The organism is Streptomyces sp. MUM 2J, assembly GCF_022414535.1.
Taxonomy (GTDB): Bacteria; Actinomycetota; Actinomycetes; order Streptomycetales; family Streptomycetaceae; genus Streptomyces.
On record NZ_JADWYM010000018.1, the window covers coordinates 57,672 to 115,342 of the forward strand.

Here is a 57,671-nt window from a genome sequence, read left to right on the forward strand (position 1 = left end):
TGGCAGCAAGGCCTTCCAGACCTGGGGCACCGCAGTACGCACCCACTCCGAGGCCAACGTGAACGCACCCGTCGTGGACTACTTCCCGCAGCCCACCAGCGTCAACGTGGTCTGCCAGGCCCACGCCCAGTCGGTCACCGCCGACGGCTACACCAACGACGCCTGGTCCCGGCTCACGGACGGTTCGTGGATGACCAACATCTACATCAAGGGCCCGGCGTGGCTGCCCGGAGTACCCACCTGCTGAGCCGGTCCGCCCATCTCCACCGGGTCTGGGGTACCGCACATGCCGGGGCTGATGCCTTCTCCGATGCCGATGCCGATGCCGGGGGAGGCGGCAGGCACAGCCTCCCCCGGCCGACGGGGCTTGCGGTCAGGATGCGGAGAGTTCCGCACGGAGCGTGCGTGCGGCGGTGACCAGGTTCTCCAGTGAAGCCCGGGTCTCGGGCCAGCCGCGGGTCTTCAGACCGCAGTCGGGGTTGACCCACAGCCGTTCCGGCGGGATCGCCTCAAGTCCCCTGCGCAGCAGGGTCGCCGCCTCGTCTGCGCCCGGGACGCGCGGGGAGTGGATGTCGTACACGCCAGGACCCGCCTCGCGCGGATAGCCGTGCGAGGCCAGTTCACGGGCGACCTGCATGTGCGACCGGGCCGCCTCCAGGCTGATGACGTCGGCGTCGAGGTCATCGATGGCCTGGACGATATCCCCGAACTCGGCGTAGCACATGTGGGTGTGGATCTGGGTGTCCGGACGGACCCCGCTGGTGCTGAGCCGGAAGGACTCGGTGGCCCAGGCGAGGTATGCGGCGTGGTCGGCCTCACGCAGCGGCAACGTCTCGCGCAACGCCGGTTCGTCGACCTGGATGACCGGGGCGCCGGCTGCCTCGAGGTCGTTCACTTCGTCGCGCAGGGCGAGGGCGACCTGCCGGGCGGTGTCGGCGAGGGGCTGGTCGTCGCGGACGAAGGACCAGGCGAGCATGGTGACCGGGCCGGTGAGCATGCCCTTGACGGGGCGTGAGGTGAGGGACTGGGCGTACGTCGCCCAGCGCACGGTCATCGGCTCGGGGCGGGAGATGTCACCGGCCAGGACCGGAGGGCGGACGTAACGGGTGCCGTAGGACTGCACCCAGCCGTGCCGGGTGGCGAGGTAGCCGGTGAGCTGCTCGGCGAAGTACTGGACCATGTCGTTGCGCTCGGCCTCGCCATGGACCAGGACGTCCAGGCCCGCCTTCTCCTGGAAGGAGATCACCTCGCCGATCTCCGCCTTGACGCGCTCCTCGTAGCCGGATGTGTCGATCCGGCCGTCGCGCAGGTCGGCGCGGGCGGTGCGCAGTTCGGCGGTCTGCGGGAACGATCCGATGGTCGTCGTCGGCAGCAGCGGCAGTGCGAGGCGGGCGCGCTGGGCGCCGGCGCGTTCGCTGTAGGGCTGCGAGCGGCGGGCGTCGGTATCGGTGATCGCTCGGGTTCGTGCCCGGACGGCGGGGTCGTGGGTGATCGGGGAACCGGCCCGGCCGGCCAGGTGGGCGCGGTTGGCCGCCAGTTCGGCCGCGATGGTATCGGTGCCTCGGGCGAGGCCCTTGGCGAGCGTGGCGATCTCTGCGGTCTTCTGCTTCGCGAAGGCCATCCAGCGCAGGATCTGCGGCTCGATGTCACGTTCGACGGCGGTGTCGAGCGGGACGTGCAGGAGGGAGCAGGAGGCGGCCACGTCCACCCGGTCCGCCAGGCCCAGCAGCGTGCCGAGCGTGGAGAGCGACTTCTCCAGGTCGTTCACCCAGATGTTGCGGCCGTTCACGACGCCGGCGATCAGCCGCTTCCCGGGCAGTCCGCCGACTGCTGCGAGGTCGTCGAGGTCGGCGGCGCCGGCCCCGGTGAAGTCCAGGCCCAGCCCCTCCACCGGGGCCTGGGCGAGGACGGGCAGGGCCTCGCCGAGCCGGTCGAAGTAGGTGGCCACCAGGAGCTTGGGCCGGTCGGTGAGAGCACCGAGGTCCCGGTAGGCGCGGGTGGCGGCGTTCAGGTCGGCCCGAGTGCGGTCCTGCACCAGCGCGGGCTCGTCGAGCTGCACCCACTGGGCGCCGGCCGCGCGCAGGTCGGCGAGGACCTCGGCGTACACCGGGAGCAGCCGGTCGAGCAGAGTGAGCGGCTCGAAGCCGGCGGGCACGCCGGGAGCGGGCTTGGCCAGCAGGAGGTAGGTGACCGGACCGACCACGACGGGCCGGGCCGTGAGGCCCAGGGCCAGGGCTTCTTCCAGTTCGGCGACCTGCTTGGTCGTATCGGCGGTGAACACCGTGTCCGGGCCGAGTTCGGGGACCAGGTAGTGGTAGTTGGTGTCGAACCACTTGGTCATCTCCAACGGCGCGACGTCCTGGGTGCCGCGGGCCATGGCGAAGTAGCCGTCGAGGGTGTCGGCGTCGACGGCGGTCCTGTGCCGCTCGGGGATCGCGCCGACCATGACGGTGGTGTCCAAGACGTGGTCGTAGTACGAGAAGTCACCGGTCGGAACCTCGTGGATACCGGCCTCGGTGAGCTGCCGCCAGTTCGTTCGGCGCAGCTCGGCGCCGGTGTCCTGGAGCGCGTTCGCGGTGACGCGGCCCTTCCAGTAGCCCTCGACGGCCCTCTTCAGTTCACGGCTCTGACCCTGGCGGGGGTAGCCGTACACGGTGGCCCGTGCCGCCTCTGCGGCGGACTTCGCTGTCACGGAGATCTCCTTCGCGAGATGATTCCCTGAGATTCCGGCGACGGGACGAGAGCGCGAAGGGATGACGGACCGGACGGAAACGGCTCGCCGGCCGTCCGCTCGATATGCACGCCGACCCGCCCACGAGGTCACCGGGATATCCGCGTACGAGTCGTCCGTACGCGGGCAACGGGCAGGTCTTCGGACTCACGGGCACGTCTCTGTCGTACGAGACACCTACGGGCCGTCGCTTCCCAGACCCTGTACGTCGGGCCCAGTGCGTATGACGGCGGTCGTTCCCGCTCACCGCTGCGGGGCAGTCCCGGATTCCCACCGGGTTCCCTCTTGCGACGCATCCCGCCTGGCGGACGGGGCGAACCAGCTGCACCAGTCAGCGTAGAGGGCCGGCCAGGAGTGCGGAGGGTTGCGTCCATCATTCGAATGGTGAGTCCGCACACGGGGTGCGCAGGTGTGAGACGGGCCGAGGTTGGGAAACGCCGCACGCACGTCTCCCGCCCCCGCACCCTGCTCGGACGTTCGCTCACCGCCGTCCGACCGTGTACACGGTCGGACGGCCACTCCCAGGGCCATCCCTCGTCCGGGCCGCCTCACCTGCGCCCCGGCGCCCCTTGGACCGTGACCGTCCCCGCGTCGGCCCCGCGCCCGGGCGAGCGCACGGGGCAGCCACACACCACCCAGGTTGTCAGTGAGCGGAGTGGCCCGCGCCGCCCGCCACCGTGATGTCGGTTCCGCTGATGTACGACGCCAGCGGTGAGACCAGCAGGGCGACGGCGGGGGCGACTTCCTCCGGGCGGCCCATCCGCCCGAGCGGCACCCCGCGACGCCGGACACAGCCGACGGCCCACTGCTGGTAGGACTCGATGCTGCCGGATGCGGCATGGACGGCCCGCTGCCGCTCGGTGTCGATGATCCCCAGGCTGACGGTGTTGACCAGGATCTCGTCGGCCGCCAGCTCGGTCGCCATGGAGCGGGCCAGATTGGCGAGCGCGGCGCGAGCGGCACTGGCCGTGACGAGGGTCGGCTCCGGCTCGCGCGCGATCAGCGCGCCGATCAGGACGACGCGGCCCGCATCGGAGCGCCGAAGCCATGGCAGAGCTGCCCGTACGGGGAGCACGGCGCCCAGTACCTTGCCCTCCAGCTCGGCCAACCAGTCTTTCGGCGTGGCGTCGGTGAAGGTACTGGGCAGACCCTCCCCGGCGTTGGCCACCACGGCGTCGATCCGGCCGAACCGCTTGGCTGCTGCACGAATGAAACCGTCCATCGCGGCCTCGTCGCGTACGTCGCCCGCATGCAGGTACAGCCGGTCCTGCCGATGTGGCCAAGCCCGTGCCAGCCGTTCGTCGTTGCGGGCGCAGGTCGCCACCTGGGCGCCTTCGGCCAGCAGCCGTTCGACCGTGGCCCGCCCCACCCCCGAGCTGCCGCCGGTCACCACGATCGCGCGCCCCTCCAGCTGAAGATCCACAGGACCGGAGGCTAGCCACACAGCAGATCCGGCACCAGACGCCGGCGCGTCATTCGGGGGCAGCCGAACAGACTGCCCCGATCGGCACCATCACCTGGGAATCCGCCCGGAACCGTGTCACTCGGCCATGCATCACCGCTGGTCACAGCCTTGGGCGCGGACAAGACCACGTGGGAGGGGACGGCGGCCGGCAGAGCGGATTCGGCGGCCCGCTCCCGAATCCGCACCACACCTGCGAGGCCGAATACGACCATGCTCCGGCCGCCCCGGCGCGCCCTCCGCTCGTCCCACGCGCCACTGCGCCGCGGGGAGCCGGTCGATCCCACCCGCACCGGCCGCCGTGGGGGCCCCGTCACGGGGAGCTCGCCCGTGGGTTCGTGGCCGTACCGGCGGTGCTTGCGGCTGCGGCTGTCCAGGGACCGGCGGGACCGGGCAGGACGGACGTGTCCATCGCTGCGTGCCCCGGCGAGGACTTCCCCGCCGGGGCACTGTGCCGGGATACCGCCATGTACCCGGTGCGTCGGGCGCTATGACGCTACGGGGCAGTCGGGCCGCGCGCTGGCCGCCGGGGGGAACGTCCGCGCGGCCAGCGCGGCGGCGCCCCTGGCCGCACCGGCGTGGGTCAGTTGCGGACCGGTGATCGGGACGTCGGCCAGGAGGGGGAGGGCGGACGCGCGGGCGGCCCGGCGCAGTGGTTGCCACCAGTGGTCACCGCACATGGCCACGCCGCCTCCGACGACGACCAGGGAGGGGTCGAGCACGCTGACCAGGCCGCCGATCGATTCGCCCAAAGCGCCTCCGGCAGTGGCGAGGACCGCCTGAGCACGCCGGTCACCTTCGGCTGCCAGGTCCGAGATCCTCCGGACGTCCGCTTCCTCCCGCCCTGCCCGGGCCCACTCGCGGGCGATGGCGGTACCACTGGCGATGGCGTCCAGGTGCCCTTCGGCCCCGCAGGAACACGGCAGCCCGGCGGCGGCGGCCGAAGGCGCGTGGCCCAGTTCGCCGCCCGACCCGTGCTCACCGCGCAGCAGACGCCCCTCGGCGATGACGGCACCCCCGACGCCGGTGCCCACGGTGACGAACAGCAGGCTGCGGCGGCCCTGCCCGGCGCCGAGGGCGATTTCGGCGTACGCCTGCATGTTGACGTCGTTGTCCACCACGGTCGGCAGCCCCAGATGTTGCTCGACTGCCGCGCGCAGGGGTGTTCCGGTCCACCCGGGAAGGGCGCCGGAGGCTTGTGCGACCACGCCGTCGTGGTGGGAGACCACTCCGTGCGTGCCCACGCCTACCGCGGTGACAGGCCCTCCTCTGGCGGCGTGCCGTAGCTCTGTGAGCATGTTGGTGAGCGCGCGCAGGACTGCGTGGCTGCCTTCCCGTGCGGGAGTGGGGACCCTGCGATGGCCGAGGACGGTACCGTCCCCGGTGACCAGCACTCCCTCGGTCTTCGTGCCGCCGACGTCAGCGCCCAGGTAGAGGGGCGGCGTCATCGGCGTGCCTGCGCTGCGCCCGCGGTACGGGCCGGGACGAGACGAGGTGTCAGGTCCGGGGTTGCCATGCCCACGTCGAATGGGTGAAGGGGCCGGGTCAGCTGTCGGTGGCCGAGGCGGGGCAGGTCCTGGTCGACGCCGCCCGGGGTCAGCGCGATGATCCAGTCGCCGGCCAGTTCCCGCAGTTCCGGTTCCAGGTAGCCGATCTTCACGACGACGACATCGGCGGCGGAGGGGTCGATCCCCAGCCGGGTGAAGTCCTCGACGTGGTGGAAGGGCTGCCGCCTGCTGGTGAGGACGATCCGCACTCCGCCGGTCGTGAGCACCGCTGTCGCGCCGCCGGGGGTGTCTTCCCCGGAGAGGAACTCGACCCGGCCGGTGAGCGGCAGCGGCCGTCCGTGCAGCGGGTCGAGCCGACCGCCGATGGACAGCCTCAGGGTGGACCCCACACCCGCGAGGGAGCACTGTGCCACTGCCTCGGGGTCGGTGATCGAGGCGTAGACAGTGCTCAGCCCACGGGAGGCCAGGTCCGCATCGGATAGCAGCTCACCGAGCAGATCCGTGACGTCACCGGCGCCGCCCGCAGTGGGGTTGTCACCTGAGTCGCTGATGACGAACGGGCGCCGGGCAGAGGCCGCGGCAGCGGCCACCGCCTCCCGCGCGGTGCCTGTCGGCCCCACGAAGGCGAATCGGTCCCGGGCCGCCCAGTAACGCTCGGCCAGGCGGCTGGCCTGTGTCAGCGCCGCCTGCTCGTCCGTGCCGAGGACCACCGCGGCAGCGGCGCTGCGTGGCTCGTCGGCCCAGGCGTATCCGACCCACAGCGCGGCGTCGAGGATGCCCGGCGCCGCCTCCACCTCGGCCAGTGACGCGTACAGGCCACGGGCCGGCTCCACTTGCGTACTGGTCTTCTCACCGGGCAGCAGCACCGGAATGCGTACCCAGGCCTTGGCCGGCCTCTGGCCGCTGTTCAGGCACCGGACCAGCAGGCGGGCGGCGCGCTCCCTGGTTTCCCACTCGTCCTCGTGCGGGGCGAGCCGGTGGGCGGTGATCAGGTCGACCTGCGTCACCAGCGCTTCGGTGATGCTGCCGTGGAGATCGGTGGGGCAGGAGATCAGGCAGGCCTGGGGCACGGTCCGGGCCACCTGGGCGGCCAGGGCTGCCTCGATGTCCTGCTCACCGTGTACATGCATGGCCCCGTGCAGGTCGAGCAGGAGTCCGTCCAGCGGTCCGGCGGCGGTCAGCCGTTCCAGCAGTTCGTCGCGCAGCCGCTCGTACGCGGCGGGGGCGACTGGTCCACCGGGTACCGCGCGTGCGTGCACCAGCGGTACCCATTCGACGTTTTCCGCCCAGGGGGCCGTGCCCGGAGCGGTGAAGGCGAACAGCGCGAGGAGTTCGTCGCCGCGGAGCACGGTGAAGTCCTCGTAGCGAGTGGTGTGCGGGGTGAAGGTGCTGCACTCGATGTGGAGCCCGGCGACGCCGATGCGCAGCCTGCGCGGGGCGGGCCCGGACGGAGCCGGGAGCCGGGACGCGGACGGGGACTGTGGGGTGTCCGGTGTGGGCGTGGTCATCGTGACGGCAGCTCCTCGGCACCGAGGGAGGACAGGAGCCGCTCCAGCACCATCAGGCCGCCGCCGATGACGCCCGCGTCCGAACCCGTCACCGCAGTGTCGATCTCCAGGGAGCCGGTGGCCAGCGGCAGACACTGTTCGTAGATGGCGCCGCGGACGGCGGCGAGCAGCGGCTGGGTGCCGCCGAGTGCGCCGCCGAGCACTACCACTCCGGGGTTGAAGAAGTTGACCACTGTGGCCAGTACGTCCCCGAGGCTCCGCCCTGCGTCCCGGACCAGGGTGGTCGCGGCGACGTCACCTTTCTCCACCAGTCGAACAATGTCGGCGGGACGGTCGACGTTCACGCCCTTGGCGGCCAGATCGTGGGCGATGGCCGCTCCGCTGGCCACGGTCTCCAGGCAGCCGGTGTTCCCGCAGGCGCACGAGGTGGTGCCCGCGGACGGGACGCGGACGTGGCTGATGTCGCCGGCGGCTCCCATGGCCCCGTGGTGCAGCCGTCCCGCGGAGATGACGCCGCAGCCGATTCCCGAGCCCACCTTGACCAGGAGCAGGTGATCGGCGTCCGCGCGGGCGGTGAGGTGCTCGCCCACTGCCATGAGGTTGGCGTCGTTCTCCACTATCACCGGGAGCGACAGCCGTCGGCTGAGTTCCCCACGGATCGAGGCGCCGTGCCACCCGGGCATGCGGGAGGGCAGGACGACCTGCCCGCGCCGGTGGTCCACCGGCCCGGGCAGGCCGACTCCGAGACCACGTGCGGGGATTCCTGCCATGGCGGGCGAGGCCATCAGCTCCTCGCAGCGTTCGACAAGCCAGTCGAGGGTGCGGTCGGGGCCTTCGGCCAGGTCCCAGGCGTGTTCGTCGACGGTCTGGACGGCACCGGCGACATCGACGACGGCGATCCGCGCGTGCTGCGCGCCGAAGTCCGCGGCCAGCAGCGCACCCCCGTCCTTGCGGATCTCCAGCAGTCGGGGCCGGCGGCCGCCCTGGGACCGACCGCTGCCCGACTCGATCAGGTAGCCGTCGTGAAGGAGGTGCTCCACTCGCGCCGAGACGGTCGAGGGAGCCAGGTTGACGAGCCGCACCAGATCGGAACGGGATGCGGCTGCACCTGTGGCCACCAGCCGCAGCAGGTGCGATGGGGATCCCCAGTCCGGGACGTGTCCTACGCGAAAGTCCATGGCAAATAGATAACACAGGATTTTTTTGGAGCACAGTACTTGACTTGGTTCGACTACTGGACTTTTAGTTCTGGCACCTGGGTACGGACCGCGATGGCCGGCAACGGGCGGACCTCACAACTCGACAGCAGGAGGAGCCGATGCACGACGGAACGAAGGGCGGCGCGGGGCCGGGTGGCCCCATGGTGCGCATCAGAGGACTCCGCAAGTCGTTCGGGAGCCATCTCGTGCTCGACGACGTGGACCTGGACGTGGGTGCAGGCGAGGTGGTTGTCATTGCCGGCCCGTCCGGTTCGGGCAAGTCCACGCTCTGCCGCTGCATCAACCGGCTGGAGGTGCCCGATGCCGGAGAGATCACGGTGGGCGGGCATCCGGTGCCCCACGAAGGCCGTGAACTGGCGCGGATGCGCGCCGAGGTCGGAATGGTCTTCCAGCAGTTCAACCTCTTCGCCCACCGGACCGTCCTGGAGAACGTCGTCCTGGGACCGGTCAGGGTTCTGGGCCACCGGCCGGAGCGTGCCCGGGTCCGCGCCACCCATCTCCTGGAGCGCGTCGGGGTGGGCGCTCAGGCCGCCAAGTACCCCGCCCAGCTCTCCGGCGGGCAGCAACAGCGGGTCGCCATAGCCCGCTCACTGGCCATGAACCCCAAGGTCATGCTCTTCGACGAGCCCACCTCCGCCCTGGACCCAGAAATGATCAATGAGGTCCTGGACGTCATGAAGTCCCTCGCCCACGACGGCATGACCATGGTCGTGGTCACCCATGAGATGGGCTTCGCCCGCTCCGCCGCCGACCGCGTGGTCTTCATGGACGCCGGGCGCCTTGTCGAACAGGCACCCCCCGCACAGTTCTTCTCCGCGCCGCGCAGCCGACGCGCCCAGGACTTCCTTTCCAAGATCCTCAGCCACAGCTGACACACAAGGACCCACCATGAGAACTCGCACCAGCCGCCGCACGTTCCTGCTGCTGGCCGCCGCCGCTGCCACCGCCCTGACCGGCTGCGGCAGCGGCACCACACCGGCTGGGCCCGGAGGCCCGCAGAACAGGCCCTCCGCCACCACCGCCGACCTCGCCGGCGCCCCCACTGCGGCGCCCGATGCCATACCCAGCGGCTCCACCATGGCCAACATCCGCAAGCGCGGCTATCTCATCGTCGGCGGCTCCTCCGACGCCCCCCTGCTGTCCCAGAAGAACCCGGTCACCGGCAAGTACGAAGGGTTCGACGCCGACATGGGCCGTCTGCTGGCCACCTACATCCTGGGCAAGCCCAACGTGCGCATCGTCAGCAGCGCAACCCAGACCCGAGAGGCCCTGCTGAAGAACCACACGGTGGACGTGGTGTTCCAGACCTACAGCATCACCACCGAACGCGCCCGCCAGGTCACCTTCGTCGGCCCCTACCTCTCCAGCGGATTCCAGATCGCCACCCGCAAGGGCACCAGCGGCATCGCCACCCTCGCCGACCTCAACGGCGAGACCGTCATCGCCGGAGCCAACACCCCCGCCATCCCGGCCATCGAAAAGGCCGCCCCCAAAGCCAAGATCCTCACCTTCGACAGCGACCCCGCCTGCATACAAGCACTCAAGCAGGGGCGCGCCCTCGCGTACGTGCAGGACAACATCACCCTGGCGGGGAGTCTCGGCACCATTCCCGACCTCAAGATCGTCGGCAAGCCGTTCGACGAGGGCTACATGGGCATCGGTGTCCCCAAGGACCAGCAGGACATGGCCGCCTTCGTCGACACCTGGCTGAGGAAGGTCATCGCCGACGGCTACTGGACCAAGGCATGGAACGCCGCCTTCGGCCCGACCCTCGGCGACCGCACACCGCCCACCGTCGGTTCCGTCCCGGACGTCTACTCGCCGAAGGACTGACGAACCCGGTGTCCGTACTCACCCACCACCTTTCCCAACTGGCCGACGGGCTGCTGTCCACCTGCCTGCTGATGGTGCTCTCCTTCACCGGATCCCTGGCCGTCGGAGTAGTGGTGGCGGCGGCCCGCGTCGCCCCTGTCCGCTCGCTCCGCGCCACCGCTACGGCCTACGTCGAGCTGTTCCAGAACATCCCGCTCCTGGTGTGGCTGCTGCTCTTCGTCTTCGCGCTCCCCGAAGTCGGCGTCTCTTTCCCCCTGTTCAGCACCGCAGTAGTCGTCCTGGCCCTGTACGAGGCGGCCTACATGGCCGAGGCGATCCGCAGCGGCATCAACAGCGTGGGCAAGGGGCAGGCCGAGGCCGCCCGGTCCCTGGGACTGACCACCACCCAGGCACTGCGGTACGTCGTGCTGCCCCAGGCCCTGCGGTCCGTGGTCCAGCCCGTCGGCAACGTGCTGATCGCCCTCACCATGAACACCTCGCTCGCCGCAGCCGTCGGCGTCGTCGAACTCACCCACGCCGCCAACGAGGTCAACCTCGCAGAGGCCCAGCCCATCCCTGTCTTCGTCGGCGCGGGGCTGGCTTACATGGCGGTCACCCTGACTCTCGGGCTGACTGTGGGCCTGGTCGAACGGAAGGCGGCGATCGTCCGGTGAACCCGCAGGAACCGACCCTCCTGTTCGATGCCCCAGGACCCCGCGCCCGCCGTCGAGAGCGCGTCCTGAGCGTCGTCGTGGGCCTGCTGCTGGCGGCCCTTCTCGCCGTGGCCGTCCACCGTTTCGCCGAACGCGGTCAGCTGGACGCCGCCAAATGGCAGCCCTTCACCGCCTGGGCCACCTGGCGCTTCCTGCTCAACGGCGCCTGGTACAGCCTGCTGGCCGCCACCGGGGCGGCCGCCATCGCCGGTCCCCTCGGGCTGGCCCTGGCCGTCGGCAGGATGTCGGACCACAGGGCTGTCCGGTGGGCCGCGGGCAGCTACGTGGAGATCATGCGGACCGTGCCGGTCCTGCTCCTGATCTACGTCACGCTGTTCGCCCTGCCCCAGTACGGCGTCAACCTGTCGTTGTACTGGAAGCTGGTGGCACCCCTCGCCCTGTCCACGGCGGCCTCCACCGCCGAGATCTTCCGCGCCGGCCTGCTGTCCTTGGACCGCGGACAACGTGAGGCGGGCCTGTCCATCGGGCTGACCCCCGGCCGCACGATGCTCCTGATCCTTCTGCCCCAGGCGCTCCGGCGGGTCGTGCCTTCCCTGGTCAGCCAGAGCGTCGGGCTGATCAAGGACACCTCACTGGGCTACATCGTCAGCTACTACGAACTTCTGTTCAGCGGGCAGGTCTACGCCACCTACAGCCATCTGCTCATCCAGACCTTCCTGACCGTCGCCGCCATCTATCTGGTGGTGAACGGGTCCCTGTCCAAACTGGGACGCGTGCTCCAACAGCGCGACCGCACGACCCGCCCCCGCCCCCGCCGCCGCACCCCGTCCCCCCTCGCGGCACACACCCACACCCACACGCTGGCCGAAGCGGTCGCCCCCCGCGCCCTGCCAGGAGACAACCAATGAACACCGATATCCAGTTCGAAGTCTGCGTCGACTCCGCCGACGGAGCCCGCGCCGCCCAGGACGCCGGAGCCCACCGCGTCGAACTGTGCTGCGCCCTGTTCGAAGGAGGCCTCACCCCCAGCGCCGGACTCGTGCAGACGACCCTCCGGGCAGCCCCACGCCTGGAGGTCAACGTCCTGATTCGGCCCCGCGCCGGAGACTTCGTCTACAACGAACTCGAAGCAAGCACGATGCTCAGCGACATCGGGCAAGCGGCCGCCGCAGGCGTCCACGGCATCGTCATCGGCGCCCTCACCCCCGACGGCGACGTCGACGTCAGGCTGTGCCGCGCGATGATGGACGCAGCCCCGGAGCAAACGGTCACCTTTCACCGCGCCTTCGACATGGTCCACGCCCCCTTCCAAGCCCTTGAAACCCTGATCAGCCTGGGCATCGACCGCGTACTCACCTCCGGGCAGGAATCCTCCGCCCTGGAGGGCGCCCCCTTGCTGGCCCAACTCGTAGCGTCGGCCGCCAACCGCATCCAGGTCATGCCCGGCGCGGGTGTGACACCCACCAACGCCCAGCGCATCCTGCAACTCACCGGTGCAAGGAACCTCCACTTCAGCGCCCGCACCACCGAGGACAGCCCCGTACGACACCGCAATCCCCGTCCCGCGATGGGCGGGTACCTACGCCACGACGAATTCGTCCGCCACATCACCAGCGAATCGGGGATCCGGGGTGTCATCTCCGCGACCACGACGTCCTGACCACCGGACCGGCGGGCGCTGCCACGTTGGCTGACCGGGGAGGCGATCCGGAATGTCGCCGCATGGGGGCATGACGACTCGGTCGCGGTCACCGTGGGGTGGACACCGTCGACCCGTACGTACACGTAGTCGGATCCGGACAGGTCCCGGTCCTGGAAGGCGGCGTGGTCATCGCTCCACTGGTTGGTCAGCCGGGTCACCGTGGCAGGCGAGAGCCCAGCGGCCCAGCCGAGGTGCACGCGGCGAACATGGCATTCGGCAAGAGGACCGGCACCACATCGATCGGCGGCGTGAAGGGCGGGGCAACGTGCGCGCAGTGAAGCCCCCGCAGCCCTTCAGGCGTTTGCCGGAGCGTAGAGCTGCTGGGCTGTCATACGAAGGGCTGTCACGAAGTTACGCGCACGCTGGGTCGGTAGGGTGCTCCGCAGCATCTGCACGCCTATGGACAGGTGAGGGATGTCGTCGGTAATGGCCACCAAGGCGATCCGGCTTCCGCCCAGTGTATCCATCGACGGGGGCCTGTGATGGGTCAGCATGAATCCGAGGCCAGCCCCCGCCAGAGCACGCGTGGCCTCCATTCCAGTTGTACGAACAACTCTGGGCATGGGGACCTCTGCCTTTATGAAGGCACTCTCGACATACTTCTGAATTCCGGTGGAGGAAGGTACGTCGGCCATCAGGACCGGATATTTCGACAGATCGGCCAACGATGCTGTTCTCGAATCAGCCAGCGGATGACTCTGTGCGACGAGCGCGTACAGCGCAGGTGTGACCAGTTCCGTGAACCTGGTCTCATCCGACGAAGTGATGCTGTAGGTGACTGCTAATTCGCAGGTGCCGTCCAGTAACAGGTCTATGGGTAAGTGGACGTCATGGACGGCTACCATCAGGCCGGGTTGGCAATTGGCGACTCGGGAGATGGCCCGCGGCATCAGGAATGAGGTGATCGAATAATAGGATGCGATATCCAGGCGCCCTCCGGACTCGTCCTGGAGCCTGCTGCTGTACTGATTCAGGGCGTTGGCCTGCCTCAGGATCGTCCGCGCGTCGTCGATGAGCAACTTCCCGGCCGGGGTCAGACTGACTCCCTTGGCGTGGTGGCGTACGAGCAATTGGTTCGCCAGCTGCCTTTCCAGTCGCTGGATTGCGGCGGACACCGCAGACTGGGACGCATGCAGGCGGGCGGCGGCTTCGGAGATGTTTCCGGTCTCGGCGATGGTGACGAAGTAGAGAAGCTGAGTGAGGCTGAATTCCGGCCGATGCCCCATTCGAGTGGCCCTTTCTTTCCCGAGCAGAGTTTGAACCACTGCTTTCCGTGACGGGAAATGCAGCAGTCGGATATCTGTGAGCATTCAAATGTCAGCCCTGTCCAGTTGTCCACCAGTGGTATGTCGTCACGGGTGGATTTGGCCGGAACCTTCCCTTGCGGGGTGGAGCGGTGGCGTGACGACCTCGCTCTCATTTTGCGAGTAAATTTTCGTTTTTCATGGTATGGGAGTATATTGATCAGAAACTCATGGGGTTCTCGTTGAGGATGTGGCGGATGTGCGGGCCGCCGAAGGAGCCGCGGTCGATGTGTGGCTGACGCTGGCGTCTGCGGAAGAAGCGGAGGGGTTCGGCGGCGGGTTTCGGCTTGATCTCGGGCTCGGAGCTGCCTGGGCAGGCTGTGTTCGCGGTCGGTGTTGACCAGTTCGTCGGGGTCGAGCCCGGGTGAGTGCGGCGGCAGGAAGTGCAGCTCGACGTCGTCGGGATGGTCGGCCGGCCAGTGGCGGACCTTCTTGGAGCGGTGGGCAAGCGCCCGTGAGGCATTGCCCGCCCCGGGCTCGGTCAGCCGCACCCGGTACAGCTTCACGACGAGGTCACCCGCCAGCCGCCGCGTCCACAACTGGCCGGAAAGCCCCACGTCACAGGGTCGGTGATGGGGGATTGCCTGCCGCACCGCGGCCTGCTTTGCCTCCCCGAGCACCTGGTGCACCCTCCGACCGGCTTGCCGCGAGGTCGCATCACCAGCGCGTCCCGCCCGCCGGCCCGTCACTTCGCCCACCAGCCGTCGACCGCCTTCAGCGACGCCCCTGAAGACTGCGGCTACGTCCTCATGGTCCCGTCCCCCGCCACCAACGCGGCCACCGTCCTCAACCCAAGGCCCTCCTGCGCGACGGCGACAGATGCCGCGCGTCCCCCACCAGATCGCTCCACCCCCTCCCAACGACCCAGAGCCCAAACCGTTTCGGATCAGTAGACAGCCGCGATCTTCTGGGCAATGGCCCTCCAAAAGGGATGGCTGTTCGCTCTTGATTACTGGCCGTTCAGCGGGGCTTTGGACGCATGAGATCCTCTGGTCGCGCGCGGAAGCCGGGTTCGGCGGGGTGACCGGTTTTCTCGCTCGGACGGCCGCCGCCCGGCACTACGGCCCCACTTCCTGGGCAGTCGATCGCATAGGTTCGGAAGCGGTCGGTGACCGAGCGTGGTCCGCACCCGGCCGGAGTGGGAGACCCGCCCCTTCATGGCAGCAACTTGATGCGGATGGCCTGTGGGATGATCGTCGGCCTCGCCGTTTCACATGCACGGTGCCCGCATGTTGAGCGGGAACGCGAACGTGCCTTCTTAACCTGGACGATGAGGTTTGGCAAGGTCTCCACAGCCCGAGCACGAAGGCGAAGCCGCCTGGCCCCAGGCCAAAGACGCCGACCCCGGGACAACCTCGGCCCGGCGTACGGACCGACACGTCTGCCCCATCACGTGGAACGCGTTGCCACCATGGCGGCCGAAATCTCTGCGATGACCTCCGTTGCGTGCGCGTCCAGGTAGAAGTGCCCGCCCGGCCAGATGCGCAACTCGAAGGTGCCGTCGGTGTGCTTGCTCCAGGCGGTGACTTCATCGGCCGACACCATCGGGTCCGCGTCGCCGATCAGCGCCGTCACCGGGCAGGTGAGTTTCGGCCCCGGCGCGTAGACGTAGGTCTCCGCGGCCTTGTAGTCACTGCGGATCGCGGGGAGCACCCTCGCGGTCATGTCGGGGTCGTCGAAGACGTCGGGCGCGGTCCCGGACAGCGACCGGATCTGCTTGATGAGTTCCTGGTCACCGCGCTCGTACACATGCTCGTTGCGATTGAGGTCGGGGGCCCGCCGAGACGACACGAACAGATGCGCAAGCTCGATGTCGTCCGCTTCCATGCGCCGCGCGACCTCGAAGGCCACGGTCGCGCCGAGACTGTGGCCGAACAGAGACAGCGGTTGGTCTGTCAGTGGCCGGATCACCTGGGTGATTTCGTCGGCCAGCTCGGCGACCGTCTCCCGGCGCCTTTCCGACAGCCGTTCATGTCGGCCCGGATACTGTATGGCGAGCACTTCGACGCCAGGCGAGAGCATTTTCGACATCGGCATGTAGAAGCTTGCCGCACCACCGGCGTGCGGCAGGCAGACGAGCCGGGGGGACGCGGGGACCGCCGAGTGGAAGCGGCGGATCCACAGGTCGGGGTGGACAGTCTGCATGGGGTCGGTTCTCCTTGTCGGGTGAATCGGACAGGTGATACACGCCAGTGACGTTTCGCGTCCCGCAACACGGCGCACGGTTGCGGTGTGCGGCACCGGCCGCAGACCGGTCAGTGGATCGGCAGCGAAGCCGAGGACGCCCGGCACTTGCTGCGGGGCATCCGTCCCCACTCGCTGATCGCGATGAGCGAGCGAGGCCCGGTCAGCACCGCCGAGACGGCCGCGCACAGCAACGCGAGGGCCGGATACCGCAGTCCTCGCGCATCGCGGGGATCGGCGACCAGGCTCGGGAAACGCCGCAGCTCGGCGACATCGCCTGAGCCGAGGGGATCAGTCGGGGAGCCCGGTTGCCCCAGTGCGGAAGGGATGGGCGATGGTGTTCGGGCAGGCACGGTCCCGCTCGGTTCTCACGGGTCTCGACCACCACGTGATCACCAGCACTGTGCCTGCTCAGCGCTCCGGGCGCTGTGCCGCACAACGGACATGACGCCATGTCACTCAAGAGACCGGCGAACCGGACCAACCCCCATCACGCAATGCCCCTGGGACGGAGCCGGCATCCGATTCGCGCTTACCCGTCACCGGCCATCCTTGGGGGAGGCACCGGACGGTGGTCACGTGGCGCTGGTGGAAAACGTCGATGACCGGCCCCGCCTTTCCGTAGGTGTTCAGATGCCGGCAGACGTCGCGCCGGGTCAGAGAACCACGCGCTTTGTGGCCGCACTCCGTCAGACCGCGCCTGGGGTCCACCCCCAGACAGCCGACGACCCCGTGCCGCCTCCGGTCCGAAGCCTGCGGACCGGGGCCGGGGCGTGTGCGGACGGCGATCGGCGCGCTGTCCCGGAACCCCGTCGGCTGCCGACCGAGAAGGAGGGTGGCCACCGTGGTGCCACAGGCCCCACTGCTACGGCACAGCCTGGAAGGGACCGGCCAGTGACGCGAGCAGCTCCGCGCGCCGTGCCCGGTATGCGGCCGCACTCGCCAGCTTGACCTCGTCGTAGCCCCGCACGGTCTCCGGCAGGGACACGAGTTCCAGCAGCGCGGGATCCTCCGCCGAGGCGGACCGCAGCGCCGTGCGCACCGATTCCCGGTACTCCTCGATGAGCTGGCGCTCCAACCTGCGCACCCGCGTAAGACCGAACGGGTCCAGCCGCGTGCCCCGCAGCCTCCGCATGGACCGCAGAACCCGCAACACGACCCGGAACCACGGTCCGAAGCCGATCTTGCGCCGGATGCCCAGCGCCGTCAGCACGGGCGGCTGCAAGCGGTAGTGGAATCGGGCCCCGGGGCCGAACTGGGCCTCGATGTCGGCCCTGAGCCGGTCGTCGAGCGACAGCCGCGCGACCTCGTACTCGTCCTTGTAGGCCATGAGCTTGTGCATACTGCGCGCGGCAGCCACCGTGAGCGGCCCTCCACGGCCCTCGAACCGGCTGACCATCCCGACGAACTCGGCGAACTCCCGGGCATAGCCGATGTCCTGGTAGTCCGCGAGGTCGGTGACCAGAACATCCAGCAGCCCGGCCAGCTCCGAGCCCTCTTCCGCCTTGGCGAGCGCACGCACTTTGGCCGCGGCTCCGCCCGGCCGCGGCGGTGGCTCCGCCGCCGGACGTGTCGCCCTCTCCAGCGCCTCGGGATCGGAGACGGACTGCCGGCCGCGGCGGAACGCCTGGATGTTGTCGTCCGGGGCGACACCGTTGAGGCGGATGGCCTGCTCGATGCTGCTCGCCTCGACGGGGACCGCCCCGGCCTGGTAGGCGACCCCGAGCTGGAGGACGTTGGCGAACTGGTCGTCGCCGAAGACCGCCCGCGCGAGAGCGCGCGCGTCGAGGAAGCGCGCCTCGGCGACGGCCCTTTCGAGTGATGAGCACAGGGCCTGTGCATCCGGGAACCGTGCGGACACATCCCCGATCATCTGGCCCGTGGGCACCTCGGAGGTCGATACGACGGCCACGGTCCGCCCGGTGCCGACGGTGCCCAGATGGGCCGGGTCGGCCGCGACGAGCAGGTCGGTGGCCAGGTACAGATCGCACTCCCCGCCCGCGAGTCTGGCGGGCCGGCTCTCCGGCTCGGCGGTGACCCGCACGTCGGAGACCACCGCACCGCCCTTCTGGGCGAGTCCGGTCTGGTCGAGGGCACGTACGTGCCGGCCCTCGATCACGGCCGCGGTGGCGAGGATCTGCGCGACCGTCACCACACCGGTGCCGCCGATACCGGTGATGCGGGTGGCGAAGTCGGACGGCACGACGCGGGTGGGCTCCGGCAGATCCGCTTCAGCCAGTGGCGGGACCTCGGGCCGGGGCCGGCCGCCCGGCACCACGGTCAGGAACGACGGGCACCGTCCGGCCAGGCAGGCGTAGTCGACGTTGCACGAGGACTGGTGGATCCGCGTCTTGCGGCCGAAGGCGGTGTCCACCGGTTGGACGGAGAGGCAGTTGGACCGGGTGCCGCAGTCGCCGCACCCCTCGCACACCCGCTCGTTGATGAACACCTTGGCGGCGGGAGTGGCCTGGGTGCCTCGGCGGCGCTTGCGGCGCCGGGCCGCCGCGCACTCCTGGTCGTGGATGAGCACCGTGACCCCGGGGACCGACGCGAGTTCGGTCTGGCTGCGCAGCAGTTCGTCGCGGTGGCGCACCTTCACCCCCCTGGGCATCCCGGTGCGTCTGAGCCGGCGCGGGTCGTCCGTCGTGACGATCACCTTAGCCACCCCCTCGGTGAGCAGCAGGGCCGCCACCTTCTCCACGGGAAGCGCCCCGACGGCGTCCTGGCCCCCGGTCATCGCCACCGAAGAGTTGTAGAGGATCTTGTAGGTGATGTTCACGCCCGCTGCCACCGCCGCCCGCACGGCCAGGCTGGCGGAGTGGTGGAAGGTGCCGTCGCCGACGTTCTGGACGAAGTGGTCGGCGTCCACGAAGGGCGCCATGCCGATCCACTGGGCCCCCTCGCCACCCATCTGCGTGACGCCGATGATGTCACCGACCCGCTCGGGATCCATGAAGAAGGTCATGGTGGAGCACCCGGTGCCGCCCGCCGCCAGTGTCGCGGAGGGCGCCTTCGTCGACGAGTTGTGGGGACAGCCGGAGCAGAAGTACGGGGTGCGGGTGATCAGCGGCAGGTCGATGCGCTCCCGGCGCGGGCGGGCACGCCAGGCCTCCACGGGTTCGCACGGGCCGTGCGCCGACAGCCTGCGGGCGAGTCCGGCCGCGATGCTCTCCGGCGTCAGCTCGCCCAGCGCGGTGAAGAGGGTACGGCCGGCGGGGTCGGTCTTGCCGTGCACCGCCGGTGCCGAGCCGTCGCCGTACAGGATCTGCTTGAGTGCGGACTCCAGGAAGGCCCGCTTCTCCTCGACCACCACGATCTCGCGCAGTCCGGAAGCGAACCTCCTGACGATCTCCGGCTCCAGAGGATGGATGACGCCGAGCCTCAACAGGCGTACGCCGTGGCGCTCCAGTGCCTCCTGATCCATGCCCAGCCGGCGCAGGGCCTCCAGAACGTCCAGATACGACTTGCCCGCGGCGACGATGCCGATCCGGTCCCCGGCGTGTTCGTCGACGCTGTTGAGCCGGGCCGCCCGGATGTACTGCACGGCCAGGGGCAGGCGCACGTCGTACAGGCTCTGCTCCAGCCGGGCGAGGTCGGTGCCGAGCAGCCGGGACGTGGGCTCGTGCCGGTACGCGCCGTTCAGTGCCGGAGGTGTCCACTCTCCGGCGACGACGGCCGTGCCGGCCGCGTCGGCGACGTTGGTGACCACCTTCATGGCGGTCCACAGTCCGCTGGCCCGCGACAACTCCACCGCGTGCAGACCGTGATGGAGCACGTCCTGGGAATCGGCGGGGGAGAAGACGGGCATGGCGAGATCGGCCAGGGCGCCCTCCGACGCGCTCGGGACGGTGGAGGACTTGGCGCCGGGGTCGTCACCGACGAGGGCGACGGCGCCTCCGCCGGGATGGGTGCCCGCGAAGTTCGCGTGGCGGAGCGCGTCGCCCGCGCGGTCGAGCCCGGGCGCCTTGCCGTACCAGATGCCGACGACCCCGCCCGGGCGCCGGGCGCCGGCGGAGGCGACGAGCTGGCTGCCGAAGACGGCGGTCGCCCCGAGTTCCTCGTTCACCGCCGGCCGGTGGACCACGTTGTGCTGCGTCAGAAGCCGTGCTCGGCGGCCGAGTTCCAGGTCGAAGCCGGCCAGTGGCGACCCTTCGTACCCGGACACGAGGACCGCCGTGTCCCGGCTGCTGCGGCGGTCGTGCCTGACACGGTCGAGCAGCACGCGCACCAGGGCCTGCACACCCGTGAGGTAGACGGTACCGTCCTGGCAGAGATACCGATGGTCCAGCGTAAACGCGCCCGCCTGATCATGCGTGGACAATGACACTCCTTCGGTTTGCTGCTTCCCGGAAAAGCGGGCGGAATTGCTCCGCCAGGCGGAGGGAAACCAGCGTCGCGAAAAGAACCATGTGACACAGATGCCGGCCAATGCCTGGTCTGATCTATTCCGAACGATCCTGCCCCGGCCCTCCGTGTCGCTCAACCGCACAGTTCCGATGCTGTGGATCGAATAGTCTTATGGAGCAGTTCAGTTGGGAACGATTGGCCGAGTGCTACAGTGCGAGCACCGCTTCGGTACGTGCCGGGGTCTCCGGTTCACGGGAATGCTGCAAGTGAGAGGCGATCAATCGGTGCGCATGTCTATGGTTCGGAATGTTTCCGAGGGGATTACCGCCGAGTGGGAGCGGGCTCGACCCGCTTGTGGACGAGGCCGCTGATGGACACCCCCGGGCAACTCACCACTCGGCTCTTCATCATCGACGACAACGTCCTCTTCCGGGAGGGAATGGCGGAGATCTGCGACCGGGAACCCGACCTGTGCGTGGTCGGGCGGGCAGCGAGCGGGCTCGACGCGGTCGCCCAGGTCCACCGGAGCCGTCCCGACGTGGTGCTGCTGGGCAGCGGGACACCGGGGGACGGAATGGAAGAGCTCGTGGCGCGGCTCACCGCCGGACCGGGCGAATCGCGTCTGGTCATCCTGGCGCTGCACGAGACGGTCCGCACGGCACGCAGATACCTCTCCATGGGGGCTTGGGGATACATCTCGAAGAACTCGACACGGGAGGAGTTGCTCGCGGTCGTGCGCACCGTCGGCCGCAGTACGGACCGCGCGGTCCTGTCCATGCCGAGGGGTGTGCTGGAGCAGTTGGCCAGACCTGTCGCGAGCCCCCTTTCCGGCCGGGAACTCGAAGTGATCGAACTGGTTGCCGCCGGCCTGAGCAACGCGCAGATCGCCGGCCGCCTCCACATCTCGGAGGGCACGGTCAAGCGACACCTGTCGAACGCGTATCTGAAACTCGACGTCCGGTCCAGGATGGCTGCCATCAACAAGGCCGCCGCCATGGGGCTGCTCCTGGGCAGGGTGGCCTGACCCGCGCGCCGGGGTCACGGCTGCGGCGCAGCACCGCCACCCCCGTGTGCCGGCGGGACCGTGCCCTCCGGCACCAGGGCGACGGCCCGCCCCGGGGCGCCGGTGCCACCCTCCACCTTGAGGGGCAGGAAGCAGAACCACGCCCCGCGGGGTGGGAGCCGGTCGAGCGCCGCAAGACACTCGATGAACACCATGGCCTCGCGCAGGCCGGTGACATGGACCGGGACGGGGTCGTGCGCGGCACCGATGGACGGGGCGTCGATCCCGACGCAGCGCACACCGCGGCCCAGCAGGAGCCGCACCGCCTCCGGCGAGGGCGCGGGCCAGGCCGCCCTCCGCCGGGCCAGGACGTCGCGGAGATAGCCGTCGCCTTCCCCGCCCCGCCGGTAGTGCGCGTCCCAGCCGGTGCGGAGCAGGACGACATCCCCCGCCGTCAGCCTCCCGTGGCGCGTCTCCCAAGCGGTGATCGTGTCGGGCCCGACGAGCGGGCTCACCCCCTTCTCGCCCCGGCCGTCCGGTACGTTCAGGTGCTCCACGTCGATGACCGCGGCGCCGCCCATGAGTGTGCCGAGTTCGACCTTCTCCGCGGAGATGGCGCCCGCCGGTCCGGCGCCGGGCAGACCGGACCCGGGCGGGGGCACGAAGTGCAGGGGAGCGTCGAAGTGGGTGCCGGTGTGCTCGTCGATGGCCATCCAGCGCGTCGCGTACGGCCCGCCGCGGCTGCGTACCGGAGCCGCAGCGTCGATGCGGTCGACGAACCAGTTCCACGTCTTGTGCTGGAACGGCTGATGGCCCTCCCAGTAGCAGGGCAGGTCCTCGGCCACGGTCACCGACAGGTCGACCACGGCATGGCCCGCCGGCATGAACGGGGCGACCGGTGTGGCAGGCACGGACCGGGGGTCCTCGTCGGGCATGTGTCTCACCGAATCCTCTGCATGGCCGTGGTGGCGCCGTCGGCGATCTCCAGAAGAACCGCGCCGAACACCATCGGTCCGTCGAACACGTCGGGCATGTCCCCGGCGAACGGGTTCCCTGCGGTGCGCAGGCCGTTCACCAGGTTGGCCGGTGTGAACCCCTGTACGCCGTCGTCCGGCCCTGTCATCCCCACCTCGGTGACGAACGCGGTGCGGCGTGGCAGCAGCCGCAGCCGCTCGGTCGCCTCGTGGGTGTGCGTGCCCATCACCGCGGTCGCCTCGCCGTCGACCGCGTGTGCGAAGATCTGCTTCTCCAGCACGTGATCGCCGTGGTAGTCGACGATCGTGGTGCCGCGGCGGTCGGCCATGGCCCAGGCCCGGTAGGCGGGGAAGACCTTCCCGGCGGTTGCCTTGACCGAATGCATCGCACAGTCGTCGGCCAGGTTGACCACCGTCACCGTCTCGTCTCCGACAGGCACATGGACGATCCCCCTTCCCGGCACGCCGTCGTCCACGTTGGCGGGCCGGACCACGCGGGGAAGTGCGAGGAGGTCCACGGACTCCTCGCTGTCCCATGAGTGGTTTCCACCCGTGATGACATCCACCCCGCTCGCCAGGAGGAGCTCGACCTGCGCGGCTCCCATTCCCAGGCCGTTGGCGGCGCAGTTCTCGGCATTGGCCACGACGAAATCCACGTTGTGCTCCGTGCGAAGTCCTGGCAGGCGGTCGGCGACGTATCTCGATGCCGCGTCTCCGACGATGTCACCGATGAACAGCAGAATCATGGTTGAGGTCCTTCGCTCCTGACGCGTCCGTCGTCCTTCCCGCCGGATGCTTCGAGCCTGCGCATACCGGCGGGAGACGGTCATCGGGTTTCTGAAAGGAGCTCTGAGCCTCGCCGAACCGAGCGGAAGAGGCATCTGCCGAAGGTTGTATTTTCCCTACGACCTTGGTGGGTCGGAACGTGGAGGTCGCCGCCCTAGCATGGACGGCAGATCGATGGGCCGCGGTCGGCACCGCTACGCCCGGAATCGGCATCCGCTGCGCTCGGAAACGGCAGCTGCGGGGCCGTCGAGTCGATGAAGGGGGTGGAAATGGAATGCACGCACACTCGCGGACGTCTGCTGGGGAAGTCCAGTGTCATCACGGGTGCGGCGCACGGAATCGGTCGTGCGACGGCCGAGTGGTTCGCCCGTGAGGGCGCCCGTCTCGTGATCGGTGACGTGGACGCGGAAGCACTGGAGAAACTCCGTGCCGAACTGGCGGGCGCCGGGGCCGAGGTGACGTCACTCACCGGGGACGTCTCCGCTCCCGGCGATGTGCAGAGGCTGATCCGTACGGCGGTCGAGCGATACGGCCGGCTGGACGTGGCGGTCGCCAACGCCGGGGTGATCCCGCTGCTGGAGATCACCGAGGCGACCGTGGAGGACTGGGACCACGTCATGGACGTCGATGGCAAGGGCATGTTCCTGACCTGCAAGTACGCGGTCCAGGCGATGGCGGGGACCGGTGGTTCCATCGTGTGCCTGTCCTCCATCTCCGGCGTCGCCGGCCAGCGGGGGCAGAGCACTTACGGGCCCGCCAAGTTCGTGGCGTCGGGACTCGCCAAGCACCTCGCGGTCGAATGCGCTCACCAGGGCGTCCGGGTCAACGCGGTGGCCCCGGGGACGATTCGGACCGACCGCGTGCGGCGGCTGGAATCCGAACCGGGCGGACCCGAATACCTGCGCGACATCGAGAAGTTGCACCCACTCGCCCGGCTCGGTGATCCGGCCGAAGTGGCCGCCGCCATCGGTTTTCTCGCCTCGGACGAAGCGTCGTTCATCACGGGTGCCGTGCTGCCCGTCGACGGCGGCTATCTCGCACAATGACCGAGAGGAAGGGCTGACGGATGGCCACGCGTATGCACTCCCCGGGGGAACTGCTCGACCTGGTCGGGAAAGCGATGGGAACGACCGGTTGGCAGGTGGTGGACCAGCGGCAGGTGAACGCCTTCGCAGCCGCCACCGGGGATCACCAGTGGATTCACGTCGACCCGGAGCGGGCAAAGGCCGGGCCGTTCGGGACCCCTGTCGCTCACGGCTTTCTCACGGTCTCGCTGATCCCGGCGTTTCTCCGTGAGACGGTCGTCGTCGAGGAGTCCACCACGATGGTGAACTACGGCCTCAACAAGGTGCGTTTTCCGGCCCCCGTACCGGTCGGCAGCGCTCTCCGCGGCCGAGTCGACCTGATCGGAGCCAGAGCGCGGCCCTCGGGTGTCGAGGCCACCTTCAAGATCACTGCCGAGCTGCGCGGGTCGGACCGTCCTGCCTGCGTGGCCGAGGCGGTCATCGTCTACGGATGACCGCAGGGCGGCCGGCCGCGGGCCGCGACGGCCGCGCCGGCCCGCCCTTGAACACTCCCTGCCCCGTCACGCGTGCGGTCCCGTGCGTCCGCACGAGGGGTATTCCCACCGAGGTCGGTCCCCGACCGGCGAAGCGGAGGTCAGTCCATGCAGCAGCGTCTCATCGCTTTCCTTTCCGACATCGGCTCCCACGACGAGGCACACGCCCTGTGCAAGGGGGTGATGTACAGCATCGCCCCGACGGCGAACATCGTCGACATCACCCACGCCGTCACCCCGTTCGACGTCCGTGAGGGCGCGCTCTTCCTCGCCGACGTGCCCGACTCGTTCCCGGAGTCCACCGTCATCTGCGCCTATGTCTACCCCGAGACCGGGACGGACACCTCGACCGTCGTGGTCCGCAACCAGAAGGGCCAGTACCTCGTCGGCCCCAACAACGGACTGCTCAGCTTCGCACTGGAGGCGTCTCCGGCGGTGGAGGCCTACGAGGTCACGTCGTCCGACGTGATGAACACGCCGGTCACCCCCACCTGGTACGGCAAGGACATCGTCGCCGCGTGCGCGGCGCATCTCGCGGCGGACACGAACATCGGTGCCGTCGGCCCGCAGATCGAGCTCGACCGGATCGTGCGCCTCCCCTACACCAGGCCGACCAGCGAAGAGGGCGTCATCCGCGGCGAGATCGTGCGCATCGACCGGAACTTCGGCAACGTCTGGACGAACGTGCCCAGCGAGCTGCTGACCGGCCGTCCGCAGCAGGGCCAGCGCATCAAGATCGAACTCGGGGGCGCCGGCGGCACCATCCTCGAACTCCCCTTCTGCAGCACGTTCGGCGAGGTGGAGAAGACCGAGCCGCTGCTGTACCTCAGCAGCCGGGGCAAGCTGGCCCTGGGGCTCAACCAGGGCAACTTCCTTGAGAAGTGGCCGGTCGCTCCGGGAGACAGCGTGACGGTCCACCTGCCCTGACACCGGGACCCGCGCGGTGCGCCGCGAGGGGGCGGAGCACGGCACCCGCCGCGCCCGCCCCGCCCGGGACCACTCACCCCGGTGGTCCCGGGCGTCCGGGGTGTCGTGCGGCACCGTCCGCACGCCGCCGGCAGCGGCACCCGCCCACCACCCGGCAAGTCCGGATCGCAGCGGCTGCGTGCCGCCCGCCCTCCGGTCGCCGGTGCCCGGGCCGAACGCGGCCACGGCGATGTCCGGCGGTCGGGAGCCGTCAGGCCAGGGCGTTCAGCTCGTCGAGCGCGGCGCGTTCATCGATGGTCAGCAGACGGCGGTCGCGCATCAGGACCCTGCCGTCCACCACCGTATCCCGGACGTCCGCCGCCGAGGCCGCGTAGCCGAGCACCGACCAGGGGTCGTGGCGTGGCACCAGATGAGGCCGGTCGAGGTCGAGTACGACCAGATCGGCGCGCTTGCCCTGTTCCAGCGATCCCAGTTCGTGGGCCAGACCGAGCGCTCGGGCCGACTCGACGGTCGCCATCCGCACGGCCTGCCGGGCGGGAACGCGGGTCGGATCGCCGCCCGACTTGTGCACGAGCGACGCCATCCGTACCGCGGCCAGCAGGTCCAGGGTGTTGGAGCTGACGGCTCCGTCGGTGCCCAGCCCGACGGTGACCCCCCGGCGCAGCAGCTCGGGCACCGGTGCGATCCCGCAGCCCAGCTTCAGATTGGACACCGGACAGTGCACCACGGCCGTCCCCGCACGGGCCAGCGCCGCCACCTCGCCGTCGGTGAGATCGACCGCATGGGCGAGGAGCACGTCCGGTCCCAGCAGGCCCAGGGACGCGAGCAGTTCGACCGGTCGCCTGCCGTGTGCGGCGACGACGGAGGCCGTCTCGGCCGCGTTCTCGGCGGCGTGCAGGTGCAGCAGCGCGCCGTGCCGGCGCGCCAGCCCGGCGATGTCCGTGAGCTGATCGGGGGAGAGGGTGTAGGCGCTGTGGGCGAAGACCACGGGCCGTGTGCCCGGCCGGACCGGGCGGCGGGCGGTCAGGCAGGCGCGCGCCCAGTCGGCCCGGCCCCGGTAGTCCCGGCGGTCGGGCGGGTCGGGCACGTCCATGAACGTCGGTCCGGTGAGCAGGCGCCAGCCGGTCGGCTCCAGGGCTTCCTCGGCGGCCTCGTGGTACCAGAACATGTCCAGCGCGGTGGTGACTCCGGCGCGGATGCTCTCCGCCGCCGCTACCCGGACGGCCGCCGCGACGGCGCGTGGGGACAGCAGCTCGGCCTCCGCCGGGATCACCCGGGCCAGGAACTCCTGGAGGGTCACGTCGTCGGCGCGGCCGCGCAGCAGGTTCATCGCCAGGTGTGTGTGGGCGTTGATCAGCCCCGGCAGCACCAGGCAGCAGCCGGCGTCGATCTCCTCGTCGGCTCGGAACCGGGCACGCAGCTCGGCGGCCGTCCCCACGGCCGCTATCACGCCGTCCCGTACGGCCACCGCGCCGTTCTCGACCACGGTGCCCGCCGCGTCGACGGTGAGGACATCGCCGCCGTGGACGAGCAGGTCGACGCAGCCCTCGCGTTCCGCGGTCACCGCCCGTCCTCCTTCGCCAGCAGGCACAGCGCGTCCAACGACACCCGGACCCCCCGGGCCACTCCGTCGGTGACCACCTTCCGGTGCGGGTCGTAGCCGCCGGTCGCCTCGACGTCAACGAGATCATCGGCGTTGGCGCCGTCCACGACGAGAGCGCCGCCGGCCACCAGACCGCGAGCGGAGGCCAGCACCATGAGGGCGGACAGCTCCATCTCGATGGCCGCGACCCCGGCGCGTACGTAGGTGTCACCCGGCAGGTCCAGCCAGCCCGGCTGGAACGCGGCCCGTGTCCAGACCACACCGCGGTGGTACGGCACTCCCGCCTGCTCCGCCGCCTCCTGCAGGGCGAGCACGGTCTCCGGCGCGGCGAACGCCGGGTACTCCGGGGGCAGCAGCTGGTGTGACACACCGTCGTCGCGTACCGCGGCCTGGGCGATCACCAGACTGCCGTCCTCGATGCCGGCCTGCATGGCACCCGCCGTGCCCAGCCGCAGGATCGTGCGCACCCCCGCGTCGGCCAGCTCCTGGAACAGCAGGACGGCCCCGGGCGCACCGACGCCGTGGGACGCCACGACGACCGGCAGGCCCTGCCATGTGCCCGTGAACGTGAGGTACTCCCGGTGCTGCGCCACCTGCACCCGGTCCTCCAGCAGCGCGGCGGCGTCAACGGCGCGTTCCGGAGCGCCGACCACCACGGCATGCGCGGGCAGGCCGGTGCGGGGGATACGGCTGATCGGCAGCAGATCGGACGTCATAGACAGGCTCCGGAATAGGTCGGCTGGTGTCTCCGCCCGTCAGAAGGGAGTCATTGCAAAGGAATTACCTGACTTCTGAGCACCTTGGGGGCACGGGGCGCGGTACGGAGTGAAGTGGCGCCCGCACCGTATCACCGCATAATGGTCGGCGGACCCTGCGCGACTACCCGGTTATTCGATACACACCATCGGAAACCTGTGATTGAACGTCGCCGAGGACATGGGCAGGATCGACCCGGAAAGACATCGCACGCCTGGGATTGTCGAAAGGCCGAACACATCGCGTCCCACCCGTGTCTGTCCCTTGAATGGCGCTGAGGTTTCGTGAGGGGCGCCGGCGGTTCGGCGGGAAGGGAAACGGTGATCACGCATATTGCTCTTTTCAGGCTCAAGGACGGAATCGGGCGTACCTCGCCGTCCGTGGTCGAGGCCGAGAAGTTCGCCCGGGACGTCGGTCGTCACGTCCCCGAACTCCTCGCCTGGCGCGTCGGCTGGAACACGGTTGACCGCGACATCGCCTATGACTTCGCCGTCATCGGCGTACTGCCGGACCTCAGCGCGCTGGAGAAGTACCAGACCAACGCGTTCCACCAGCAGTCGGTGCAGAAGTGGCGGGAGATCTCCGACTGGGTGGTCGTCGACCTGGCCGACGACTGACCCCTCCCGCCGTTCCTCGCGAAATACGCCCCCCTTGGAGGCTCGTGTGTTCACGCACTACGATCCGGAAGCCGCGGCCCTGACGGTCCGGCTGCGCGACCAGTTCGAGGCGTTCCTCACCGGACGGTGGGACGCCGCGGAACTGGCGGCGCACCAAACCGGAAGGCTGCGCGAGGTGGTCGCGTATGCGCGCGCCAACTCACCCTTCTACCGCCGGCATCTGGCGGCACTCGGCGACGAGGAAGCTGCCGGGCTGCGGATCGAGGACCTGTCGCGTCTTCCGTTCACCACCAAGGACCACCTGCGCAAAGCCCAGTTCGACATGCTGTCGCGGCCGGTCTGGGAGGCCTGGACCTTCTACGAGACCACCGGCACGACAGGTGTCGCCACCCCGTGCCCGCGCACCAACGCCGACACCATCCACAACAACACCGCTCTCACCGCGTACTACCGCGACGTCCTCGCGCCGTACGGCGACCGGCAGGTCATCGGGATCTCCGGGCCGAGCGAACTGCACTCCACCGGAGACACCTTCGGGGACGTGTGCCGCAACCTCGGCCACACGGTGGCCAAGATGTGGCCGCACTCCCCGGTGATCGGCTTCGACCGGGCTCTGGAGGTCATGCGCCTCCTCCCGGTCACGGGCCTGTTCTGCACCCCCGGGATGGCGATGCGCCTCGCGCAGAAGGCCACGGAGGCGGGCCTGCGCCCCCGGGAGGACTTCTCCCTCGACGTCCTGATGCTGACGGGCGAGTTGATGTCACCGAGCCTGCTGGAGAACATCGGCACGCTCTGGGGCGCCGAGGTGCACAACGCCCTGTACGCCTCTCAGGAGGCATCGGTGCTCGCGGCGGCCGTGTCGGACGGGTCCCTGCGGACCGCGCCTCTGATCAACCACTACGAGGTGATCGATCCGGACACGCTCGAACCGGTGGCGCCCGACCGGGCGGGCGTGCGGTACGGCGAACTCGTCGTCACGAACCTCTACGCGGGAGCGAAGCCGCTTGTCCGGTACCGCACCGGCGACCTCGTGAGGATGACCGAACCCGGACCCGGCGCCGCCGTGCCCGCTCCGGCGGTTCAGGCAGTGGGGCGCACACGCGACCGGCTCTCCCTCAACGGCCGTCTCGTCAACGGATACGACCTGGAGGACCTGCTGCTGCGTTCCTTCCGGGGCTACCTCGACTACCAGATCAGCGTGGACCGCGATGACGCCGGACAGGACCGGCTCTCCCTGACCCTGCAGACCGACCCTGCTGCTGTGCACGCGGGCCTGGAACGCGCCGTGGGGGCATGTCTGGACACGCTGGACACCCCACTGACCGTCCAGACCGGCACCCCGGGTGCCATCACCAGCACCGGGGCGATGGTGAGCTGGAAGGCGGCGCGCGTCGTGGACGTGCGGACCGGGCGGTCGCAGGAGAACGGGGCGGCCGAGCGCATCGCGGCGACGAGGAAGTGATGAGCACTCAGAGTGAGGCTGCCGTGCCGGCCTTCGGGGCCGGTACCTGGGCCTATGACCGCGGGCGGCTGGTGCCGGCGGCCGACCCGGTACTGCCGCTGGCCACCCAGTGCCTGCACTACGGGACGGGTACGTTCGAGGGGATCCGGGCGTACCGCTCGGACGACGGGCTCCACCTGTTCCGGGCCCGCGAGCACTACGAGCGCATGCTCCGTGCGTGTCGCGCACTGCGGATCACCGTGACGGAGACGGTGGACGACCTCATCGGCATCACGGTCGATCTGGTGCGGCGCAACGGCCACGACACGGACACCTACGTACGCCCGCTGGCCTACAAGCTCTCCCTGCTGCCGGGAACGGCACCCGGAGTGTCCCTGGCCGGCGTGTCCGACGCCCTGTCCATCGTCACGTACACGTTCCCCACGCAGCGACACGGCAGCGGGGTGCGCTGCTCGATCAGCTCCTGGCGCCGTCCGCGGCGGGACGCGCTGCCGGTCCAGGCCAAGATCGTCGGTGGCTACGTGACCAGCGCCCTGGCCGCCGACGAGGCCCGTGCCGCAGGGCTCGACGATGCGATCCTCCTCGACGCCGCCGGCAACGTCGCCGAAGCCAGCACCTCGAACGTGTTCGCCGTGCTCGGCGGACGCATCGTCACTCCGCCCGTCACGGGCGACCTTCTGCCCGGCATCACCAGGGACACCGTGATCACGCTGTGCCGGGAGTCCGGCCTGGAGGTCGTGGAGCGCATCCTCAGCCCCGCGGAACTGCTCAGCGCCGACGAGGTCTTCCTCTCCTCGACCGGCACGGGCGTGGTCCCCGTCCTCGCGGTGTCCGGCAGGGCGATCGGATCCGGCACCGTCGGCCCGGTGACCAACCGGGCCGTCGAGAGCTACGAGGCCGTCACCCACTGCGCCGGCAGTGGGCACGGGGACTGGCTGACCCGCGTCGACCCCGGCTGACACCCCGCGCCCCGTGCACCGGGACGGCCGGGCGGGCGGTTCTGCGGCCGCTCCTTGATGAAGCTGGACGGTGCGGCGGACGCGCGGACGGCCGCGCACGGCCCCACCAGGTCCGCCCGGCCAGCCGGGCAGACCGATCCGCGAACAACCTCGACCTTAGGGAACCACGATGACGCTGCCCAGCTTCATCACACTGCTGCGTCCCGATCCGGGTGAGACGACGGCCGTGGGCACGCTCGGCCCGCCCGGGACGAGCAGCGAGGTGGCCGCCACGCTGCTCGCACACCGGCTGGCCACCCCCGGGGACGCAGCAGCCCCCGTCCATCTGTTCGACACCTATGAAGAGGCGGGCGCCGCGCTGCACGCCCGCCGGGTGACGCATGTCGTCGTCGCCAACGCGTACAAGGCCGTGCACCACTTCTACATGGACGCGGCCCTCGACCTGTCCGACGTGTTCGTGATGGACACGCCGCTGTACGGCATCGCGGTGCGGTGCGACGCCGGTCCGGTACCCGTGTCACCGACCATCGCCAGCCACCCCTCACCCGTGCCGATCATCGACCAGCTCCTGCCCCGTCGGCACACCTCGTACAAGGTGATCCACAGCGACTCGACCAGCGCCGCCGCCCGGGCCGCCGTCGAGGGAACCGCCGATCTCGCGCTGACCACGGTGCCCGCCGCACAGGCGCACGGACTGAAGTTCATCTCGCGCACCAGGCCGATCCGCATGGTGTGGTCGGTTTTCACCAGACAGCGGCGGCCCGGCCGGGGCGGCCGGGCCGCATGAGAGAGGAGACCCCATGCTGCTACTGAACGGAGACCAGGTGCGGCAGGCCTTTCCCGTGGCCGAGGCGTACCGCGTGATGGCCGAGGTGATGCGCCGCTACAGCGCGGGCGACGTCGTCCAGCCGGTACGCACGGTGCTCGGATCCGGCCGGGACGCTTCGCTGTTCGGTGTGATGCCGTGCCACGTCACCGGCGAGGACCACGCGGGCTACGGGCTGAAGGCCGTACTGCACGCACCGGGCAACGCCTCCCGCGGACTGCCCACGCACGTGGGCGTGGTGATGGTGTTCGACCCCGGGACCGGGCAGCCGCTGGCCCTGATGGAGGGAGCGGCGGTGACCGCGCTCCGTACGGCCGCCGCGTCCGCCGTGGCCACCGACGCCCTCGCCCGGCCCGACGCGGGCGACCTGGCCCTGATCGGGGCAGGAACCCAGGCGCGCAGCCACCTCCTCGCACTCGACGGGATCAGGCCGCTGCGCCGGGTCCGGGTGTGGAACCGCAGCGCCGCGCGTGCCGAGGAGTTCCTGAAGTGGGCCCGCTCCCGGGTCGACGTCGACATCGAGCCGGCGAGCACGCCCGCCCACGCGCTGCACGGCGCCGACCTGGTCTGCACCACCGTGGACACGACGGATCCGCTGGTGCGCGCGGCGGACCTCGCCGACGGCGTGCACGTCAACGCGGTCGGCTCCTCCGTGCCGGGCAAGCGCGAACTGACCGCCTCGGCGGTGGCGTCGTGTTCCGTCTTCGTGGACAGCAGAGAAGGCGCACTGCGCGAGTCGTCGGAGATCTCCGCTCCGGTCGAGGAGGGGCTGGTACCGGCCGGCCGCCCCCTGCCCGAGATCGGTGAGGTGCTGCTCGGCAAGCACCCCGGTCGCACCGGCCCGGCCGAGCGCACGCTGTACAAGTCGCTGGGCATGGCCGCACAGGACGTCGCGTCCGGCTTCGCCGTCCTCAACGCAGCCAGACGACTCGGCATCGGCACCGAGACCGACTTCACGTGCTGACCGCACCCGCGTTCTCTCCTGCCGGCACTTCCGGTAGACCGACCAGAAGCAGAGGTCATCACCATGACGGCACTACTGATCGGCAACGTCGGAATCATCGGCGACGCCGAGAACATGGCCGAGTACCGAAGGAGGGTGAGCCGGACGCTGGAACTGTACGGCGGCGGATTCGTCATCCGCGGCGGTGAGTTCACCGTGCTGGAGGGCGACTGGCATCCCACCCACCTGTCGGTGATGGGCTTTCCGACGGCGGAGCACGCCCGCCGCTGGTACCACTCGCCCGAGTACCGCGAGATCGTTCCGCTGCGCGACGGCACCCGGATGGACCTGATCCTGGTGGCGGGTGAGGGCGAGTGACACGGCCGCTTCGGCGCCTCCGCCCGTTCAGGCAGGTCGACGTCTTCGCCGACACGCCCTACCTGGGCAATCCCGTCGCAGTCGTCCTCGACGGCGAGGGCCTGACCGACGAGGACATGGCCCGGCTCGCGGTGTGGACCAATCTCTCCGAGACGACCTTCGTCGTACCCCCCTCGTCCGACGAGGCCGACTACGCGCTGCGCATCTTCACCCCGGGGGGAGAGATACCGTTCGCGGGCCACCCCACTCTCGGCTCCGCCCACGCGTGGCTCGAAGCCGGCGGCATCCCGAAGTCACCGGGAACCCTCATCCAGGAGTGCGGCATGGGACTGGTCGCGGTGCGGCGCTCCGGCACCGACCTCAGCTTCCGTGCCCCCGGACTGCGCCGCGACGGTCCTCTGGACAGCGCACACCTCGATCTCGTCGCCCGCGGCCTGGGCATCGCCCGCCGGCGCATCGTCGCCCACCGATGGGTGGACAACGGTCCGGGCTGGGCGGCCGTGCAACTCGCCTCGGCCGAGGAGGTGCTGGCGCTGGAGCCGGACGAGCGGGGCATGCGCGACCTCATGCTGGGTGTCGTGGGTGCCTACCCGGACGGCGCGCCGCTGCGGTTCGAGGTCCGTGCCTTTGCCGCACCCGCAGGCGTGCGGGAGGATCCGGTCACCGGAAGCCTGAACGCCGGGGTCGCCCAGTGGCTGATCGGCAACGGCACCGCCCCGCGGGCCTACCGGGTCGGCCAGGGCGCTCGCGTGGGCCGGCAGGGCGTGCTGGCCGTTCGGGCGCACGACGACGAGGTGTGGCTCGGCGGCAGGAGCGTCACGTGCGTCCGCGGTGAGATTCAGCTGTGACACCCGCCCGCAGGCTCCGGTCCGCAAGGAGCCGAGCACCACTCGCCAGGGTGGAGAACGGCTGACCGGGCACAGCGCTCCTCGGCCCGGCGGGTGGGGGAGGGGCCTCCTGCCGGCACCGAAGGCGGCGGCACGGACGGCGCGGCGGGAAGGCCGGCACCCTCCGAGGGAGGTCCTCGCCGACGTGCCGGTCGCCGGCGATCCCGGTGGGGGGCCGTTCCCGAGCGGCCCCCCACCGATGCGGGGCACGATGTGCCGCCGGAGCCGGAAGGGCGGGCCCGCCCGGCTCCGCCACCGCCCCGCGGCTCAGGGAGTTCCGGACACGCCCGACTCCGGTGCCGCCGTCGTCACCGCGCCCAGTGAGGCCGAGGACACCGTGGAGCGGTACTTCGCCATGACGCCGGTCGCGTACGGGGGGTCCGGGACAGTCCAGTCCTTCAGGCGTCCGGAGATTTCGTCCGGGGTCAGACCCACCGAGAGTTCGCGCCGGTCCAGGTCGATGGTGATGAGGTCCCCGGAGCGTACCGCGGCGAGCGGACCGCCCTCGGCCGCCTCCGGCGCCACGTGCCCGGCCATCAGCCCCCGGGTGGCTCCGGAGAACCGGCCGTCGGTGACCAGCGCTACCGACGGCCCGAGCCCGCGGCCCACCAGCGCCGCGGTGACGCCCAGCATCTCCGGCATCCCGGGCCCGCCACGCGGACCCTCGTAGCGCACGACCACCACGTCTCCGGGACCGACCCGGCCGGCCTGCACCCCGGCCATGGCCGTCTCCTCGGACTCGAAGACCACCGCGGGCCCGGTCAGCCGCCGCAGCACCGCGCCCGACGACTTCACCACGCTGCCCTCCGGCGCCAGGTTCCCCTTGAGCACGGTCAGCCCGCCGGTGACGGCCAGCGGCCGCTCGGCGCCCGTGACGACGCGCTGGCCGGGTTCCTCACGGGCAGAGACCGCCTCCTGGGCGAGGGTCCGTCCGGTGACGGTCCGCTCCGCGCCCGCCAGCAGATCCGCGTCGAGCAGCCGGCGTGCCAGCAGGCGGGTCCCGCCGGCGCGGTCGAGGTCCACCGCGGTGAACCGGCCGCTGGGCCGCAGATCGGCGATGACCGGCGTATCGGTGCTGATCTTGTCGAAGTCATCGAGGCACAGCGGAATGCCGGCCTCGTGGGCGATCGCCAGCAGGTGCAGGACGAGGTTGGTGGAGCCGCCCGTGGCCACGCCGGCCACGATGGCGTTGCGGAAGGATCCGGCCGTCAGGATGCGGTCGGGTGTCAGGCCGTGCTCCAGCATGCGCATCACCAGTTCGCCGGCCCGGCGGCCGGCCTCCCTCTTGCGCGGATCGGTGGCGGGAGGGTCCATCGAGCCGAAGGGGGACAGGCCCAGGAACTCCATCGCCATGGCCATCGTGTTGGCCGTGTAGTGGCCGGCACACGCCCCGATGCCGGGACACGCGTTGCGTTCCAGCTCCTCCAGTTCCTCGTCCGTGCCGCTCGCGGCGGCGCTGCCGACCGCTTCGAACACGTCCTGCAGGGTCACCTCCCGACCCCGGTGCCGTCCGGGCAGCACGGTCCCTGAGTAGAGGATCGCGCTCGGGATGCCCAGCCGCACATGGGCCAGTGCCGCGGCGGGAATCGTCTTGTCGCAGCCGGCCAGCGTGACCAGGCCGTCCAGTGCGTGTCCCCGGCAGACCAGTTCGATCGAGTCGGCGATCACCTCGCGGCTGACCAGCGAGGTCCGCATCCCCTCGGTTCCCATGGTGATGACATCGGAGATCGCGATGGTGTTGATCTCCACCGGTGTGCCGCCCGCGGCCCGCACACCGTGCATCACCTCCTGGGCGAGGCTGCGGTGGTTGAGGTTGCACGGCATGGTGCCGATCCAGCTGTGGGCCACGCCGATCATCGGCTTGCTCAGATCCTCGGTGGTCAGACCCATGGCGCGCAGGGCCGCCCGGGCCGGGGCGCGGTCACGCCCGACGAACAGACCATTGGGCTTGATCGACATACGCTTCCTCCAGGAATACGCCGCCCGGAGCGTGTGCCCCGCTCGAAAGAGGGGGCGGAGACGAGCCGGCCGGGGCCGCCACGCGGCCGGCCCGGCCGGCGATACGCTCCCGGGGCTCCGCGCGGCCGATGTCATCGGCGGCGTTCCGCACCGGACGGCGGCCATCGGTGGTGAGCGCGGCGGGATTCCGCGTTCAGTGCTCTGCGGGACCGGGGGTGAAGCCCCGCAGCGGGTTGAGCCGGTCCTCTCCGATGCGCTCGCGCAGCTCGGGGTCGGTCACCCCGAGGCCGGTGTGCGGTGCCGAGCACAGCACGGCGATCTTCCCGATCTGCTGATTGGTCTGCACCAGGCGGCATCCCTCGGCGGCTTCGGCCAGGGGATAGACGGCCGACATGGTCGGCACGATGTGCCCCAGCTCGAACAGCTTGTTCGCGTCCCACTGCTCCTGCAGGTTGGCTATGTGGCTGCCGACGATCCTCTTCAGACGCATCCACAGGTAGCGGTTGTCGAAGGTGTGCTGGTAGCCGGCGCTCGATCCGCAGGTCACGACGGTTCCACCGCGGCGCGCCACGAACACCGAGATGCCGAACGTGGAGCGGCCGATGTGCTCGAAGACGATGTCGGGTTCGCGGCCGACGCGTTCCTTGATGAGTTTGCCGAGCCGCACCCCCGCCTGGATCACCTGACGGGGATCGTCGGCCATGTCGTCGGTGATGCCCAGCTCGTGTCGGTTGATCACCACTTCGCAGCCGAGCGCGCGTACTGCCTCGGCCTTGCGTTCGGACCCGACGACGGCCACCGGGATGCCGCCGCCGTTCCGTACGAACTGGACCGCGTAGCCGCCCAGCCCGCCTGCCGCACCCCAGACCAGGACGACGTCGCCCTGCTTCATCCGGGCTCCGTGGTCACCGACGAGCATGCGGTAGGCCGTTCCCGCACACAGGGGGTTGCTCGCGGCCTCCTCCCAGGTCAGATGCGCCGGTTTGGGAATCAACTGGGTGGCCCGCACGACGGTGTACTCGGCCAGCGCACCGAAGTTGGTCTCGAATCCCCACGCCTTCTGGTCGGAGCCGAGCATTCCGTCGGCGTGCGTGGCGGGGTCCTGGTCGTCCACGTAGGCCGGGCTGACCACGACGTGGTCGCCCACCGTCCAGCGCCGCACTCCGGGCCCGGTGCGCACGACCACGCCGGCGCAGTCGGAGCCCACCACGTGGTAGGGCAGGTTGTGGCGTTCGGCCCAGCCTCCCTGCTTGGCCACCTGCTGCAGGTAGCGGAAGCTCGGCATCGGCTCGAACATGGCCGACCATACGGTGTTGTAGTTGACGGAACTGGCCATCACCGCGACCAGGACCTCGTCGGGCGCCAGCTCGGGCAGGGGGACGTGGCCGAGCCGCAGCGACTTGCGGACGTCCTTGTCGGTCTCGCCGTCGAACATGGTGACGTCTTCGGCCCGCAGGTGCAGGGCCAGGTACTCGTCGGGCAGCGGAGCGCTGGCGATCTCCGCGGCCGGCGCGCCGCTCAGTACGGCTTCGGACAACAGGCCCATGCTCGTCTCCTCACGTGTGCGTAGGCTTCTGAGTGCGGGCGCGGGCGCCCGCGAAGTGCTTCAGGATGATCCCGTCGACGATGCCCGGCCGCTCCAGATAGCCCAGGTGCCCGGCTTTCTCCACGAGGTCGAACGTCGCGTGCGGGATGCAGGCGGCGAGCTCCCGGCCGAACCGCGGCGGGGTGATCAGATCGTCTCCGAACGAGATCACGTGGCAGGGCACCGTGATCCGCGCGTAGGCCGCCCGCCGGTCGGGCATCGGCTGCAGCGCGAGCTGCGCACGGACCCCGGGTCCGTCGGGCGGGGCGAGTTCGAACAGGGCCAGCCAGTCCCGGATCGCGAGCTCGTCGTCCATCGTGGCCGGGGACAGCATCTGCGTCGCCCGCACCGCCGCCCGGTACGGCGGCGGCAGCCCCACACCCGAGTCGGCCAGTTCGATCTCGGACGTGGCCAGTTGCGCCCGGAGTACGTCGGGATGGGCGCGGCTGGCCATCAGCACGGCCTGCCGGATCAGTTCGGGCCTGCGGAGAGCGAGTTCCTGGACGGTGTAGGCACCCATGGACGTGCCGACCAGTCGCACCGGGGCCGCACCGAGGTGTTCGACGAGCCCGGCCAGGTCGGCGGCCAGGTCGTCGACCGTGAACCCCTCGGCGCACTCGTCCGTGGGCGGAATCCCGCGGCTGTCGTAGACGCAGACCTGGTAGCCGGCCGCGACGAGGTCCGGGACCTGGTGCAGCAGCCATGACTGCCCCGACGTGCCGGCCCCGCTGACGAGCACCACCGGCTCCCCCTGGCCGTGCACCCCGTAGTGCAGCCTGATCCCGTTGACGGAGACGACCGGCATTACGGCCGGGCCCCAGGCTCGGCCGGTCCCAGCAGAGTTGCGTGCGACTCGACGTACTCCAGAGCGCTCGCCCGGTCGGTCGGCTCCAGCACGACGCGCCAGCCGGCCGGTACGTCCAGGAACGGCCGCCACAGTGCGTGCCGGCCTCGGCCGTCGACGACCACCAGCCAGGCGCCGCCGTCGTTGGGGTCGAAGGGGCTGCCCGGGTTGCCGGTCATCGCCTCACCTCTCCGTGTCGTCGTGCCGGGCGAGTCCGGCATGGTCGGGGAAGAACCGCACCGGCAGACTGGAGAAGCCGGTGAGGAGATTGGAGCGGATCCGCGGCGCATCGCCGGTTCGCTCGAATCCCGTGGAGAAGTCCCGCAGCGCCATGAGCAGTTCGGAGATCTCGATCCTGGCCAGGTACGAACCGATGCAGTAGTGGGGCCCGTATCCGAACGAGATCTGCTTGTTGGGGGTGCGCCGCAGGTCGAACACCTCCGGCCGGTCGAATACCCGTTCGTCTCGGTTGGCGGAGGCATGCCACAGGGTCACGATCTCGTTCACGCCGATACGGACACCGCCGACCTCCGTGTCCCGCACCGCGGTCCTGCCGAAGTGCATCGACGGGGACGCCCAGCGCAGCACCTCGTCGACGGCCGTGTCGATCGCACACTCCCCGTTCTTCAGCAGCCGCCACTGGTCCGGGCGCGCGGCGAGGGTGTACACGCTGTCGATCATGGACAGCCTGCTGGTCTCGTCACCGCCGATGATCAGGCTGTAGCAGTTGAGGACGATGTCCTCGTCGCTCAGCGGGACGCCGTCGACGGTGCTGCCCGCGAGGGTGCTGACGAGGTCTTCACCCGGCGCCTTCCGCCGCTGCTCGACGAGGTCCTGGAAGTAGAGCAGGATCTCGTTGCGGGCCATGGCCGACTCGACCTCGTCGGCCTCGGCGTCGTCGGCGCTCAGCGCCGCCTTCGTCTGCGCCAGGAGGAAGTCGCGATCGCCCTCGGGTACGCCGAGAAGGTTGGAGATGGTGGTCATGGGGATCCGGCTGGCGATGTCGAGGGCGAAGTCGCAGTCGCCGCGAGTCACCGCGTGCCGGACGAGCCGGCGGGTGTTGCTCCGGACCGCCGCGGCGACCGGACCCAGCGCACGCGGCCCCAGCCGCCGCAACATGATCTTGCGCAGCTGCTCGTGACGCGGCCCGTCGGTGACCGCGAGCATGCTGCCCGCTCCCGCGTCGCCGCCCTCCAGCAGAGTCACGAGGACGTTTCCGCGCTCGGACGTGAAGTCGGTGTCGTCGCGGTACACGGCCATGATGTCCTCGTGCCGTGTGAGCACCCAGAATCCGCGGTGGTGCCTCGTGGGCTGGTTCCAGTGGACGGGCCGGGTGTCCCTCAGCGAGCGCCAGAAGGCGGAGAGATCGTGATCGGCGAAGGTGGCGGGATCGGCCAGGTCGATGGTGTCGGGGTCGAACGGGTCGGCAGCAGTCCCTGTGGCGTTCATTCCGGTACTCCGGAGGATCGGATCGGTGCGGGGATCGGCATGGTCGGCGGTCACCAGTCGGTGCGCCAGAAGCGCCTGCGCTCGAACGGATAGGCCGGCAGCGGCACCCGGTGGCTGGCGTCGCCTTCGTGGAGGGCGGTGAAGTCCACCCGCTCGCCCCGCACGAACGCGTCGGCGAGCCGGAACAGCGTCTGCTCGTCGCGGGCCCCGTCGGCCGTGCCGGGCGCGAGTCCGTCGTCGGTATGCCGGATGCCGGACCCGCCCGTGCTCCGCGTGCCGCCGTCGGCCACCACCCGGTCCCCTGCCCCGGTCGCGAGCGCCTCGGCCAGCTCCTGCCGGGTCCTGACAACGGCCGCCCATCGGCGGGTCATGACGCGGCGTCCCAGGTTGAGGCTGAAGCAGATGTCGTCGAGCCGGGCGTCCGGGTGCCGGTCCATCCAGTCCCGCAGCGCCGCGCGCCGCCGGGCCAGGGCCCGGTCGTCGAGCGCGGACAGCGTCGCGAGCCGGGGAGCGGCCGTCTCCGGGTCTCGTGCGGGCCGGGCCGGCGGTTCCTCCAGTACGAGGTGTGCGTTGTAGCCGCCCCCGCCCAGCGCGGTGATGCCGGCGCGCCGGACACCGCTCTCGGGCTCCCAGTCCTCGGCCTCCAGCTGGGGGACGAACGGTGTGCTGGGAAAGTCGATCTCGTCGTTGATCTCGGTCAGATTGATGGTGGGTGCCAGCGTGCGGTGGTACAGCGCGAACGCGGCCTTGATCGCGCCGGACCCTCCCGCCGCCACACCGGCGTGGCCGATGTTGCCCTTGACCGAGCCGATGGAGCATGTCCCGGTCTGCTTGCCGAAGGCCATGTGCGCCGCACGGACCTCCAGCTCGTCGGTGATCGGAAGACCGAACCCGTTGGCCTCGTACAGCGACACGGTGTCCGGTGCCACACCGCCGACGTGCATGGCGTTGGCGATGCACGCACTGAGCCGCTCGGGCTGTGCGAAGCCGTACGACACCGCGCTCGCGCCGTTGTTGTTGGTGGCCGATCCCTTCACCGTCGCGTAGATGTGATCGCGGTCGGCGACCGCCTGCCCGAGCGGTTTGAGCAGGAACGTCGCGACACCGCTGGCGAGCCTCGATCCGGTGCCCTTGGCGTCGAACGGACGGCAGTGCCCGTCCCTCGACATGATGCGGCCCTCCTCCCACAGGTAGCCCCGCCGGTGCGGCAGCCGGACCATCACTCCGCCGGCGATCGCCATGTCCGTCTGGCCGAGCAGCAGCGACTGGCAGGCGAGGTGCACCGAGTAGTGGAAGCCGGAGCACACCGCCGTCAGCGTGACCGCCTCGCCGGTCAGCCCTGTGTAGAACAGTGCGTTCGAGGTCATGGTGTCGGGAAACCAGGCGTTGCTGCGGTCCATCACCTCGGGGCCGACAGAGACCCAGTCCGGAGGGGAGCTGTACAGCGCGGGCGTCAGCGGGTTGGCACCCGCGTAGATCCCCACCTCTCCTCGGACGCGGTCCGGGTCGTAGCCTGCGTCCTCCAGCACCTCCCACACGCTCTCCAGGAAGATGCGGTGTTCCGGCGTCATCAGCGTCGCCATCCGGTCCGAGATGCCGAACACCGAGGGGTCGAACTCGTCGTAGCCGTCCAGGGTGGCGCATGCCCTGACGTACGCGGGGTTGTTGACCAGCGCCTGGTCCACCTCGATCTCGTCCTTCTCGAGGAAGGTGATGGACTCCCGTCCGTTGACCAGGTTGTCCCAGTACTGCTCCTTGTTGTGCGCGCCGGGATAGCGGCACGCGATGCCGATGATCGCGACGTCGCTCTGGTCGTGGTCCTGTTCAGGGGTTTCGTTCATCAGCCTCAAGGCCTCCAACAGGCGAGAAGTTCACGCGGCACGGCTCAGTTGCCGACGGGCCGCGCGCGGTCGCGTACCGCGGATCGGCGGGCCGCGGCGCGGCGCCGCGCCTCTTCCACCGCCTCGGGGACGGCATCGCCGTCATCGTCCAGCCACCGGCCGAGCGCCACGATGTCCCGGAAGCGGAACAGGTCCGACACCCCCACCCGCCGGTCGAACCGCTGGCTCAGCCGCTTGGCCAGCCGCACCAGCAGCAGAGAGTTCCCGCCGAGGTCGTAGAAGGTGTCGCGGGAGCCGATGGTGCCCGGCTCACGACCGAGGACATCGGCCCAGATCTCCGTCAGCGCGGCTTCCGTCGGCGTACCCGCCGTCGCGGTGGGTGCCGACGCTTCGGGCGCCGGAGGGTCGGGCAGGGCGGCCCGGTCGAGCTTGGCGTTCGGGGACCGGGGCAGGGCCGACAGGAACACACACGTCTCCGGGACCATGTAGTCAGGCAGGGCCGAGCCCAGCCGGCCGTTGATCTGCGCCTGCAGGCCGGCGTCGAGCCACGGCCCGGTCCCGCTCGCCCCCGCCCCCTCGCCCTGCGGCACGACGTACGCCACGAGTGAGCCGCCGTCCGTCCGTCCGCCCGCCGGGCGTACCGCGACGGCGGCCTCCCGCACCTCCGGAAGGCCGCCCAGCCGCGCCTCGACCTCCTCCAGCTCGATGCGGTGACCGCGAAGCTTCACCTGATGGTCCGCGCGCCCGACGAAGCCGAGTTCCCCGCCGGGCAGGAACCGTGCGATGTCACCCGTGCGGTACATGCACTCCCCGGCCAGATGCGGATCAGGCACGAACCGCTCCGCCGTGGTGCCCGGCCGGTTGAGGTAGCCCCAGGCCAGACCGGCTCCGCCGAGGTACAGCTCGCCTGCCGCCCCCTCCGGCACCGGCCGCAGATCGGAGTCCAGGACGTAGAGCCGGGCGGTGAGCGAGGGCGTGCCGATCGACGGCTCGCCCGGCTCGTCCGGTGGGACGAGCTTGAAGGTGCAGAAGACCGTCCCCTCGGTGGGACCGTAGCCGTTGAAGACGCGGTCCGCGTTCGTCTCGCGGTACACCCGGTCGACGACCCGGCGGCGTACCGCCTCCCCGCCGAGCACCACCGTCCGCAGCGTCGGCGGCAGCCCGCCCCCGTCGAGCATGCCGGTCACCACGGAGGGAGTGGTGCTGAGGTACGTGATGCGGTCCATGTGCCGGCTCTCGGCGATGTGGACCGCGCTCTCCACCAGCACCACGGCTCCTCCGCGGGAGAGGGGCATGAAGATCTCCATCACCGACAGGTCGAAGCAGACGGAGGTCGCGGCAGCGACACCGCTCACATCGCATCCGGCGAAGATCCGGTCCGTTTCGGCCAGCATGGCCGCACAACTGCTGTGCCGGATCGGCACGCCCTTCGGCTGCCCGGTCGACCCCGATGTGTAGATCACATAGGCGGTGTCGGAGGGAACGCTCATGACCGGCACCGCGCCGGGCTCCGCGGTGACGGGGTCGCCGAGGACCACCGCGGCGGGGCCCTGCGGGCAGTTGCCCCGGGACGCGGGTGTGGTCAGCAGCAGCCGGGTCCCGCTGTCCTCCGCCATGAATCGCAGCCGCTCGGCGGGGTACTTCGGGTCGAGCGGCACGTAACACGCACCCGAGCGCAGGATCCCCAGGATGCCGACGAGGAGGGCGGGTGTGCGCTCGGCGCAGATCCCGACGGGGACCCCGGGACGCGCGCCCTCGGCGATCAACCGTTCGGCCAGCATCCCCGACTGGCGGTCGAGTTCCCCGTACGTCATCACCCCGGCGTCGGAGAAGACCGCCGGAGCGTCGGGGCTCCGCGACGCATGCTCCAGGAAGCGGCCGTGCAGGGTACCGGATGCGGGCGGCCTCACAGCCCCGCCTCCTCGGGCCGGGAGTCCAGCCGGATGCGCTCAAGTGCCCGTCGGGGGTGTTCGATCGCCTGGAAGAGCACGGAGCGGAAGTGTTCCAGCAACGTCGTCACGGTCTGCCTTTCCAAGAAGTTCGGCTTGTACTGGACCTGGCCGACCACCTCGCCGGAGACATCACCCATCGTGATCTCCAGGTCGAACTTCGCGATGTGCCGCTCAAGGGGGAGCGGGACGAGCGGCAGCGCACCGTCGGTCACGACGGGCTCGCCGGCACCGTGGAAAAGGGTGTTGGCGTAGGTGAACGCGTCACCGGAGAGCCAGTTGACGGCGAAGTCGAACCAGGGTGAACGGCCCTCGGTGCGCGGCGGGTTGAGCTTGGCCACCAGCAGGTCGAGGGGGTAGTCCATGTGCTCCAGCAGCCCGCGCGAGAAGGCGTGCACCTCGTGCAGCACCTCATGGAAGCTCCGGTGACCGGACGGCCGGGCCCGTACCAGCGCCGTGTTGAGGTAGTAGCCCACGGCGGATTCGCGGCCTGCCTCGCCGCGCTGGGCGATGGCGGTGGCGAGCACCGAGTCCTCCACGCCGGCCACGCGGTTGAGAGTCGCGAAGAATCCCGCGAGCGCCAGGGTGCTGAGGGAGACGCCCTCACGCACCGCGAACTCCCTCAGCCGCCTGGCCTCCTCGCGGCTCCACCTAAACGTCAGGTCCTCGCCCTCATAGCTGATGCCGGGAGGCCGCTGCGCCAACGGGCGGGAGGCGGCCGGTTCCCCCATCTCGGCCGCCCGGGGCAGGTCCAGGTGCGCGGGTGGTGCCGTCAGCTGCTCCGACCACCAGCTCAGCGCCGCTTCGGCGGCCGCGCTGTCGAGCCAGGCGCGCTCCCACTCGACGAAGCGCGTGTAGGGGGCCACCGGCTCCTGCGGTCGCAGGTCCCCGTGCAGCGCCCGCCCGTAGAACTCCTGGAGATCGTGAACGACCAGGTCGACGGAGGTGGCATCGGCGGCGATGTGATGGATGACCAGAAGCACCTGGTCGTCCTCGCCGTCCCGGGACACCAGCACGAGCCGCAGGACCGGACCGCGGTCCAGGTCGAGCGGGCGATGCCCGTGCGCCACGAGTACGCCGCGCACCGCGTCGTCGTCGAGCCCGGTGGCGTCCACGGACAGGAACTCGTAGACCGGTTCGTCCAGGATCAGCTGATAGGGCCGTCCGCCCGCTTCGACGAAGACGGTGCGCAGGGCGGGGTGCCGCTCCACGACGGCTCGCACTGCCCGCTCCAGGGCGCCCTTGTCCACGGAGGTGGCTGCCCGCGCACCGAACATGAGGTTGTAGGCGACCCCGTCGGGCGACAGTTGCTGCATAAACCAGATGGCCGCCTGTCCGTGGGAGGCGGGCGCCAGCTCGAAGGGCCGCCGACGGTCCGACGACGCCAGGACCGTGTACGCCGAGGCCTCGTCCCCGGTGGTGTCCCCGCCCTCCGGCGGATCCACCAGCCGCCGCGCCACGAGCTCCCCCAGCAGTTCCTCCGCGTCCGCCTCCGTCAGGTCGTCGGCGATCAGCGCGCGCCCCGGGGCCCGGGCCGGCGCCGGGTCACTCTGCGCCGGGCCGCCCTGCGCAGCCCGCTCCGGGCTCTGGCCGACGAGTTCCAGGACGCGGTCGAGAAGCTCGCGTACCGTCCGCTCGTCGAAGAACTCCACCGGTGAGACACGGCTGCCGAACAGCGTCTGCATCCGGTTGCTCAGACGGATGGCCAGCATGGAGTCCAGCCCGAAGTCCCGCAGGCGTGCCTCGGGACCGAGCTTCTCGGACGGCACCGCGAGCATGTCGGCGATCTCGCCCAGGACGACGTCCCGAGGCTGGCGGGCGGCGGTCGGCGCCGGGGCCGCGACGTCGGCGGTCTGCTGCCCGGGTGCGCCGGCCGACGGGGTGGCCGCCGGACGGGCACGGCCCGTCGTGTCCAACCAGTGGCGCTGCTTCTGCCAGCGCACCAGGGGCGTCTGGACCGGCTGGGCGTTCTCGGGGTACAGGGTGTCCAGCCTCAGTGGCACGCCCCGGGCGAACAGTGAGGCGACGGATTCCAGGACGCTCCGTGTGTCGCTTCCGCCGCGGTTGAGGGAGTCGACGACGTGGATCCGCGAACCGTGCGCGAGTGCCGTCTCCTCGATGGCGCCGCGCAGGGTGCCGTGCGGGCTGATCTCCACGAAGGTGTCGATGCCGTCCTCCACGAGCGCCGCGACGGTCGGCGAGAAGCGGACCTGGTTGCGGAGGTTGTGCGCCCAGTAGTCCGCATCGACGCGCGGATTGACCACGCCGTCGAGAGCCGTGGAATGGAAGGCCCTGCCGAACGGCAGGGGCACGATGCCCTGGAGCGCCGTCCGGAGCTCCGGGAGCAGCGGGTTCATGAGCGCGCTGTGGCCCGGTCGGTCGATCCTGACCGAGCGCGTCGGTATCCCGGCGCCCCGCAGGTCCGCCGCCAGGGCGGCGATCGCCTCGGGCCGCCCCGAAACGGTCACGCTCGTGGGGCTGTTCACGGCGGCCACCGCCACCTGGTCTCCGTACGGGGCGAGTCGGGCGGCAATGCCCTCCGGCGGCGGCTCCACGGAGATCATGGCGCCCTCGCAGGCCCGGTGCTGGATCAGATGGGAGCGGGCCGCCGTCACGCGGGCCCCGTCCGCGAGGGACAGCGCGCCGCCCACACACGCGGCGGCCACCTCGCCGATGCTGTGGCCGATGAGCGCCGCGGGCTCGGCACCGAGATCGGTCCACAGCCCGGCCAGTGCGACCTGGAGGGCGAAGAGCACCGGCTGCTGGATGTCGGTCTCGTCGAGCCGGGACGACTCGGCCGGAACGGCGAGGGCGTCGAACACCGACCAGCCGACCACCGCGCGCACGGCAGCGTCGCACTCCTCCATCCGCTCCCGGAAACCGGTGTGACGGTCCAGCAGCTCCAGCCCCATGCCCGCCCAGTGCGTGCCGCCTCCGGAGAACACGAACGCGATCCGCCCGCCGTCGCCCCCGCCGGCGACGGTGCCCCTGGCGATGTCGGGGTGCGCCTCCCCTGCGCTCACCCGGGCGAGCCCGTCAAGCACATCCTGCCGGTCGCGCACCAGGAGGGCGGCGCGATGAGGCAGCGGGCTGCGCCTGGTCGCGAGGGTGTAGGCGAGGTCGGACGTCCATATGCCGGGGTCGCGTTCGAGGTGGTTGGACAGTTCGCGGCTGGTGTCCAGCAAGGCGTCGGCCGAGTGGGCGGACACCGGGAGGATCTGCATCTGCTCCTCCCGCCGGCTGACACCTGCGGTGCCGGTGAACGCTGCTCGCCGCGCCGGGGCCAGATGGCGTCCGTGGACCCCGGAGACGAAGGAACCGTCGATCACGGGGTGCCCGGCGGCGTGCAGCTCGCCTAGCGAGGAGAGCAGGCTCCAGGCCTCGTCGACGCCGCGCTGGAGCGAGGGGAGACAGTGGAGCGGGCTCTCCGCGAGGCTCTCCCGCACGGGCTTCTGCAGCACGGGGTGGGGGCTGAGTTCGACCACGACGTCGACGTCGTGTTCCGGCAGCCCCTGCACCGCGCTCATGAGCCTGCTCTCGCACCGCACACTGTCCGACCAGTAGTCCGGTCCCAGCGCCTCCCCGTCGATCAACTGCCCGGTGACAGTGGAGACCAGCGGGATCCGTGCGGCCCGCGGGGAGATGCCCTCCAGCGCGGCCCTGAGCGGCGCCAGCACGGGATCGACCAGCGGGGAGTGCGCGGCATACCCCATGCGCACCGGATGGCAGACGACGCCTTGCTCGGCGAGTCGTTCGGCCAGCTTCCGCAGCGTCGCGGACTCCCCGGACACCGACGTGGACAAGGGGCTGTTGCAGCCGGACACCGTGACGCCGCCGTCGAACGCGGCCAGCAGGCTCCTGACGGTGCCGGCGTCCGCGCCGACCACCATGGTGTCCCCGCGCCCCACGGCCAGCTGCTGGACGAGCCTCGCATGGTGGGCCACCAGCAGCGTCGCGTCGTCGAGATCGAGCGCGCCCGCGATGTGGGCGGCGGCGAACTCCCCTACGCTCTGGCCGAGGACGAGACCGGGCGTGACGCCCAGCGAGCGCCAGGCGTCGGCGAGGGCGATCTGCACGGCGAACAGCAGGGGCTGGACGACCTCCATGTCGTCGAGCCGGGCGTGCTCCTCGTCGGCGAGCAACTGGTCGACCACGGAATAGCCGAGCAGGGCCCGCAGCCGGTCGTCCACGGTCAGCAGCGAGGCGCGGAACGCCGGCATCGCGGGGAGCAGCTGCCGGCCCATCCCCAGCCACTGGGAGCCGGTGCCGGAGCACAGGAAGGCCACCTTCGGCCTGTTGCTCCCCCCGCGCCCCGTGGCCAGCCCCGGACACGACCCTCCGGTGGTGAACGCCGAGAGCTGCTCACGGAGTTCGCTGCGGCTGCGAGCGGCGGCCGCCAGCCGGAACGGGCCGTCGCCGCGGGTGCGGAGCGCCTGCCGGGAGATGGTCGCCAGGTCCGTCGTGGTGTCGTCCGTCAGCTCCGAGAGAAGCACGGCCACCCGGTCCGAGAGCGCTTGCGGGGAGTCCTCTGCCAGCAGCAGCAGGGAGGCTTCCGGATAGGGCAGTTCCTCGGCGACCACATGGCAGTTGGTACCGCCGAACCCGAAGGCGCTGACCCCGGCGCGGCGTGCGTCGGACCGGCGTGGCCACGCGGTGGTCCGCTCCTGGACCCTCAGATTCCCCTCGGCGAACGGGATCCGGGGATTGGGGCTGCTGTAGTGCAGGCTGGCCGGCAGTACGCCGTTGCGCAGGGCGAGGGCCACCTTGACGAGCCCGGCGATGCCCGCCGCGGGCTCCAGGTGCCCGATGTTGGTCTTCACCGAGCCGATCCGCAGAGCCTCGTCGGGTCCCCGGTCGGCGCCGAGCACGGTCCCGAGGGCCTTCGCCTCGATCGGATCACCCAGGGGCGTACCGGTCCCGTGGCACTCGACGTAGTCGACCAGGGACGGCGCGATGCCCGCCCTCCGGTAGGCGGTGTGCAGCAGGGCTTCCTGCGCGAGGGGGTTGGGAGCGGTGAGCCCGTTGCTCAGCCCGTCGTTGTTGACGGCGCTGCCGCGCAGCAGGCAGTAGACCGGCAGGCCACGCTCCAGCGCCACGCGCAGCGGAGCGAGGACGACCACCGCGGCGCCCTCGGCCCGGACGGTGCCGTCGGCACGGGAGTCGAAGGTCTTGCACCGGCCGTCGGAGGAGAGCGCGCCGGTCTCGTTCATGGCGAGGAAGTGGTCCGCGAAGAAGTTCACGTTGACCCCGCCGGCGAGGGCGAGTTCGCTCTCCCCGCTCCGGATCGCCTGGCAGGCAAGGTGCACCGCGACCAGCGAGGACGAGCAGGCGGTGTCGACGGCCATGCTCGGTCCCTGCAGGCCCAGGACGTAGGAGACGCGGTTGGCGATGATGCTGTCGTGCATCCCGGTCGCCGTGTGCGGCCCGATGCCGTCCGGGGTGCCCGTCTGGTGGGCCATGGCCGCGTAGTCGCTCCAGCTCGCCCCCATGAACACGCCGGTGTCGCTCCCGACCAGTCCGCCGGGCGGAACACCGGCATCCTCCAGAGCCTCCCAGGCGAGCTCCAGCACCAGGCGCTGCTGGGGATCCATGGCCCTGGCCTCGCGTGGCGAGATGCCGAAGAAGAGCGGATCGAACAGGTCGATGCCGTCCAGGTAGCCGCCCCAGCGGGGGAGACCGTCGCCGTCGCGCCCTGACCACTGCGCTCGCAGCGGCGGAGTCGTGCGCACGGCGTCCCGGCCGTCCACGAGAAGCTGCCAGTACGACGACGGATCGGGCGCGCCCGGAAGCCTGCACCCGACGCCGACGAGCGCGATGGGCTCCTGGGGACCTGGGATCCTGGTCAGGCCATGGCCACGCTCTGCCCGGGTGCCGCCGCCGTCCGGCGCGTGGGGGCCCCGGGCCAGGGCACGGCACAGCCCCTCAAGCGTGGGGTGGTCCCAGATCACGGTGACGGGAAGGGGCAGGCCGAGAAACGCCTCCAGAGAGCCGACCAGTGCCGTCGCCTTCACGGAATCCAGTCCGTACCGGTGGAGCGGGGCCCACCGGTCCACTTCGTCCCGGGTGATGCCCAGCGTTTCCACGAGGCGGGACAGCAGGAACTCTCTGATCTCATGGATACCGTGCGGACTGGACTCAACGGGCATATCTCTTCCTCGGTATTTCAAACGCAACGGAAGGGACCGGCAGAACCGACTGAGAGTGCGTGGACGAGCGTCACCGCGGCGGAGGGCATCGTCGGGAGCGCCTCCCCCAACTGTTCGCCAGAAACAGGTCCCCGTTCAAACGCACGTTGTCGATGCAGCGGAGCGCCTCACGCGATGCGACGCACAGCGTCCCCGGTGCACGCCGCCGGTTGGGCACTTGACAGCACGTCAATGACCCTGAATAGATGAATACCCGCCAGGAATGCCTGTGCCACGGGAGTTCGCCCAGCGGCCTTTCTGACTCTCCTGAAAGGACCCTCGATTGTGCACACCGACGGGACAAGGCAGGAGTCTCGCGTGCCGCAGGAAATGTGGGCGCGATTCGCAGGCTACCACGACGTTGTCTACGTCCCGAAGCACGTGCCGTGACCAGGGCACTCGGCTGCAAGGGCGGGCGGATGGGCTACTTCGCACTGCGTGCCGCTCCGCTGGGTAGCCGCCTCATCCGGAGTCGTGACGGCTGCCTTCTTCACCTTCCATCCCGGGATGGTGGCCAGAGCACTGCCCGACGCGTGGACCGTGCAAGCGCCCGACCGGAACCTGGACAGCCGGCTGGAGGCCGTGGACGCCGAGCCGAGTCGGCACCGGGCGCCTGCGCGCGCCGCGAACGGGTCACGGTCTCGTGCATGTCGGAGACGGGCGTTTTCCGTGCGCTCACCCATGGTAGAAGTTGTTCGTGCCGGAGCAGCCCGGCAAGGTGAAGAAGGTGACGCAATGACCTGGAACGAGACCGGCGGCCGGTTAGGAGCGGAGTTCTTCACTCCGGGAGGCTCCTCCTTCACGGAGTTCCTTGCCGTGCACCGTCCCGAGCTGCTGAGCACCCGCGGGCTGCTGCCCGAGGGTGTGGTGGCAGCTCCCGACCAAGTGCCGCACGGCACGACGGTGTTGGCCCTCACCTATCGGGACGGCGTGCTGATCGCCGGAGACCGCCGGGCCACGATGGGCAACATCATCGCGCAGCGCGACCTGGAGAAGGTGCATCCCGCGGACGACCACACCGCCGTCGCCTTCGCGGGCAGTGTGGGTCTCGCTCTGGACATGGTGAAGCTCTACCAGGTCGAGCTGACGCACTTCGAGAAGATCGAAGGCACGCCCATGACACTCAACGCCAAGGCGACACGGCTGGCGAACACGGTCCGCCAGAACCTGGGGCAGGCCATGCAGGGCCTGGCCATGGTGCCGCTGCTCGTCGGCTACGACGTGACGGCGCCGGAAGGGCAGAAGGGCCGCATCTTCGGGTACGACGTGACCGGCGGGCCCTACGAGAAGACGGACTTCCACGCCGAGGGGTCCGGCTCCCCTTATGCCCGAGGTGCGCTGAAGAAGCTGTTCCGCAAGGACATGACCCGTCGCGAGGCGGCACTGGCGGCGCTCCAGGCGCTGTATGACGCCGCCGACGACGATTCGGCCACCGGCGGTCCCGACATCGGCCGCCGCATCTTCCCGATCGTGTCGGTCATCACCGAGGACGGCTTCGAGCGGCTGACCGAGGAGGCGACCGAGGAGCTCTGCCGCGAGATGATCGAGCAGCGCGAAGGCCAGCCTGACGGGCCTGTCGCCACTCTGTGAGCGCAGCCCGGGAGGCCCGAAACCCGCGGCGGGCAGCGTCGCTCGTGGTGAGAGCGGGCCCGGGCCGCGCTGCCCGAGCGAGGCAGGAAGCCGTCCTGCCTGCGTCCATCCTCCTCTCGCACCGAGAGACGAAGGGCTGCCATGACGCTGAAGATCGAGCCCGTCGGGACCGTGGTCGGAGGTCATCAGCAGCTCGGCGACACCTACTGGGGCGGCGTCGAATCCGTCATCCGGCTCAACCCCGGCTTTCCGGCCGAGGCCGTCCGAGGGCTCGATGAATTCTCACATCTCGTCGTGACGTGGCATTTCAGCCTCGCGTCTGCGAGCGATGTCATCCTCGGTGCGCGGGGGCCGCGCGACGGCCAGCGGCGGCACCCCTCAGGAGCGGGAACGTTCGCACACCGGGATCACCGCCGCCCCAATCAGCTGGCCACCAGCTTCCCGCGGCTTCTGCGGATCGACGGTCTGGACCTGCACGTCACGGACCTCGACGCGATCGACGGCACACCGGTCTACGACCTCGGGCCGTACTTCACCGTCACCGGGCCCCAAGGCGTTGTTCGCGAACCGGCCTGGCCCGCCGAGACACTCAGGGACTACTGGGCACTGTGGACGGTGTAGAGGGGCCGTCGCACCCGGACACCCGGGGCCCGTGATCGTCCTGACTGCCCTGGCAGCGATGTCGTCGACCGCCGCTTCCGGGCGCTGGCGCAGAGGAGCACGAACTCGCCTTCCCCGACGGCTCGGGCAGCGTCCCGGAGCACCGCGGCGGCGACCCGGACCTTGTTGGTGTGCAAGGCCGGTGCGGACGCCGGCTGATGGGCATCCAGCACATCATCGGGCGCCACCTGCGCCGCACCAGGCGCACGACGATCGCGGAGGACGGCCCCGCCCGTCCCGGACCTGATGATGCGCGACTTCACCGCCGACACGCTGAACACGAAGTGGTGCGGCGACATCACCTGCATACCGTCGGCTCGGCGTGGCTGTATGGCCGCGGTGATCGACATCTGCTCGCGTCGGGTCGTGGGCTGGTCGATCGCCGACCACATGCGCACATCCCTGGTTACCCACGCCACTGAGATGGCCACGGCCGCCCGCGGTGGCCGGGTCGACGGCGTCGTCTTCCATACGGACAGGGGCACCCAGGACGCGAGCCGGACCTTCGCCGACATCTGCCAGCGCCACGGCATCCGACGCAGCATGGGACGCGTCGGGTCCAGCTACGTCAATGCCCTCGCCGAGTCGTTCTTCCAGGGTCGCAAAGGAGAACTGCTGCACGGACGACGCTGGACGTCGAGGCACAGGCCCGGCTGGACCTGTTCCGCTGGATGTCGTACGACAACCGAAGCCGCCGGCACTCCGCGCTCGGCTACCTCACACCAGTCGAGTTCGAACAGTGGCTGATCACATCACGCACTCTGTCACTCGCCGCATGAAACCCGACGTCGACTCCCGAAGATCAACCTCACATGGGCCCTGACCCGGAATCTTGGACACAGGTTACGCGGCTTGGGCCAGGATGGCTGATGTTGTGTCGAGTGCAGTCTCGTAGGCGACGGGACTGCGTTGTCCGAGGCGGGAGCAGCGGCGTCGGGTGTTGCAGCGGTTGAGCCAGCGGAACGTGTAGAGGCGGGCCTCGTGTTGGGTGCGGTTCAGAGCCGAGCGGGTCGCTGGTCCCGGTCAGGCTGCCGGGGCGGTCAGGGCGGCCTGGGCCGCCAGCCGGAGATTCCTGATCATCGGATTCGGGTCGCCCTTGCGACTGACCAGGACGACCTGGCTGGGGGGAGCGCCCTCGATCGGGACGGTGACGAGGTTGGGACGCAGTGAGCTACGGCGATCGCCGACCGGTAGCACGGCGATCGCCCTGCCACTCGCGACGAGTTCCAGCTTGTCCTCGTAGCTCTCGAGAGGCGGCACGCCGGCCCCCAGGATCCGGTAGGAGGCCCAGTCCGCGGTCTCGAACGCGCATGGTGCCGCCTCCTCGCCGGCCAGTTCTTCCGCGGTCACCGACGCGCGGTCGGCCAGGGGATGGCCGCGCGGGACCGCGAGCATACGGGGCTCCTCGTACAGCGGGGTGGTGGACACGTCGGCGGCGGCGATCGGCAGCGGGGCCCGCGCGATCAGGGCGTCGACGTGGTTGTCGGACAGCGCTCCGACGTCGCGGCAGCTCAGGTGCCGGGTGGCGATCTCGGCGTCCGGGTAACGGCGGCGCAGTTCCTGTACGGCGGCAGTGATCACCAGGTCTTCGACGTAGCCGATGGCGATTCGTTCGGTCTCGGCTTGTTCACGCACGGCCAGTTCGGCTTGGCGGGCGGCCTGCAGCAGTGCCTGGGCCCGGGGGAGGAACGTCCGGCCGGCCGGGGTGAGCCGGGTGCCCTGGGGTCTGCGGTCCAGCAATCGTGTGCCGAGATACCTCTCGAGCCGTTGGATCTGGCGGCTCAGCGCCGGCTGGGCCACGTGCAACTCGGCGGCGGCCCGGCCGAAGTGCTGGTGCGCCGCGACCACGGTGAAGTAGCGCACCAGCCGCAGTTCCAGGTCCTGTCCGAGATCGTTCACCCTTCCAGCGTACGCGTCATGCCGTTTCGGAATGACCAGGTTGCCGAACCGGTCTTGGACGGACATGCCGTCCCGGGCCTTGACTGAAGGAGCAACGATTCCCCGGAGAAAGCGACAAGCGCGATGAAGGCGATCCATTTCCACGAAGCGGGCGGGCCGGAAGTTCTGCAGTACGACGAGGTGCCGGTTCCCGAGATCGGCCCGGGCGAGGTGCTCGTCCGGGTACACGCGGCGGGCATCAACCCGCCGGACTGGTACCTGCGTGAGGGGATGAAGGTCATGCCGGCCGAGATGAGGCCGACGCTGGAGTTCCCCCTGATCCCCGGAACGGACATGTCGGGCGTGGTCCAGGCGGTCGCTCCGGACGTGCTGGGGTTCGCCGTCGGTGACGAGGTCTTCGGCATGCTGCGTTTCCCCGGATTCGACGGCCGGACGTACGCCCAGTACGTGGCCGCGCCGGCTTCTGACCTGGCTCACAAGCCGGCCGGTATGGACCACGTGCAGGCGGCCGGGGCGCCGATGGCCGTGCTGACGGCCTGGCAGTACCTGGTCGATCTCGGCCACGACGTGCCGTCTCCTTTCACCGGCCGGGTGCACCAGCCGGTGCCGATCACGCCAGGGATGACCGTGCTGGTCAACGGGGCCGCCGGTGGAGTGGGCCACTTCGCGGTGCAGCTGGCGAAATGGAAAGGGGCACACGTCATCGCGGTGGCCTCGGGCCGGCACGAGCAGTTCCTGCGCAAGCTCGGCGCCGATGACTTCATCGACTACACCAGGAGGCAGGCCGCGGACGCGGTCAGCGGTGTCGACCTGGTGATCGACACCGTCGGCGGCCCGGACAGCTCACGCTTCCTGACCGTGCTCAGGCGCGGCGGCACCATGCTTCCGGTGTTCTTCGCCCAGTACGACCCGGAAGAGACGGCGCGTCTGGGCATCACCGTCTCGAACATTCAGGTACGTTCCAACGGCCCCCAGCTCGCCGGGATCGGGCGCCTGTTCGACGAGGGCAAGCTCCAGGTCGGGGTGGACAGCACCTACCCGCTGCCCGACGCGGTCAGCGCACACACGCGAGCCGCGCAGGGCCACATCCAAGGCAAGATCGTGCTGACGGTGGCCTCGTGATCGCCGAACTCCAGCAGACGGAGGCGAACTGCACCCACGCCTTGGACGAGCTGAAAGCGCCCGAGCTGGAAGCGGACCTGACCGAAGACACCACCTGGACCTCCACGATGCCCGGACAGGGAGTACTCGGCCCGGCCGCCGGACACGCGGCGGTGCTCGCCTTCATCCGACGGGCCGACCCGACCGGCGCCGACCACGACAGAGGTCCTTTGTCATCTCTTTGCAACCTGTCCTGCCGGAGCCTCGTCTCTGTAAGTGATCCGTATCCTCCTCAACTGCGGGGCTTTTGTGAAGAGTTGCTCGATCAGCCACATCCTGCGCCTGGCCGGCGTGACCACTGCAGCACTGCTGACCACCGTGACGACCGCCCTTCCCGCACACGCCGTCAACAGGACGGAGTGCGGCAACAGGACGGACTTCTTCAAGATCGAATCAGTGCACGGCACGCTCTGCTTCGCGAACGCCGGCGAAATGAACGTGGCCATCTACGGCGTGAACTGGATCTCCACGGGCAACAACAAGGTGGAGTTCCGCTTCCAGGCCCTTGAGGGCGATTCGCGCAGGTACCAGATAGGCGCGGGCAAGTGGGTCGCCTACAACCCGGTCGTGGACAGCTACGGGGTGTCCGAGCCCGGCAACCGGGTCCACAAGATCGAGTGGATCAAGATCTACTGAGAGGGAAGGCGTCGCCCGCCCACGTGTTCCTTGCGGAGCCTGCCCCGGAGCGGCTGCCGGAACCGTGGGCGGAGGGCCTGGGACAGCCTGTCTCGTGCCTGGTGGCCCCATGCGCGCACCCGGGCGGCCGATCGGGCCGGTGCACGCGCTTCCGGTGGTGGCGCAGCCCGGCGCCCCGTCCGGGTCACGGCCGTGTCGGTTCGTCGTCGCCGGATGGCGCCTGCACGAGCGCGTTCCACGGACGGGCGCTTCCGCGGCCGAACTACCGATCCAGCCATACGCTCTGCTCTTCCTCCGGGATCTCCCTGGGGTGGCGGCATCGGTGCCGTCATCGAGGTGGCGCGGGCCCTGACGCCGATGAGGTCTCCCGTACACGGCTCGTCGGCGTCAGGGCCCGAGTACCGCGTATCGGAGAGGCGATGAGAGCACGATCCGGAACGGGCGCTGCAAGCGCCTTCGCGAACCTGTGCGCACGACCTGGGAGGGAGTGGGAGTGCTCAAGAGCACGCTCAGTTCAGGAACGACAGGACCACGCTCCGGGGGTGCTGCGCTTGTCGCGCTCCTCCTCTCGATGGTGCTGACGGTCGTCGGGTCTGCCGAACCCGTCGCTGCCGCGGCGGCGGATACCACCGGGTGTTCCGCGGCAGGCTCGTCCTTCGCCACCGAGCCGATCGAGAACGGGGGCGCGGCGCTGCGCATGGGCTGCGCGCGCGACGCGGGGAGCCTGCGCTCACTGGCGCAGAACGACGACGACCTCGTGGCCGCCATCGACTTCGGTCCCGCGGGTCGGCCGGAACAGCTGCAGCAGTTGTTGCAGCAGGTGGTCGACGACGCCCGGGCCGACCAGGCCAACGGGCATTCGCTGAGCGAGTTCTTCACGCGTCAAGCCCGGAAGAACAGCGTGGGGTACTACCAGCAGCCTGCCGACGACGTCAGGTACGAGGGAAGCGTCCGGGCCGTCGGCGACAGCCTCGTGATCGTGGTGCCGACAGCGGAGATCGGCACGGCGGGATTCTGGGACGGCTTTTGGAAGAAGTTCGTCACCGGCCTGGCCGCCACCGCTGCGGGAATCGTGTCCGGGGCGCTGTGCCTGGCCGCGTTCAACGTAGGTGCGCCTGCGGCCGCACCGGTGTGCGCAGCCGTGGCGGGGGGCATGGCGGGGGGCGTCAGCGAACTGGTGAGCGCGGCCCTGGACGGAAAGCCGATCGACGCGGAGGTCTGGGGCTCCGCGTTGGGCACCGCGATCTGGGGTGCGCTCGCCGGAGCGTTCACCGGGGCACTGGTGGAGTTCGCCGTCGCCGGTTCCAGCGCGTTGGTGGCCGACGCCCAGACCACTCTGAGGCGCTACGCGGCGAAGCTCGGGAACTGGGGGAACCCGCTCGGCGCCGTGGCCGACGTACTCAACGGCAATGCCGCTCGGCGCTTCCTCGAAACGCTCCAGCGGCTGCAGCGGGGCGTCGGATCCTGGGCACCGCTCGGCGAGGTCGTGAACGGTGCGGGCGACGGCTCGCAGACTCGGTTCCTTGACATCGACGGCGACGGAGACGCCGATCGCGTCGTTGCCGGATCCGGCGGCCGGATCCGGGCCTGGCGGAACGACGGTGTGCGGGAGTGGTCCCCGCTGGGCGACATCACGCCGGACGCCGCCGCGCAGGAGGATGTGGACCCGCGCCAGGTGTTCTTCGGCGACGTCGACGGAGACGACCGCGACGACTACATCAGGATCCTCGACGCGGCCGAGTCCCCGACCGGCTTCGCGAGCATGCGTGTGTGGCGCAACGA

General features: G+C 70.2%; 43 protein-coding genes, 3 pseudogenes and 1 riboswitch (2 of these 47 cut by a window edge). Of the genes and pseudogenes, 24 read left to right on the forward strand and 22 right to left on the reverse strand.

Annotated elements, in window-relative coordinates; all coding sequences use genetic code 11:
• Positions 1-247 carry the 3' portion of a C40 family peptidase gene (locus I3F54_RS16845; RefSeq protein ID WP_240119611.1) on the forward strand. It extends 920 nt beyond the left edge of the window, so only the last 247 of its 1,167 coding nucleotides appear in the window; its start codon lies off the left edge, out of view; it ends in the stop codon at positions 245-247.
• A 126-nt stretch (positions 248-373) separates the two neighbouring features.
• Here the strand turns inward: I3F54_RS16845 and metE are convergent, their stop codons facing one another.
• From metE to I3F54_RS16870, 5 genes are all read right to left on the reverse strand, one after another.
• Positions 374-2,692: a 5-methyltetrahydropteroyltriglutamate--homocysteine S-methyltransferase gene (metE, locus tag I3F54_RS16850; protein WP_240119612.1), complete on the reverse strand. Its 2,319-nt coding sequence runs from the start codon at positions 2,690-2,692 to the stop codon at positions 374-376.
• Positions 2,693-2,845: 153 nt separating this feature from the next.
• Positions 2,846-3,069: riboswitch (cobalamin riboswitch) on the reverse strand.
• Between the two features lie 305 nt (positions 3,070-3,374).
• Entirely contained in the window at positions 3,375-4,154 is a 780-nt protein-coding gene (locus I3F54_RS16855; protein ID WP_240119613.1) for an SDR family oxidoreductase, read from the reverse strand.
• Between the two features lie 527 nt (positions 4,155-4,681).
• Positions 4,682-5,641 carry an ROK family protein gene (locus I3F54_RS16860; RefSeq protein ID WP_240119614.1) on the reverse strand — a complete coding sequence of 320 codons (960 nt, stop codon included), beginning with the start codon at positions 5,639-5,641 and terminating at the stop codon, positions 4,682-4,684.
• Positions 5,638-7,209: a M81 family metallopeptidase gene (locus I3F54_RS16865; protein WP_240119615.1), complete on the reverse strand. Its 1,572-nt coding sequence runs from the start codon at positions 7,207-7,209 to the stop codon at positions 5,638-5,640. Before I3F54_RS16865 ends, I3F54_RS16860 begins: the two co-directional genes overlap by 4 nt.
• The gene (locus tag I3F54_RS16870) at positions 7,206-8,387 is read right to left on the reverse strand and encodes an ROK family protein (RefSeq protein ID WP_240119616.1); all 1,182 of its coding nucleotides are present in this window, start codon (positions 8,385-8,387) and stop codon (positions 7,206-7,208) included. Before I3F54_RS16870 ends, I3F54_RS16865 begins: the two co-directional genes overlap by 4 nt.
• Before the next feature lie 182 nt (positions 8,388-8,569).
• Here I3F54_RS16870 and I3F54_RS16875 point away from each other — a divergent pair, with 182 nt between their 5' ends.
• Genes I3F54_RS16875 through I3F54_RS16895 form a run of 5 tightly spaced genes read left to right on the forward strand, consistent with a single transcriptional unit; the run spans position 8,570 to position 12,575 of the window.
• A complete protein-coding gene (locus I3F54_RS16875) occupies positions 8,570-9,301 on the forward strand; it encodes an amino acid ABC transporter ATP-binding protein (protein WP_240119657.1) in 732 nt (243 codons plus the stop codon).
• A gap of 16 nt (positions 9,302-9,317) precedes the next feature.
• Entirely contained in the window at positions 9,318-10,262 is a 945-nt protein-coding gene (locus I3F54_RS16880; RefSeq protein ID WP_275676301.1) for a glutamate ABC transporter substrate-binding protein, read from the forward strand.
• An 8-nt stretch (positions 10,263-10,270) separates the two neighbouring features.
• Positions 10,271-10,915, forward strand: a complete 645-nt coding sequence (locus I3F54_RS16885) for an amino acid ABC transporter permease (protein ID WP_240119617.1) — start codon at positions 10,271-10,273, stop codon at positions 10,913-10,915.
• Complete coding sequence (locus tag I3F54_RS16890; RefSeq protein ID WP_240119618.1) at positions 10,912-11,823, forward strand: amino acid ABC transporter permease; 912 nt, start codon at positions 10,912-10,914, stop codon at positions 11,821-11,823. The genes I3F54_RS16885 and I3F54_RS16890 overlap by 4 nt, the downstream gene beginning before the upstream one ends.
• Positions 11,820-12,575: a copper homeostasis protein CutC gene (locus I3F54_RS16895; RefSeq protein WP_240119619.1), complete on the forward strand. Its 756-nt coding sequence runs from the start codon at positions 11,820-11,822 to the stop codon at positions 12,573-12,575. The genes I3F54_RS16890 and I3F54_RS16895 overlap by 4 nt, the downstream gene beginning before the upstream one ends.
• Before the next feature lie 98 nt (positions 12,576-12,673).
• Here I3F54_RS16895 and I3F54_RS16900 read toward each other — a convergent pair.
• The 4 genes and pseudogenes from I3F54_RS16900 to I3F54_RS16915 form a co-directional block, all read right to left on the reverse strand.
• Positions 12,674-12,808: pseudogene (locus I3F54_RS16900) on the reverse strand (IS256 family transposase); the annotation flags it as partial.
• 102 nt (positions 12,809-12,910) lie between these two features.
• Positions 12,911-13,927 (reverse strand): LysR family transcriptional regulator, encoded by a 1,017-nt coding sequence (locus I3F54_RS16905; protein WP_240119620.1) that lies wholly within the window; start codon positions 13,925-13,927, stop codon positions 12,911-12,913.
• Positions 13,928-15,310: 1,383 nt separating this feature from the next.
• Entirely contained in the window at positions 15,311-16,066 is a 756-nt protein-coding gene (locus tag I3F54_RS16910; RefSeq protein WP_240119621.1) for a thioesterase II family protein, read from the reverse strand.
• A gap of 904 nt (positions 16,067-16,970) precedes the next feature.
• Positions 16,971-20,432, reverse strand: a complete 3,462-nt coding sequence (locus tag I3F54_RS16915) for an indolepyruvate ferredoxin oxidoreductase family protein (RefSeq protein WP_374205932.1) — start codon at positions 20,430-20,432, stop codon at positions 16,971-16,973.
• Between the two features lie 390 nt (positions 20,433-20,822).
• On the opposite strand from I3F54_RS16915, the gene I3F54_RS16920 reads away from it, so the two are divergent.
• Positions 20,823-21,476, forward strand: a complete 654-nt coding sequence (locus I3F54_RS16920) for a response regulator transcription factor (RefSeq protein WP_240119623.1) — start codon at positions 20,823-20,825, stop codon at positions 21,474-21,476.
• Between the two features lie 14 nt (positions 21,477-21,490).
• On the opposite strand, the gene I3F54_RS16925 is transcribed toward I3F54_RS16920, so the two are convergent.
• Complete coding sequence (locus I3F54_RS16925; RefSeq protein WP_240119624.1) at positions 21,491-22,366, reverse strand: cyclase family protein; 876 nt, start codon at positions 22,364-22,366, stop codon at positions 21,491-21,493.
• A 29-nt stretch (positions 22,367-22,395) separates the two neighbouring features.
• A complete protein-coding gene (locus I3F54_RS16930) occupies positions 22,396-23,175 on the reverse strand; it encodes a YmdB family metallophosphoesterase (RefSeq protein WP_240119625.1) in 780 nt (259 codons plus the stop codon).
• A 309-nt stretch (positions 23,176-23,484) separates the two neighbouring features.
• Here I3F54_RS16930 and I3F54_RS16935 point away from each other — a divergent pair, with 309 nt between their 5' ends.
• From I3F54_RS16935 to I3F54_RS16945, 3 genes are all read left to right on the forward strand, one after another.
• Entirely contained in the window at positions 23,485-24,261 is a 777-nt protein-coding gene (locus tag I3F54_RS16935; RefSeq protein ID WP_240119626.1) for an SDR family NAD(P)-dependent oxidoreductase, read from the forward strand.
• Positions 24,262-24,281: 20 nt separating this feature from the next.
• Positions 24,282-24,734, forward strand: a complete 453-nt coding sequence (locus I3F54_RS16940; protein WP_240119627.1) for a MaoC family dehydratase — start codon at positions 24,282-24,284, stop codon at positions 24,732-24,734.
• 147 nt (positions 24,735-24,881) lie between these two features.
• The gene (locus tag I3F54_RS16945; RefSeq protein WP_240119628.1) at positions 24,882-25,700 is read left to right on the forward strand and encodes an S-adenosyl-l-methionine hydroxide adenosyltransferase family protein; all 819 of its coding nucleotides are present in this window, start codon (positions 24,882-24,884) and stop codon (positions 25,698-25,700) included.
• 250 nt (positions 25,701-25,950) lie between these two features.
• Here I3F54_RS16945 and I3F54_RS16950 read toward each other — a convergent pair whose 3' ends face one another.
• Positions 25,951-27,264, reverse strand: coding sequence for an amidohydrolase family protein (locus I3F54_RS16950; protein ID WP_240119629.1), 1,314 nt, complete (start codon positions 27,262-27,264; stop codon positions 25,951-25,953).
• Entirely contained in the window at positions 27,261-28,019 is a 759-nt protein-coding gene (locus I3F54_RS16955; RefSeq protein ID WP_240119630.1) for a nucleoside phosphorylase, read from the reverse strand. The genes I3F54_RS16950 and I3F54_RS16955 overlap by 4 nt, the downstream gene beginning before the upstream one ends.
• 360 nt (positions 28,020-28,379) lie before the next feature.
• Between I3F54_RS16955 and I3F54_RS16960 the strand changes: the two genes are divergently transcribed.
• The 7 genes from I3F54_RS16960 (at position 28,380) to I3F54_RS16990 (ending at position 34,092) form a co-directional block, all read left to right on the forward strand.
• Positions 28,380-28,676 (forward strand): Dabb family protein, encoded by a 297-nt coding sequence (locus I3F54_RS16960; protein ID WP_240119631.1) that lies wholly within the window; start codon positions 28,380-28,382, stop codon positions 28,674-28,676.
• A gap of 46 nt (positions 28,677-28,722) precedes the next feature.
• Positions 28,723-30,138, forward strand: coding sequence for a phenylacetate--CoA ligase family protein (locus I3F54_RS16965; protein ID WP_240119632.1), 1,416 nt, complete (start codon positions 28,723-28,725; stop codon positions 30,136-30,138).
• Positions 30,138-31,097 carry a branched-chain-amino-acid transaminase gene (ilvE, locus tag I3F54_RS16970; protein WP_240119633.1) on the forward strand — a complete coding sequence of 320 codons (960 nt, stop codon included), beginning with the start codon at positions 30,138-30,140 and terminating at the stop codon, positions 31,095-31,097. Before I3F54_RS16965 ends, ilvE begins: the two co-directional genes overlap by 1 nt.
• A 169-nt stretch (positions 31,098-31,266) precedes the next feature.
• Positions 31,267-31,884: a hypothetical protein gene (locus I3F54_RS16975; protein ID WP_240119634.1), complete on the forward strand. Its 618-nt coding sequence runs from the start codon at positions 31,267-31,269 to the stop codon at positions 31,882-31,884.
• 13 nt (positions 31,885-31,897) lie between these two features.
• The gene (locus I3F54_RS16980) at positions 31,898-32,887 is read left to right on the forward strand and encodes an ornithine cyclodeaminase family protein (RefSeq protein ID WP_240119635.1); all 990 of its coding nucleotides are present in this window, start codon (positions 31,898-31,900) and stop codon (positions 32,885-32,887) included.
• 63 nt (positions 32,888-32,950) lie between these two features.
• Complete coding sequence (locus I3F54_RS16985) at positions 32,951-33,244, forward strand: DUF1330 domain-containing protein (RefSeq protein ID WP_240119636.1); 294 nt, start codon at positions 32,951-32,953, stop codon at positions 33,242-33,244.
• Positions 33,241-34,092: a PhzF family phenazine biosynthesis protein gene (locus tag I3F54_RS16990; RefSeq protein WP_240119637.1), complete on the forward strand. Its 852-nt coding sequence runs from the start codon at positions 33,241-33,243 to the stop codon at positions 34,090-34,092. Before I3F54_RS16985 ends, I3F54_RS16990 begins: the two co-directional genes overlap by 4 nt.
• 306 nt (positions 34,093-34,398) lie before the next feature.
• On the opposite strand, the gene I3F54_RS16995 is transcribed toward I3F54_RS16990, so the two are convergent.
• From I3F54_RS16995 to I3F54_RS17030, 8 genes are all read right to left on the reverse strand, one after another.
• Positions 34,399-36,090, reverse strand: a complete 1,692-nt coding sequence (locus I3F54_RS16995) for a dihydroxy-acid dehydratase (RefSeq protein ID WP_240119638.1) — start codon at positions 36,088-36,090, stop codon at positions 34,399-34,401.
• 193 nt (positions 36,091-36,283) lie between these two features.
• Entirely contained in the window at positions 36,284-37,636 is a 1,353-nt protein-coding gene (gene ccrA, locus I3F54_RS17000; protein ID WP_240119639.1) for a crotonyl-CoA carboxylase/reductase, read from the reverse strand.
• Between the two features lie 10 nt (positions 37,637-37,646).
• Positions 37,647-38,480: an alpha/beta fold hydrolase gene (locus I3F54_RS17005; protein WP_240119640.1), complete on the reverse strand. Its 834-nt coding sequence runs from the start codon at positions 38,478-38,480 to the stop codon at positions 37,647-37,649.
• On the reverse strand, positions 38,480-38,698 hold the full coding sequence (locus I3F54_RS17010) for an MbtH family NRPS accessory protein (protein WP_240119641.1): 219 nt from the start codon (positions 38,696-38,698) through the stop codon (positions 38,480-38,482). Before I3F54_RS17010 ends, I3F54_RS17005 begins: the two co-directional genes overlap by 1 nt.
• A 4-nt stretch (positions 38,699-38,702) precedes the next feature.
• A complete protein-coding gene (locus I3F54_RS17015; RefSeq protein WP_240119642.1) occupies positions 38,703-39,968 on the reverse strand; it encodes a cytochrome P450 in 1,266 nt (421 codons plus the stop codon).
• Positions 39,969-40,018: 50 nt separating this feature from the next.
• The gene (locus tag I3F54_RS17020) at positions 40,019-41,809 is read right to left on the reverse strand and encodes a type I polyketide synthase (RefSeq protein WP_240119643.1); all 1,791 of its coding nucleotides are present in this window, start codon (positions 41,807-41,809) and stop codon (positions 40,019-40,021) included.
• Positions 41,810-41,853: 44 nt separating this feature from the next.
• Positions 41,854-43,719, reverse strand: a complete 1,866-nt coding sequence (locus I3F54_RS17025) for an amino acid adenylation domain-containing protein (RefSeq protein ID WP_240119644.1) — start codon at positions 43,717-43,719, stop codon at positions 41,854-41,856.
• Positions 43,716-49,904 carry a type I polyketide synthase gene (locus I3F54_RS17030; protein WP_240119645.1) on the reverse strand — a complete coding sequence of 2,063 codons (6,189 nt, stop codon included), beginning with the start codon at positions 49,902-49,904 and terminating at the stop codon, positions 43,716-43,718. The genes I3F54_RS17025 and I3F54_RS17030 overlap by 4 nt, the downstream gene beginning before the upstream one ends.
• A gap of 477 nt (positions 49,905-50,381) precedes the next feature.
• On the opposite strand from I3F54_RS17030, the pseudogene I3F54_RS32545 reads away from it, so the two are divergent.
• The 4 genes and pseudogenes from I3F54_RS32545 to I3F54_RS17045 all read left to right on the forward strand — a co-directional run.
• Positions 50,382-50,543, forward strand: a pseudogene (locus I3F54_RS32545) (hypothetical protein); the annotation flags it as partial.
• A 135-nt stretch (positions 50,544-50,678) separates the two neighbouring features.
• Positions 50,679-51,533 carry a proteasome subunit beta gene (gene prcB, locus I3F54_RS17035; RefSeq protein ID WP_240119646.1) on the forward strand — a complete coding sequence of 285 codons (855 nt, stop codon included), beginning with the start codon at positions 50,679-50,681 and terminating at the stop codon, positions 51,531-51,533.
• A 141-nt stretch (positions 51,534-51,674) separates the two neighbouring features.
• Entirely contained in the window at positions 51,675-52,154 is a 480-nt protein-coding gene (locus I3F54_RS17040) for an SAM-dependent methyltransferase (protein WP_240119647.1), read from the forward strand.
• A 191-nt stretch (positions 52,155-52,345) separates the two neighbouring features.
• A pseudogene (locus I3F54_RS17045) lies at positions 52,346-52,972 on the forward strand (IS3 family transposase); the annotation flags it as partial.
• Between the two features lie 244 nt (positions 52,973-53,216).
• Here the strand turns inward: I3F54_RS17045 and I3F54_RS17050 are convergent.
• Positions 53,217-54,092 (reverse strand): LysR family transcriptional regulator, encoded by an 876-nt coding sequence (locus I3F54_RS17050; protein ID WP_240119648.1) that lies wholly within the window; start codon positions 54,090-54,092, stop codon positions 53,217-53,219.
• Between the two features lie 123 nt (positions 54,093-54,215).
• On the opposite strand from I3F54_RS17050, the gene I3F54_RS17055 reads away from it, so the two are divergent.
• From I3F54_RS17055 to I3F54_RS17065, 3 genes are all read left to right on the forward strand, one after another.
• Positions 54,216-55,214 (forward strand): NADP-dependent oxidoreductase, encoded by a 999-nt coding sequence (locus I3F54_RS17055; RefSeq protein WP_240119649.1) that lies wholly within the window; start codon positions 54,216-54,218, stop codon positions 55,212-55,214.
• A 255-nt stretch (positions 55,215-55,469) separates the two neighbouring features.
• Positions 55,470-55,889: a beta/gamma crystallin domain-containing protein gene (locus I3F54_RS17060; RefSeq protein WP_240119650.1), complete on the forward strand. Its 420-nt coding sequence runs from the start codon at positions 55,470-55,472 to the stop codon at positions 55,887-55,889.
• A gap of 571 nt (positions 55,890-56,460) precedes the next feature.
• Positions 56,461-57,671, forward strand: the 5' end (the start) of a protein-coding gene (locus I3F54_RS17065) for a glycoside hydrolase family 9 protein (RefSeq protein WP_240119651.1). 2,782 nt of this gene lie beyond the right edge of the window; only the first 1,211 of its 3,993 coding nucleotides appear in the window; the start codon lies at positions 56,461-56,463; its stop codon lies beyond the right edge, outside the window.

Bases quoted from the DNA above. Each gene is read 5' to 3' on its own strand.
- ilvE (WP_240119633.1), top strand. From the start codon at position 30,138: ATGAGCACTCAGAGTGAGGCTGCCGTGCCGGCCTTCGGGGCCGGTACC.
- I3F54_RS17010 (WP_240119641.1), bottom strand. From the start codon at position 38,698: ATGACCGGCAACCCGGGCAGCCCCTTCGACCCCAACGACGGCGGCGCC.
- prcB (WP_240119646.1), top strand. From the start codon at position 50,679: ATGACCTGGAACGAGACCGGCGGCCGGTTAGGAGCGGAGTTCTTCACT.
- I3F54_RS17015 (WP_240119642.1), bottom strand. From the start codon at position 39,968: ATGAACGCCACAGGGACTGCTGCCGACCCGTTCGACCCCGACACCATC.
- I3F54_RS16895 (WP_240119619.1), top strand. From the start codon at position 11,820: ATGAACACCGATATCCAGTTCGAAGTCTGCGTCGACTCCGCCGACGGA.
- I3F54_RS16985 (WP_240119636.1), top strand. From the start codon at position 32,951: ATGACGGCACTACTGATCGGCAACGTCGGAATCATCGGCGACGCCGAG.
- I3F54_RS16920 (WP_240119623.1), top strand. From the start codon at position 20,823: ATGGACACCCCCGGGCAACTCACCACTCGGCTCTTCATCATCGACGAC.
- I3F54_RS16980 (WP_240119635.1), top strand. From the start codon at position 31,898: ATGCTGCTACTGAACGGAGACCAGGTGCGGCAGGCCTTTCCCGTGGCC.
- I3F54_RS16945 (WP_240119628.1), top strand. From the start codon at position 24,882: ATGCAGCAGCGTCTCATCGCTTTCCTTTCCGACATCGGCTCCCACGAC.
- I3F54_RS16995 (WP_240119638.1), bottom strand. From the start codon at position 36,090: ATGTCGATCAAGCCCAATGGTCTGTTCGTCGGGCGTGACCGCGCCCCG.
- I3F54_RS16955 (WP_240119630.1), bottom strand. From the start codon at position 28,019: ATGACGTCCGATCTGCTGCCGATCAGCCGTATCCCCCGCACCGGCCTG.
- I3F54_RS16930 (WP_240119625.1), bottom strand. From the start codon at position 23,175: ATGATTCTGCTGTTCATCGGTGACATCGTCGGAGACGCGGCATCGAGA.
- I3F54_RS17030 (WP_240119645.1), bottom strand. From the start codon at position 49,904: ATGCCCGTTGAGTCCAGTCCGCACGGTATCCATGAGATCAGAGAGTTC.
- ccrA (WP_240119639.1), bottom strand. From the start codon at position 37,636: ATGGGCCTGTTGTCCGAAGCCGTACTGAGCGGCGCGCCGGCCGCGGAG.
- I3F54_RS16905 (WP_240119620.1), bottom strand. From the start codon at position 13,927: ATGCTCACAGATATCCGACTGCTGCATTTCCCGTCACGGAAAGCAGTG.
- I3F54_RS17020 (WP_240119643.1), bottom strand. From the start codon at position 41,809: ATGAACGAAACCCCTGAACAGGACCACGACCAGAGCGACGTCGCGATC.
- I3F54_RS17040 (WP_240119647.1), top strand. From the start codon at position 51,675: ATGACGCTGAAGATCGAGCCCGTCGGGACCGTGGTCGGAGGTCATCAG.
- I3F54_RS16935 (WP_240119626.1), top strand. From the start codon at position 23,485: ATGGAATGCACGCACACTCGCGGACGTCTGCTGGGGAAGTCCAGTGTC.
- I3F54_RS16875 (WP_240119657.1), top strand. From the start codon at position 8,570: ATGGTGCGCATCAGAGGACTCCGCAAGTCGTTCGGGAGCCATCTCGTG.
- I3F54_RS17005 (WP_240119640.1), bottom strand. From the start codon at position 38,480: ATGCCGGTCGTCTCCGTCAACGGGATCAGGCTGCACTACGGGGTGCAC.
- I3F54_RS16870 (WP_240119616.1), bottom strand. From the start codon at position 8,387: ATGGACTTTCGCGTAGGACACGTCCCGGACTGGGGATCCCCATCGCAC.
- I3F54_RS16940 (WP_240119627.1), top strand. From the start codon at position 24,282: ATGGCCACGCGTATGCACTCCCCGGGGGAACTGCTCGACCTGGTCGGG.
- I3F54_RS16860 (WP_240119614.1), bottom strand. From the start codon at position 5,641: ATGACGCCGCCCCTCTACCTGGGCGCTGACGTCGGCGGCACGAAGACC.
- I3F54_RS16910 (WP_240119621.1), bottom strand. From the start codon at position 16,066: ATGCAGACTGTCCACCCCGACCTGTGGATCCGCCGCTTCCACTCGGCG.
- I3F54_RS16880 (WP_275676301.1), top strand. From the start codon at position 9,318: ATGAGAACTCGCACCAGCCGCCGCACGTTCCTGCTGCTGGCCGCCGCC.
- I3F54_RS16865 (WP_240119615.1), bottom strand. From the start codon at position 7,209: ATGACCACGCCCACACCGGACACCCCACAGTCCCCGTCCGCGTCCCGG.
- I3F54_RS17055 (WP_240119649.1), top strand. From the start codon at position 54,216: ATGAAGGCGATCCATTTCCACGAAGCGGGCGGGCCGGAAGTTCTGCAG.
- I3F54_RS16975 (WP_240119634.1), top strand. From the start codon at position 31,267: ATGACGCTGCCCAGCTTCATCACACTGCTGCGTCCCGATCCGGGTGAG.